We start from the raw sequence: 55,432 nt of genomic DNA, 5'->3' as shown, positions 1-55,432 counted from the left end.
CTCCGGCATCCGCATCACAGGACTGGTGGTGACCCCGCCGGACGAGACGAAGTCGGTCACCCTCGACTGGCCGGGCGCCGACACGCTGCCCGTCACGGACGGTGCCGGCTCCGTGGTGAAGGTCGGCCCGATGGGGAGCGCCGGTCAGGGCGGCTGACCCGCACGCCCCAGGGTGCTCAGGCCGCACCGCGCCGCTGCCCGAGCACCCTCCAGTACAGAATGCAAAGCCGGGAAACTTACCTCACCGACGCGGCCGAGATGGACCCGAAGCCAGGTCCCCGCCAAGAGCACAGGGCTGGTTCCCCATGAAGCTTCACGAGGAACCAGCTCTGTCCATAAGGTTATTGACGTGTCGTCACGGCCGCCCGCTCGGCTTCACGACCATGGCCGAGCCCCCGCCCCGGCGCACCTTCTCCGCAGCCGCCAGCCACCGTCCGTCCGGCAGCCGCTGCACACCTGTCGCCGCCCCGATCTCCGGGTTCAGCTTGAAGACATGCCCCAGCGACTCCAGTTCCGCCCGCACGGGGCTGTTCCACAGCCCCGGTTCGAGCTCCGTCGTCGCCGAGTTGCGCTGACTGGCGCGCGGCGCCGCGATGGCGTCGACCAGCGGCAGCCCCCGGTCGACCTTGCCGATGAGCGACTGCAGCACAGTCGTGATAATTGTGGCGCCGCCCGGCGAGCCGAGGGCCAGCACGGGCTCACCGTGCTTCAGCACGATCGTCGGCGAGATGGACGAGCGCGGACGCTTGCCCGGACCCGGCAGATTCGGGTCGTGGACCGCCGGACTGGCGGGCGCGAACGAGAAGTCCGTCAGCTCGTTGTTGAGCAGATAGCCGCGCCCCGGCACGGTGATGCCGCTGCCGCCGGTCTGCTCGATCGTCAGGGTGTAGGCGACGACATTGCCCCACTTGTCGGCCGTCGTCAGATGTGTCGTGTTCTCCCCCTCGTACGTCGTCGGAGCGGCCGTGCCAACGGACTTGCAGTCGGCCGGGTGACCGGGATCCCCCGGCGCGAGCGGGCTGGTGAGCACCGCGTCATCCTTGATCAGGCATTCCCGCGAGTCTGCGAACCGCTGACTGAGCAGCCCCTGCGTCGGTACGTCCTCGAACGCGGGGTCGCCGACCCATCGCCCGCGGTCCGCGAACGCGATCCGGCTCGCCTCGATGTAGCGGTGCAGATACTGCACCTCGCTCGCCTTCGAAAGGTCCGTGGATTCAAGGATGTTGAGCGCCTCGCCGACACTCGTACCGCCCGACGAGGAGGGTGCCATGCCGTACACGTCGAGGCCGCGGTAGCCGACCTTCGTCGGAGCCTGCCGCAGCGCCCGGTAGGACCGCAGGTCCTTGGCTGTGAGGTCGCCGGGACGCACGACCCGGGTGGCCTTCGGGTCCACGGGCGGGTTGCGTACGGTCCGTACGACGTCGTCGGCCAGCTCGCCCTTGTACAGCTCGTCGATGCCCTTGCGGCCCACCTGTTCGTACGTACGCGCCAGATCGGGGTTCTTGAAGACCGAGCCGACCACCGGCAGTTGCCCGCCCGGCAGGAAGAGCTTCCTGGTCGCCGGGAAGTCGGCGAACCTGGCCCGATTCCCCTCCGTCTGCGAGCGGAACGTGCTGTCGACGACGAAGCCGTCCCTGGCCAGCCGCTCGGCCGGCTTCAGCACCTGCCGCAGCGACTTGCTGCCCCAGGCGTCGAGCGCGGTGTCCCAGGTGGCCGGGGTGCCGGGGGTGCCCACACTCAGTCCACTGGTGACCGCGTCGTCGAAGGCGAGCGGCTTGCCGTTCTCCAGGAACAGCGAGGAGTCCGCACTGCGCGGTGCGGTCTCCCTGCCGTCGATCGTCTCCACGGTGCGCTTCTTGGCGTCGTAGTGGACGAAGTAGCCGCCACCGCCGAGACCCGACGAGTAGGGCTCGGTGACACCGAGCGCCGCCGCGGTCGCCACCGCGGCGTCGACCGCGTTGCCGCCCTTGCGGAGCACCTCGATACCGGCGGCCGAGGCATCCGCGTCGACGCTGGCGACCGCCCCTCCGTAACCCACCGCGACCGGCGACTTGGGCGGTGGGGCGGTCGGTGGTGCAGACGAGGACGGGGCGGCTGCCACAACCGTGACGACAGCGGCGAAAACAACCGGCAACGACACATTCCGCGCGACGAGACGTCGCATGCGCACCTCCAGTGAAGGATTGTCCGCCGCAGGGTAACGCCGCCCCGCCCGCCTCGTCAGGACCGCCGTGAACCCGGGGCCGATCGCCCGCTAACATGCCCGCCCATGACTGACGACGTACGCAACATCGTGCTGGGCGTGATAGCCGCCGGTATCAGCGCCGCGCTGGGCTGGATCGCCCGCACTTATCTCTGGCGCCGCAGGCTCCGCCGCAAGCAGGCGTTCTTCGGGCTGCCGGGCAACTCCGAGTGCCTGCTCGTCGTCAACCGCGACGCGGGCGGCGACGGTGCCGTACACCGCCACGACGTCTTCGCCCTGCTCGAACTCTCCGCGCTCATCAAGGACTGTTCGGCACACGCACAGATCCTGTCCCACGACATCGCGCAGCAGGGCTTCGGCGAGCGCACCGAATTCTGTGTCGGCGGACCGGTCTCCAACCGGCGGATGGCCGCCCATCTTCATTCGCTGCTGCCCGGCGTGAAGGTGAACACCGATCCGGAGCCCGGCCCCGACCGGGGCGCCTTCCAGATCGGTTCGGAGCGCTACCGGGCGGAGAAGGGCGTCGCCGAACATGTGCTGCTGGCACGGCTGACGCTCGGTCAGGATGCCCGGCCGGTCTTTCTGTTCTGCGGACAGCAGGCGATCACCAACCAGGCGGCCTCCCGCTATCTGGCCCGCAATTACGAGAAGCTGGCCCGCAAACACGGCAACAACACCTTCTGCCTGCTGCTGAAGGTGGTCAACTCGCAGGCGTACGGGCCCGATGTGGTGGAACTCGTCGCCGATGTGACACGGGCCGCGCAGACCCCCGCACCTGCACCGCGCAACTCGCACCGGGCGACGGGCTGAGCCCTGGTCGCGAAGGCAGGAAGCCGGCAGTCAGATGGAGCAGTGGGCCGGCCCGATGACGCCGTCGGTGCCGGTCACCTTCACCGCCGCGCCCCGGTCCGCGGTGCGGGCCTGCGCGGCCGTGCAGATCAGCTGCTGCCGGGCGACCTCGGAGAGTTTCGTGACGGCGGTGTTCACCCGGACCGACACACCGTCCGGCCCCAGGGTCAGACTCAACACGGCGCGGATGTCCGGAAGTTCGGTACGGAGTCCCGCGTCGATCTCGGCCCTGGTGGGCCCGTCGAAGAGCATGGCAACCGCCTTGTCGGAGCCACGCCATACGTCCCCCGCGCCCGAGGAGTCTCCTTCCGGCGTCAGTTCGACCACCCTTACGACGGGCATCAGCCGGTTCGCGGACGACGAGGAAACGAAGTAGAGCAGCGCGCCCTGCTGGGGCCCCGGGGGCACGTCCACGGTCGCCGGATCGCCCACCTCGACGACATCCGTCGCCCGTATCCCGCACCCGGTACCCAGCAGCACGAGGGACAGCAGGGCGCCGAATGCGCGTACACGTCTCACTGGTTCTCCAGCGGTAGTTCCACGGTCACGACCGCGCCCCCCGCGGGCCCGTTGGCGGCATGCACGGTGCCGCCGTGCAGCCGTACGTTCTCCTGGGTGATCGCCAGGCCGAGCCCGCTGCCCGCCGACCGGGTGCGGGCCGCGTCGGCCTTGTAGAACCGGTCGAAGATGTGCGGCAGCACGGCGGGGTCGATCCCCGGCCCGCTGTCCGCGACTTCGGTCACCAGCCGGCGGTCCGCGCCCCGCCGCTCGGTCCGCAGCCGCACGGTGACGGGCTGCGCACCGTGCCGCAGGGCGTTGCCGACCAGGTTGGCGACGACGATGTCGAAGCGGCGCGGGTCGAGCATCGCCCGTATCCCGTCCGGCAGTTCGGTGCGGACCCGGTCCTCCCAGTGCCTGCCCTGCAGGGTCTTGCGGATCGTCTCGGCGACGTCGACCTCGTCGAGGTGAAGATCCGCGGCCTTCGCGTCGAAGCGGGAGATCTCCATCAGATCCTCCACGAGGGTGGCGAGCTTCCCGGTCTCGGCACTGATCAGCCGGACGGCCGCCGCGGTGTCGGCGTTCAGCTGGGCGGCGTCCTCGTCGAGCACCTCGGTGACGGCGAGCATTCCGGCGAGCGGGGTGCGCAACTCGTGCGAGACGTCCGAGGCGAAGCGTCTGGCCCGCGCCTCCGCCCGCTGGAGCTCCTCCACCGACTCCTGGAGCTTTGTCGATGACTCGTTGAACGTCCAGGCGAGTTCGGCGAGTTCGTCGGAGCCCCTGACCTCGATACGGGTGTCGAGCTCGCCCCGGCCGATGCCGGCGGCGGCCCGCCGCAGATCGCGTACCGGGCGCAGCACGCTGCGGGCGGCGAGCAGGGCGGGCACCAGCGCGACCAGGAGGGCGGGCAGGGCGCCGTCGCGGGCCGCGGTGACCATGGCGTTGACATTGGCCTCCTCGGTGGTGAGCGGCATCACGGCGTAGAGGACGAGCCCGGTGGGCTGGCGTCCGTCGCCCCGGTCGAAGACTGCGGGCATCCCGATGGTCAGCCAGGGCTCGCCGTTCTTGACGACTCGTTGGAAGGAGCCGTGCGCGTTTCCACGGGCGGCGTTGCGCAGTGCGGGCGTGATCACGCCGGAGGTGGGCCGGTCCGTCGAGGAGACCCGGGTCTTCCCGTACTCGGCGAAGACTCTCCAGGTGTGCGGCTTGCCTTCCCTGGCGAGGGCCTGGCAGGTCTGCCGCAGTTGCTCCGGATCCACCGGAAGGGTCACCGCCTGCGCGGCGATCCGGTCGCGGAACTGGGCGACGGCCGTGTCCTGCGCCTGCTGGAGGATGGCGGAGCGGGCCTCCCGGTAGGTCAGGGTCGCGGTGGTGACGACGCTGATCGCCGCGACCAGGAGGAAGGCGCCTACGAGACGGGTCCGCAGTCCGAACCGCGCGGCGAAGAGCTTCATGCGAGCGGTCCGAAGCGGTAGCCGAAACCGCGGACGGTCTGGATGTAGCGCGGGCTGCCCGCCACGTCCTCGATCTTCTGCCTCAGCCGTCGCACACAGGCGTCGACCAGGCGCGCGTCTCCGTGGTAGCTGTGCTCCCAGACGTATTCGAGGAGCTGCTGCCTGCTGAAGACCTGTTCGGGCGAGGCCGAGAGATGGAGCAGCAGCTTCAGTTCGGAGGGCGCGAGCAGGATGCGCCGCCCCGCCTTGGCGACGGAGAGCCCGGCGCGGTCGACGGCCAGTTCGCCGTGGGATTCGATGCCGCTGCGCCCCGCGGGTTCGGCGAGCCTGCGCAGTACGGCGCGGATCCTGGCCTCTATCACTTCGGTACGGGCCGGCTTGACGATGTAGTCGTCGGCGCCGGCCTCCAGCCCGACGACCACGTCGAAGTCGTCACCGCGCGCCGTGAGCATGATGATCGGCAGCTGGCTGGTCTCCCGTATCAGGCGGCAGACCTGGACCCCGTTCATTCCGGGGAGCATCAGATCGAGGAGCACCAGATCGGGCCGGAACTCCCCCAGCGCGGCCAGCCCCTCCTCACCGGTCTCGACGGCCCGCAGCTCATGACCGCGCCGCCGCAGCCCCAGCTCGACCCCTTCCCGTACGGAGGGGTCGTCTTCTATCAGCAACACGCGAGGCATGGCAGCAGTATCCCAGCGGTCAAGGAATGGATTCGAACCGGTGACCGGACTGTGCGCCGGGGGCTCACGCCCGCCGCAGCCGCCCCCGGCCCGCCGCGATCACAGCACTGACCTCCCGCAGCCGCAGCGGCCGTGCCAGCAGCGCCACCGTGAGCAGGAGTACGACAGCCCCCGCCCCCACCGCGGCGAAGTCCCCCGACCCCTCGCAGGCGCGAGCGGCCAGGTATCCCAGCAGCCCGGCGGGCACACACGCCACCACCAGCCGGAGCTGCGCCCACAGCCCGGGCGAACGCATCAGTGAGGGCCGGGCGGCATCGCTGCCGGAAACCCTGCGGTGCAGCACATACGCGGTGACGCCGAAGCCCGCGAACAGCGCCACCGAGTACGCCCCGGCCATCCCGGTCACGGCCCAGCGGACCGGCAGCAGCAGATACGCGGCAATCGAGAGCCCGGCGTTGAGCGCCGCGATCACCAGATTGAGGAGGAACGGGGTGCGGGTGTCGCTCATCGCGTAGAACGCGCGGGAGAGCACGTACTGCCCGGAGTAGGCGATCAGCCCCGGCGCGAACGCCATCATCATCCCCGCCATCACGGCAATGTCCGCGTCGCCGGTGCGCCCGTATCCGTACACGGCCCCCATCACCCATGGTGCCAGCGCGAACAGCAGGGCCACCGCGGGGACCACGACCGCTGCCGAGGTGCGCAGGGCGTACGAGACATCGCGCCGGACACCCGTCAGGTCGTTGTCGGCCGCCGCCCGGCTCATCCGGGGCATCAGCGCGGTGACGAGCGAGACGGTCACGATGCCGTGCGGCACCACCCACAACTGAAAGGCGTAGCTGTACGCGGTGTAGCCCACGCCGCCCGGCACATGCTGTTCCACGGCGTGCTGGCCGGTGGCGGTGGAGAGCCGGGTGACCACCCAGTAGGCGATCTGGTTGGTAGCCACGAGCATGACGAGCCATCCGGCCGCGCGCAGCGGCCGGGTGAGCCCACTGCCCCGCCAGTCGAACCGCGGCCGCCAGCGGAACTTCGCCGCGCGCAGCGCGGGCACCAGGGCGAGCGTCTGCACCGCGATCCCGGCGGTCGTACCCCAGCCGAGCCACTGGGCCTGCGCCGGGGTCAACGTACCGTCGGAGCCGGCCGCGACGGCCAGATAGGTCCCGAACACCGCAATGATCACCACGTTGTTGAGGACCGGGGTCCACATCATCGCGCCGAACCGGTCGCGGGCGTTGAGCACTTGACCGAGGAGGGTGAACAGTCCGTAGAAGAGGATCTGCGGCAGGCAGTAGCGGGCCAGGGCGACGGTGAGATCGGCCTGCTCGCCGTGGTAGTCGGGAGCGTAGACCGAGACGATCCACGGGGCGCCGACGACCGTGAGCGCGGTGAGGGCGAGGAGCCCGATCGTGCAGATGGTGAGCAGCCGGTCGGTGTACGCGGCGCCTCCGTCGGCATGGTTCCTGGCGGCCCGCACCAGCTCGGGGACGAAGACGGCGTTGAGCGCGCCGCCGATGAGCAGTGTGTAGAGGATGTTGGGCACGGTGTTGGCGACGGTGTACCCGTCCGCCTGGAGTCCGGTGCCGAGTGCGGCGACGACGACCGCCGAGCGGATGAAGCCGGTCGCCCGGGAGACGATGGAGCCGGAGGCCATGACGGCGCCGCTGCGCAGCACCGAGCCGGACTTGCGCTCTGCGGCCTTCGCGGTGGCCGCCTCGGTGGCCGTCATCGGCGCGCCAGGTACGCCTGGAACGCCCGGTACAAGGTGTTGTTGGCAGCTCCGCCCACCGATGTCTCCCACTCTCCGAGGGTCTCGACGACCTGGCCTCCGGTGCCGAGCTTCCAACGGAGCAGCCCGAAGGGGCGGTCGCCGGGGTCAAGGGTGGAGGGTACCCCGCGCATGTCGTGCACATCGGCGCCGAGCCCATGGGCGTCGAGCATCATCTTCCACTGCAGCGCGTTGCTGGGACGGACCTCGCGGCGGTGGTCGGCGGAGGCGCCGGTCTGGTACCAGACCCGCCGGCCGGTGCTGATCATGGTGTGGGCGGCCAGGATCTCGCCCTGGTGGACGGCCAGATAGAGCTTCATCCGGCCGGGGTGTTCGGCGTTGAGTACGGCGTACTGCTGCTGGTAGTACGCGAGGGAGCGGCCGAGCCGGAAGCCGTCGCGCTCCTCGGTGATCCGCAGCAGGCGGTGGAATTCCGGCAGTTCGGCCGCGCCGCCGATGACGATCCGCACGCCGGCCTTCTGGGCCTTGCGTACATTGCGGCGCCACTCCTGGTTGAGTCCCGACCACAGTTCGTCGGGGGTCCGTCCGGCGAGCGGCACCTGGAAGACATAGCGCGGCTGTGCGTCGGCGTCCCCTCCCCCGTCGCCGCCGCAGCGGCGCCAGCCGCGGGCCCGGAGCCGTTCGGCGACGGCCGTGCCGAGCGGGTCCACCTCCGTCGCGAGTACGTCGCTGACCTTGCGGCCGGGGCCGGTGGCGGCTTTGAGGCGGGCGGTGTCCCAGCGGCGGTACGCCGGCGAGGGGCCGATCCGTACGGCGAAGGCACCGGCCTTGCGCAAGTGCGCCATGAGCGGCCGCAGCCAGCGGTCGATGTCGGGGTCGGCCCAGTCGGCCACCGGCCCCTCGGGCAGATAGGCGAAGTATTTGCGGGTTCCCGGGAATTGCCGGTAGAGCACCAGCGCGGCCCCGGCCGGTTCACCCGAGTCGCCGTGCCAGCCGACCATTTCGGAAGTCCATTGGTCCTTCACCGAGGCCCAGGACGGATACTGCAGAAAGCTTGCCTCCGTACGGGTGGACACGAAGGCCCGGTGCTCGGCGGCGGTCAGGCTGCGTATCCGTAGCTCGTGGTCATGGCTGCGGTCTCCGGTCGCGAGCAACGCTGACATGTTCGTGGCCCTCCCTGGTCCGCCCCGTTGTCGGCTCTGCGGGGCTGCACAGGATGCTCACAGCGGTCCGTGACAGAGCCGAGCGGCGAATGTGACCGGACGATGACCGTTGCGCTGCGGTCCATGTCACACAGGGGATTTCCCGGTTTTCGGCCGATTTGCGGAACCTATCGTCGGGTGAATACCTCTCCACCGACGAGAAGCAATGCCTTGGAGGTTTTTCCGTTGATCTCTGCACGTCGGCGCATACGCCGTACCGCCCCGCTCGGCCGCCCGGTCCGGCTCACCCTGATCGCGGGTACCGCGGTGCTCGGCGCCACGCTCACCGCCTGTTCCGGCGCGTCCGCATCGGACTCGGGCAAGGGATCGGGGCACGTGGCCGGGAAGGCACCGGCGCAGGAAGCCGAGATCTCGGTGAACCTCCAGGGCGGCAGAGCCACCCCCGGGAAGCCGGTGAAGGTGACCCTCGACAGCGGCAGGCTGAAGACGGTCACGGTGAGCGCGGCCGAGGGGGACGCGCTCACCGGCCGGATATCCGCCGACGGCAGGACCTGGACGTCGGACCGGCCGGCCGCGCCCGGCACCACGTACAGCGTCGAGGCGAAGGACACCGAGGGCGGCAGCGACAAGGCCGGGTTCACCACCGCCGGGGCCGACAAGGTCAACAAGCTGACGCTGGCCCCCGGCAAGAACACCACGGTCGGTATGGCCCAGCCCCTGTCGATCGTCTTCGACAACCCGGTGAAGGACAGGGCCGCGGTCGAGAAGGCCCTGAAGGTCTCCACCTCGAACAACACCGAGGGCTCCTGGGGCTGGCTGCAGGACTACTCCGGCAAGGACCGCATCGACTGGCGGCCCAAGGAGTACTGGAAGTCCGGTACGAAGGTCACGCTCGACGCCGACCTCAACGGAATCGACTCGGGCCCGTCCGGCGGCTGGTTCGTCCGCGACTACAGGACCACCTTCACGATCGGAACCAACCAGGTGGTCAAGGTCGACCTCGATCGTCACCGGCTGACGCTGAAGCGGGACGGGAAGACCGTCATGGACGTGCCCATGTCGGCCGGCACGCCGGGCGGCGAGAAGGCGTCCTGGCGCGGCACGGCCGTACTGATGGCCAAGGAGGGCACGATCAACATGCGCTCCGAGACGGTCGGCCTGGGCGACGCCTACGACAAGATGGTCGACTCGTCGATGCGGCTGACCTGGTCGGGGATGTACGCCCACGCGGCGCCGTGGAACGCCGCCTACTTCGGGGTGGCCAACCACAGTTCGGGCTGTGTCGGAATGAGCGACTCCAATGCCGCCGCGCTGTACCAGCAGGTGCGGGTGGGCGACCCGTTCGAGATCACCGGCACGGACGCCAAGGGCACGGTCGCGGAGGGCAACGGGTACGGGGCGTGGAATGTGACATGGTCCGACTGGCAGGCGAAGAGCGCGCTGAAGTGAGCCGTACGGCCGCGCCGCGCTACTGACACCGCATCCAATAATCGTTACTCTCACGCAACTCACCGACGAGTTACCACGAGTAAGGAGCCGGGGTTACCGTCGGGTCACTTTGCACCGACACGCGTGAGGAGTGACCCGTGGCACGCCCGTACCCGGCTCTGCGCACCACCGCTTCCCTCGGAACAGTCGCCGCCCTGTTCGCCGGAGCCACCCTCGGCTCGGCCCCGGCGGCCGCCGCCCGGCCCGCCGCCGCAGCCGTGGCGGCGTCCGCCCCGAGCCTGAGGTTCTACGACATCCCCGGCTCCGGCGGGATCACACTCAAGGGCAATGTGTTCACGCCCGCCGGTGCGGAGCCGGGCGAGCGGCATCCACTGATCGTGCTGCCCACCAGCTGGGGCCTGCCACAGGTCGAATATCTTGCCCAGGCCCAGCAGCTCGCCGACTCCGGCTATGTGGTGGTCAGTTACACCTCGCGGGGCTTCTGGCTCTCCGGCGGCAGGATCGAGGTCGCGGGCCCGCCCGACCTCGCCGACGCCTCCTCGGTCATCGACTGGGCCCTGGCCAACACCCCGTCCGACCCGGACCGCATCGGCATGGGCGGGGTCTCCTACGGCGCGGGCATCAGCCTCCTGGCCGCCGGCCACGACAAGCGGATCAAGGCCGTGGTCGCTCTCAGCGGCTGGGCCGATCTCATCGACTCCATCTACAGCGGCCGCACCCAGCACCTCCAGGCCGCAGCCCTCCTCGGTGGCGCCGGCCTGCTCACCGGCCGCCCGGGCGACGAACTGAACCGGACGCTCACCGACTTCCTCGGCTCCGACCTCGCCAAGGAACAGGACATGATCGCCTGGGGGAAGAAGCGCTCCCCCGCCACGTACCTCGACGAGATCAACGCCAACGGCGCCGCCGTGATGATGGGCAACGCCTGGGGCGACACGATCTTCCCGCCCAACCAGTACGCCTCGTTCTACGACAAGCTCACCGGCCCCAAGCGCCTGGAGTTCCGCCCCGGCGACCACGCCACCGCCGAGGCCACCGGACTGCTCGGCCTGCCCAACGACACCTGGACCGACGCCCACCGCTGGTTCGACCGCTACCTCAAGGACGAGCGCAACGGCATCGACCAGGAGCTGCCGGTCCAGCTCAGGTCCCGCAACGACGGCGGCTACGAGGGCTATCCGGACTGGAAGTCGGTCGGCGCCGCCGAGGAACGGATCGCGCTCGACGGCACGAAGAAGATCTACGCGAATATCGACTCGGGCGCCAACGGCGGCATCGTCATGCTGTCCAACGCCCTCGACCAGTTCGTGAAGCTGCCGCCGCTCGCCTCAATCCCGCTGCTGCCCCGTACCTTCGCAGGCGTCTGGCAGTCCGAGACGTACGCGTCGAAGCGGCACATCCGGGGCACGGCCAGGCTCCACACCACGCTGACCAGCAACAAGGAGAGCGGCACCTTCGTCGCGTATCTCTACGACGAAGGGCCGCTCGGCCTCGGCAAACTGGTGAGCAACGCCCCCTATACCTTCCACGGACAGACACCGGACCGGCCGTTCCCCGTAGACCTGGAGCTGTTCTCCACCGCCTACGACGTCCCGGCCGGTCACCGGCTCGCCCTGGTGATCGACACCGTCGACCCGCTGTACATCGAGCACAACCCGGCCGGCTCACAGCTGACCTTCTCCTCGCCCCGGGCGGACCCGTCGTACGTGTCCGTTCCCTTGCGCGAGAAGTGATCACCGGCTGCTGCCGGGCGGGCACTGCCCCTCGGGGACCGCTTCTCAGCGGGTCCCGGCTACTGCACTCCCGGCAGCAGCGTTCCTGGTTCGGCCGGTGCGACCTCCACGGCCTTCGTCTTCGGATTGCGCCGCTCCCGCTTGGCCACCCACGTCGCGAACCAGGAGAGCAGCATGCACATCCCGATGTAGATCGGCGAGATCACCATCACCACAGGGATGAAGGGAAGATCGTAGTCGAGGTTGGAAGCGATGAGCTTGCCCGCGTGGAGGAATTCCTCGTAGGTGATCAGATAGCCCAGCGATGTGTCCTTGAGGGCCACCACCAGCTGGCTGATGATCGTGGGCAGCATGGCACGCACCGCCTGCGGGGCCAGTACGAACGTGGTGACCTGCGTCTTGCGCATCCCCAGGGCGTACGCGGCCTCGCGCTGGCCGCGCTCCACCGAGTTGATTCCGGTACGGAACACCTCGGCGAGCACCGAGCCGTTGTACAGGGTCAGACCGGTGACCAGCGCGGGCAGCGGCTGCACCTTCAGCGCCACGAAGATGAAGAAGATCATCACCAGAACGGGCATGGCCCGGAAGAACTCGACCAGAAGCGTCGAGGCCCAGCGCACGACCCGGTGGTCGGAGAGCCGGCCGACGGCGAGCACCGCCCCGAGCACGAGTGAGAGCACCGCGGCGTACGCGAACGCCTTGAGGGTGTTGCCCAGTCCGCGCAGCAGCAGCTCCTGAATGCCCTTGTACTCGAAGGGTGTCCATTTGACGCTGGTGAACTGTTCGGTGTCGAAGAGCAGATAGATGACCCAACCGACCAGGGCGAGGATCAGGGCCGTCGAGACGAACCCGTACAAGCGGTGGCGTTTACGGGTGACCGGGCCCGGGATGTCGTAGAGCGCGGTGGGGGACGGCGCGGTGCGGGTGGTCATCGGGCGACTCCCCAGCGCTTCTCCAGCACATTGAAGAGCGCACTGATGGACAGGGTGATGATCAGGTAGCCGACGGCGATCCAGACGAAGGTCCAGATGATGCTGTACCCCAGCTCGTTGAGGGTTTTGTAGGTGCCGAGCAGCTCGGTGACGCTGAAAGCCCCGGCGATCGCCGAGTTCTTGGCGAGGGCGATCAGCGTCGAGCCGATCGGCGGGATCACCGAACGGAACGCCTGCGGCAGCACGATGTTGTTCAGCGTCTGGCCGAACGTCATGCCGAGGCTGCGGGCGGCCTCGCCCTGCCCCGTCGGCACGGTGTTGATGCCGGAGCGCAGCACCTCGCAGATGAACGCGGAGGTGTAGCAGCCGAGCGCGAGGACCGCGAAGACCTTGAAGGGAAGCACCAGGCCGAAGCGCGGCAGTCCGAGCAGGACGGCGAAGAAGAGCAGCGTCAGCGGGGTGTTGCGCAGCACCGTCACCCAGACCGTGCCGAGCACCCGGAGCGAGCCGACGGGAGCCACCCGGCAGGAGGCCATGAAGAAGCCGAGGAGCAGGGCCAGGATCGAGGAGTAGACGGTCAGCTCGACCGTGCCGAGGAAGCCCTTGCCGTAGAGGGAGAAGTTCTGTGTGAGTACGTCCATGGTCGATGCCCGCCTCTCAGGTCGCCGGGTAGCGGTCGATGGGCGGCGGAGTCGGCGCGGGCACTCCGGACAGACCGAGTGTGGCCTCGAACGCCCTCTTCCAGTTGCCGTTCTTCTCGTTCGCCTCCAGGGCGTCGTTGAGGGCGAACCGCAGCGCGTTGTCGCTGCGCGGGACGCCGATGCCGTACGGCTCCTCGGAGAACGGCTTGCCCACCACCTTCAGCTCCTTGGGCGCCTTGGCGGCGAAGCCCAGCAGGATCGCGTCGTCGGTGGTGACGGCGTCGACCTGGTACGTCAGCAGGTTGTCGACGCAGATCGAGTACGTGTCGTAGCCGACCAGGATCGCCTTCGGGTAGTCGGCGGCGATGCGCTGGTACGGGGTCGATCCGGCCGCCGAGCAGACCGTCCTGCCGGCCAGGTCCCCAGGGCCGTTGATGTCGTGTTCGTCGGTGCGGACGAGCAGCGACTGCCCGGCCATGAAGTAGGGCCCGGCGAAGCCGACGAGCTTCTTGCGCATGGCGTTGATGGTGTAGGTGCCGACGTAGTAGTCGATCTGGCCGTTCTGAAGAGCCGTCTCGCGGTTGGCGGAGGCGATGGTCTTGAAGCGGATCGTCTTCGGGTCGAAGCCGAGTGAGGCCGACATCATCCTGGCGATCTCGATGTCGAAGCCGGAGTAGACACCGGTGGCCGGGTCCTTCTCACCCAGATAGGGCTGGTCCTCCTTGGCCCCGACCCGGAGGTATCCGCGCTTCTTCGCCTTCTTCCAGGTCGGTGATTCGGGCAGCCGGAAGCTGGTGTCGACCTTGTACACAGGCAGTTGCTCGGGCTTCGGTCCCTTCACCGGCGGGCTGCCCTCCTTGCCGCAACCGGCGGCGAGCACGGCCAGCAGGAGACCGGCGCAGGCGGCCAGAACTCTTCTCGTACGCAACACGGAGCTCCCCGTCAGTGCTTGAGGATCTTGGACAGGAAGTCCTTGGCGCGATCACTCTCCGGAGCGGTGAAGAACGCCTCGGGAGTGCGGTCCTCGACGACGCGGCCGTCGGCCATGAAGACCACACGGTTGGCGGCGGAGCGGGCGAAGCCCATCTCGTGCGTGACGACGACCATGGTCATGCCGTCCCGGGCGAGCTGCTGCATGACCTCCAGCACCTCGTTGATCATCTCCGGGTCGAGTGCAGAGGTGGGCTCGTCGAAGAGCAGCGCCTTGGGGTCCATGGCGAGGGCGCGTGCGATGGCCACCCGCTGCTGCTGGCCCCCGGAGAGCTGGGCGGGGAACTTATCGGCCTGCGAGGCGAGTCCGACCCGCTCCAGCAGTTCCCGGGAGCGCCGGTCGGCGTCGTCCTTCTTCCGCTTGCGGACCTTGAGCTGGGCGAGTGAGACATTGGCCAGCACGGTCTTGTGCGCGAACAGGTTGAACGACTGGAAGACCATGCCCACTTCGGCCCGGAGCTGGGCCAGCCCCTTCCCCTCCTCGGGAAGAGGTCTGCCGTCGATCGCGATGCGACCCGACTCGATCGTCTCCAGCCGGTTGATGGTCCGGCAGAGCGTTGATTTACCGGAGCCGGAGGGGCCGATGACCACCACCACCTCCCCGCGGCCGACGGTGAGATTGATGTCCCGCAGTACGTGCAACTGCCCGTAGAACTTGTTGACGTCCCGCAGCTCGATCAACGGATCGACGGCCATACGCTGCCCCACCCACTTGTCGCTATGTCGAGGTCAGCGCAAACTATCCAGCGCGAAAAGGGACTTCGCCTCCGACACGCACAAATGGGGCATAAGGCGTCTTGTCTGGTTTTGGCGAAAGGTCTACCCCTCGGCCGACTCCGAGTACACCTGCGAGAGCTCGGGACTGCCCGCCATCGCCCAGTCCAGCCCGGCCTCGACCACATCGATCTCCCGCCCGGAGGCGAGCCGCACCACGGGCTGTCCGCTCGGCCAGATGCTCCAGACCGCCCCGGGGACGTTGCGCACCAGAACCGTGCCCAGGTACAGCCCCGCGTCGTTGCCCAGCCAGGGCAGTTCCTCGGGATCGTCGCGCCAGCGCGGCGGCAACTGGTCGAGAGCCGCCAACGAGGCCGGGCTGTCATCGAGTTCGAGCCCCCGCTGCCCCGCCCGGACACGCAGCAGCTCGCACTCGGCAAGGAGCTCGGCCACGCCATCGGGATCAGCCGCGACGGCGGCTGCGAGCCCCGCCTCCCGTGTGCCGGAGTGACGCTTGCGCCAGTTGTCCAAGAAAGGGATGTTCATGATCGGTTCCCCTTTGGTGCGTTGCCACTGAATACAGGCCCGGCCTGGGCACCATCACACACAGGCGACATCGAGCAGCCAGCTCCAGTTGGCGTCGGTTCGCTCACGTTCACCGTGATCATCTCCCACTCGACTCCCACTGGGCTCCCATCGCGTCAACTTGGCGAAGTGCGAACATCAGCCCACCATGACACAAAGCCGGCCCCGGGTCGCTGCACCTTGGGCGGCGTGGACGGCGACCCGAGACGGGCAATGCGACCACCGATGGAGATCACTTCTCGTTGGCCACCCATTCAAGTAAACAAACGTTCGAATTTGCGACAGTGCCGGTAGGCCTGCGGCATATGCCGGGAGGAGCAGGGCAGTTCCGGTCAACACTCCGGCAAATACAGCGATCATGCGTTTGTCGAGTGCCTGCCGACCTGCCGCTCCGGATCCTCGAACACCGCCGCGCCCTCGGCGACCGCATCCGCAACCGGCGCATGCACCAAAACCTCACCCAGGAACGGGTCGAGGTCTCTCGCAACACGGTTCAGCGCACCGAAGGCGCCCAGTCCGACACGCGGATCAGCCACCTATGGCGCATCGCCGCAGCTCTCGGCACCACCGTCGCCGCGCCCCTCGGCGAATGGAAGCCTGCTCTGTCGCGTCGTAGCTTTCCGGGTAGGGGTCGGTGGGCTCGATCCGGTACACGTCGCAGCCGATGAGATCGCGGATCTTGCGGGCCACGACCTCGGTGTTGCCCACCTTCAGGTCGGTGCGATCGCCGTAGTAGTAGTTCTCGCCGGGCCGCGAGAAGTTACGCGAGCAGCACCTTGCCCCGCGCTGTACCGCTCGCCGCCGGGCTCGGCGACGTCTGTCGCCGACCGCGGGCTTGCCGATCGTTCGCGGGCGATCAGCTGGTTGGGCGGGGCACGGTCATGGCGGTGACTCCGGTGAGCGGCGCGGCGCGCAGGATCGTTCGGCGCCGGGCCGAGCTGTGGTTCGGCTGATTCACAGATGGGCCCTTCGCGAGGGATCTGGCAGCGAGAGGGGCGAGCGGCCGGCGAAGCGGTTGCTCGCCCCTGGGGTGTCGGGTTCGGGTCAGGCGTCCGAGCGGCGCCCCGCGAGCCAGGTGACGATCTCGGGGTCGTGGTGGTCGAAGAACAGGGAGCTGCCGGTGTCGAGGGTGGCGATCTCAGCCATCTGCTCGTCGGTGAGCCGGAAGTCGAAGACGTCGATGTTCTCGGCCATGCGCTCGGCGCGCACGGACTTGGGGATGGCGATGACGCCGCGCTGGGTGAGCCAGCGCAGCACGACCTGTGCGACCGACTTGCCGTACTCCTTGCCGATCTCGGCCAGCAGCGGGTTGGTGAACAGGTCGTTCCTGCCTTCGGCGAAGCCGCCCCAGGACTGGATCTGCACACCGTGTTCGCGCATCAGGTCCTGGTAGTCGGCGCGCTGGAAGAAGGGGTGGGTCTCGATCTGGTTGACCTGCGGGGTGATCTCGTTGTTGACGATCAGGTCGATCATCCGGTCGGGGTAGAAGTTGGCGACGCCGATCGCCTTGGCCGCGCCCTCGCGGTTGAGTGCCTCCATGGCGCGCCACTGGCCGTAGACGTCGCCGTACGGCTGGTGCATCAGGTACAGGTCGAGGTAGTCCAGGCCCAGCTTGGTCAGGGACGTCTCGAACGCGCGGTTGGTGTTGTCCTCGGCGGGCGCGTCCTGGACCCACAGCTTGGTGGTGACGAACAGGTCCTCGCGGGCGATGGCACTGGACTTGATGGCGCGGCCGACGGCTTCCTCGTTGCCGTAGGCGGCGGCGGTGTCCAGCAGGCGGTAGCCGGCGGCCAGTGCCTCGGAGACGGCGCGCTCGGTGTCCTCGGCGGGGATCTGGTAGACGCCGAAGCCGAGGAGCGGCATCTCGACGCCGTTGTTGAGGATGACGGTCTGCATGAGCGGAGTGTCCTTCGCGCTGTGCGGGTGGGAGGGGATGTCAGGGGCGGATGAGGGCCTTGAGGACCTGGCGGTCGGCCATGGCCCGGTAGGCGTCCGGTGTCCGGTCGAGGGTGAAGGTCTGGTCGAAGACGCGGCCGGGGGCGATGGTGCCGTCCAGGACGTCGGGCAGGAGCTGCTCGATGTAGGCACGGGCGGGGCCGGCGCCGCCGGTCAGCGTGATGTTGCGCATGAAGGCGGCCGGGCCGATCGGTCCCTGCTCGTACTGCGGGACGCCCAGGCGGCTGACGGTGCCGCCGTCCAGGACCGCGCCGAGCGCGGTGTCCAGGGCCGGACGGGTGCCGACGGCCTCGATGACCTTGTCCACGCCGCCGGTCAGCTCGCGGATGCGGGCGATGCCCTCCTTGCCGCGCTCGGCGACCACGTCGGTGGCGCCGAACTCGCGGCCGAGGGCGGTGCGGGCTGCGTGGCGGCCGGCGAGCACGATCCGCTCGGCGCCGAGCCGCTTGGCGGCGATGACCGCACACAGGCCGACCGCGCCGTCGCCGACGACCAGCACCGCGTCGCCGCGGGTGACGCCGGCCGTGATGGCGCCGTGGTGGCCGGTGGTCATCACGTCCGACAGGGCCAGCAGCGACGGGAGCAGCGCGGAGTCGGCGGCCACCGGCAGCCTGACCAGGGTGCCGTCCGCATACGGGACGCGGACGGCCTCGCCCTGCCCGCCGTCGACGCCGTCGAAGCCGTACCGGCCGCCGTTGCGGCACGAGATCTGCAGGCCCCTGGCGCAGTAGTCGCAGGTGTTGTCGCTGTAGGTGAACGGGGCGACGACCAGATCACCGGTCTTCAGGCCGGTCACGTCGGCGCCGGTCTCCTCGACGACGCCGAGGAACTCGTGCCCCATGGGGCGGCCGGTGTCGGTGGCGGGCATCGACGCGTAGGGCCACAGGTCGCTGCCGCACACGCATGCGGCCAGCATGTGCACCACCGCGTCGGTCGGCTGGACGATGTTCGGGTCGGGCCGGTCCTCGACGCGGACGTCGCCGGCTCCGTACATCACTGCTGCATGCATGAACGGTGTTACTCCAAACGAAGGGCGGGGTGGCGCCACAACAAGCGCGGCGTGCCGGGTCGGAATCAGCGTTCGAGCATTTGCGCCTGGGCCGCGGTGTGGGTGTCGCCGGCGGCGGGTGGCAGGCTGCTGAGCTTGTCGAGGTGCTCGGCGGTCAGCGTGACGGCGTCGGCGGCGGTGTTCTCCTCGACCCGGCTGACGCGCTTGGTGCCGGGGATCGGGGCGATGTCGTCGCCCTGTGCCAGCAACCAGGCCAGCGCGACCTGCGCGGGCGTGGCGCCGACCTCGACGGCCAGGGCCTTGACCTCGTCGGCGAGCGCGAGGTTGCGCTGGAAGTTCTCGCCCGTGAAGCGCGGGTTGTCGCGGCGGAAGTCGCCTTCGTCGAACTGGTCGGCAGAGCGGACCGTACCGGTCAGGAAGCCGCGTCCGAGCGGGGAGAACGGCACGAGGCCGATGTTCAGTTCCCGCAGGACGGGCAGAACGCGCTCCTCGATACCGCGCGTCCACAGGGAGTACTCGGACTGGACCGCGGTGACGGGCTGGACGGCGTGGGCGCGGCGGATCGTGTCGGGGCCTGCCTCCGAGAGGCCGAAGGCTCGGACCTTGCCCTCGGCGATCAGCTCGCCGACGGCGCCCGCGGTCTCCTCGATCGGCGTGTTCGGGTCGACCCGGTGCTGGTAGTACAGGTCGATGTGGTCGGTGCCCAGGCGCCTCAGGGAGCCCTCGACGGCGGTGCGGATGTTGGCCGGGCTGGAGTCCAGGTTCCAGGCACCGTCTCCGCCGTGGGAGACCAGGCCGAACTTAGTGGCCAGCACCACCTGCTCCCGGCGCCCCTTCAGGGCCCGCCCGAGCAGTTCCTCGTTGATGTAGGGGCCGTAGATCTCGGCGGTGTCGATGAGCGTGACACCCAGCTCCAGCGCCCGGTGCACGGTCCTGATGGACTCCGCGTCGTCGGTGCCGGCGCCGGTGTAGCCGTGGGACATGCCCATGGCGCCCAGACCGATCCGGGAAACCTCCAGGTCACGCAGGTTGATGTACCGCATTGCACCCTCTTCCGATCCATGGTGTTGCCCGGTCTCTCACTTTCGCCCGGCCCGGCACGTCGTGCCGGTTGGAGCCTGGGCGACGGCGAGGGGGCCGGCGTCTTCCTCATTCACCTTCGCCCGGATCGCTCCGGTGTGGCAGGGCGGGCTCTTCAGGGGTAATGACAGGGCCCCCCTCCCGCCCGCGCAGCGGGTGCCCGGCGGGTGAGACTGGAGTCATGGCATCCGAGAGCGCGCACAGCGAGGGCGCCGAGCTGGGCCGCTACCTGCGCGCCCGCCGCACCCAGACCAGCCCCGAACACGCCGGCCTCACCGTCGGCGCCGGAATCCGCCGCACACCCGGTCTGCGCCGCGAGGAGCTGGCCACCCTCGCCGGCATCAGCATCGACTACTACGTACGCCTGGAACGCGGCAAGGAGACCCGCCCCAGCCCCGCCGTCCTCGACTCCCTCGCCCGCGCCCTGCACATGGACGACCAGGAACACCAGCACCTGCGCGAACTCGCCGCCCGCGCGGCCCGCTACGCGCCCGAACCGCCCCCGGCGCCCAGCCGCACGGTGCGCCCCCACCTAAAGCTGCTGCTGGAGTCGCTGCGCCCGAACCCCGCCTACGTGATCAGCCGCAGCATGGACATGCTGGCCTGGAACCCCGGCGGCCTCGCCCTGTACGCGGGCCTGGAGGACTGGCCGGTCAAGCACCGCAACCTCGCCCGCTACCTCTTCCTCCACCCGGCCGCGCGTGACCTGTTCCCGGACTGGGACCGCCAGATCACCGGCTGCGTCGCCCGGCTGCGCGCCGTCGCCGGCACCGCCCCCGATGCCCCCGATCTCACCAACCTCGTCGGCGAGCTGCTTCTGAAGAGCCCGGACTTCGCGGGCCTGTGGGAACGCTACGAAGTGACCGGACGCAAGCCCGCGCAGAAGATCTTCCAGCACCCGCAGGTCGGAACGGTCACTCTCACCTCGCAGTCACTGCACATCGAGGGCACCCCGGGCCAGCGCATCGGCGTCTACACCGCTGAACCCGGCAGCCCCGACCACGACGCCCTGCTACTGCTCGACATGACCGCGCCCCGGCCGGCCGAACGTCCCGCGGCCACCCCCGAAGCCACCGGCCGGCAGTCGTGAGCCACCACGGGCGACGCGCCTGTGCCTGTCCCCCGACATGCCGGCGGCCGTCCTGTAGCTCAACGTGTGGACGAACTCCTGACCGTCGCCTGCCTGCTGGCCGGCAGCACCACCTCGATCCGCGCCGCGACTCGCCTGACCGGCACCACCGTCAGCAGCCACAACGTGTCAGCGCTCCTCGCCGACCTCACCCGCCGCAGCGACTGCGCCGATGTCCTGCTCGCGCACTCCTCGACGAGCACGGCATCGACGAACCCGTCCAATGAGCCCCGCGGCTGGCCGCCCGCGCGCTGCACCACCTGTCCCTGCAGGCCATTGCCGACCGCGAAGGAACCAGCCCGGCCGCCGCACGCCTCGCCCTGCTCAAGGACGGCGTCAACATGCGCCCCCAGGGGCGTACCTGACGCGACGGTGAGATGCCAGTCATCATGCGCGGAGGTCGCCCGCCGCTCGGCACGGTTGCGCGCCGACGCCCGGGCCGAGGGCGGCACCCCGCGCGCCGCCGACCTCATCGAGAACATGCCGGCCTGAACCTTGTCCACCACAGTTGGGGGCGGTGAGGCACCCCCCTGCTTCACCACCTCGGCTGTTGTCATCAGTCTCTTGGTGGGCTCAGCAGTCGCATCTGCCCTGCCGTAGGCACGCACGGGGCACAGGACCGCGGCCTGCACGGTCGACGCCTCCGCCATGCCGGGCTTGCGACCTCCGACACCGCCACGCTTACGCGCGGCCTCCAGGCCGTTCTTCGTCTTCTTGAACTGGGCGGCCGTTCCGGCGGCAAAAGGAGTGGAAGCGAGGAGACCCGGGCTGGTAGCTTCGCGATCATGTCCAGCCCCGAGTCCGACAGAGACTAGCCACCGGTCCACCGGTGGCTGATCCGCTGTCGAGTTGATCCCGTACGGCCGAGTACCGGTCGTGGGTTCGTTGCCGCCGGGCTGCCGCCGCGGGACCACCGCCATGTGGGCTGCGCTTTCCCGTATGCGCTCGTGTTGCACTCGTGCGCAGATTCTCCGGCTCCGGCGCCTGCCGAGTTGTCGAGTCCCGTCCTTGAACGCCCGGACGTTCTTCCGTGTTGCCGCTCGTCATGACGGGCGGGCGCGGCCCACACCCCCTGCCTGGTCCATCCATCAGCCGTCCATGGGGTTTTTTCATGCCATTTGGTGTCTACGCGCTCGGGCTCGCCGTCTTCGCCCAGGGCACATCCGAGTTCATGCTGTCCGGTCTGGTCTCGGACATCGCCGCCGACCTCCACGTATCCATTCCGGCCGCGGGGCTGCTCACCTCGGCCTTCGCGATCGGGATGGTCGTCGGGGCGCCGTTGATGGCGCTCTTCAGCCGGAACTGGCCGCGCCGCCGTGCCCTGTTGTTCTTCCTCTGTGTCTTCAGCGCCGTCCATGTCATCGGCGCGCTCACCCCCAGCTATGGGGTGCTTCTCGCGACGCGGGTCGTCGGGGCGCTGGCGAACGCCGGTTTCTGGGCCGTGGCCCTGGTGACGGCGGTCTCCATGGTCGGACCCGAGGCCCGGGCACGCGCCACGTCCGTGGTGGTCGGGGGCGTCACCATCGCCTGTGTGGCCGGGGTGCCCGCAGGAGCGGCTCTGGGCGGGCACTGGGGGTGGAGGTCGGCATTCTGGGCCGTGGCCCTCGTCTCCGTACCGGCTGCCGTCGTGATCGCCAGGACGATTCCGGGGGCACGGCCGGAGTCCGCTCCCGCACCCGCACGCGACGAGCTGAGGGCCCTGGCCCGTCCGCGGCTGCTGCTGACCCTGCTGACGAGCGCCCTCGTGCAAGGGGCGACGTTCTGCGCGTTCTCCTACTTCGAACCGCTCGCAACCCATGTCACCGGACTCGGTGCCGCCTGGTTGCCCGCCTTGCTCGCACTGTTCGGCCTGGGCTCGTTCGTCGGGGTCACCGCCGCCGGCCGGCTCATCGATGCTCGGCCGGTCGCCCTCACCACGGCCGGTCTGCTCGCGCTCGCCGTCGGCTGGACCGGGTTCGCACTGACCGCGGGAAGCCCGTTCGCAACGGTCGCGCTCGTCTTCGTCCAGGGCATGCTTGCGTTCGGCACCGGGACGGCGCTGATCTCGTGGGTGTTCCGGCTGGCGGCCGACGCACCGACCCTGTCCGGCTCGTTCGCCACGTCCGCCTTCAATGTGGGCGGCGCGCTCGGACCCTGGTTCGGCGGGCTCGCGATCGACGCCGGGTTCGGCTTCCGCTCACCGCTGTGGGTGAGCGCACTCCTGATGGTCCTGGCGCTGGGCACCGCCGGGGCGTCACTGGGAATGCGCCGGGCCACCGACCGGAGTCGCGACGGAGTTCCTGCGGTCTGACCGGCCTCGAATGAAGCCCCGCCCGGCGCTGACGGGCGGGGCTGTCCTGGTCACAGCAAGCAGCCAGCAAGCGGGATAAGGACATCGACCACCGTATCGGCGACCACTGACAACGACGGCCGACGTCCGAGGCGTCAGAGATCGAGGTCCACGACCACCGGGGCGTGGTCGGACGCACCCTTGCCCTTGCGCTCCTCGCGGTCCACATAACTGTCCTTGACCGCCGCGGTGAAGGGCGCGTTGCCGTAGACGAGGTCGATCCGCATGCCCTTGTTCTTCGGGAAGCGCAGCTCCCGGTAGTCCCAGAAGGTGTACGGGCGGTCGTACTTGAGCGGGCGCGGCATGACGTCGGACAGGCCCTCCTGGCGCAGTGCGGCGAGGGCGGCGCGCTCGGCGGGAGTGACGTGGGTCGCGCCCTCGAACAGCGCCGGATCCCAGACGTCCTCGTCGGTCGGAGCCACATTGAAGTCGCCCAGGACCGCGAAGGGCTGCGCGCCCACGGCGTCCGCGGCAACTGCCTTCTGCAGGGCCTCGAACCAGCGCAGCTTGTACGCATAGTGCGCGTGCTCGATCTCGCGGCCGTTGGGCACGTACACCGACCAGACGCGGACCGGGCCGCAGGTCGCCGAGATCGCCCGGGGCTCCTGCACCCCGTCGTACTCGGGACCTTCGGGCAGTCCCCGGACGACGTCGGACAGGCCGGCCCGGGAGACCAGCGCGACCCCGTTCCACCGGCCGGTGGCGTTGACCGCGGACTCGTAGCCGAGCTCGCGGAGCTCGTCCACCGGGAACTGCTCAGCTGTGCACTTGGTCTCCTGGATGCACAGCACATCCGTGCCGGTGCTCTCCAGCCAGGCCAGCAGCCGCGGGAGCCGGGCGGTGATCGAATTGACGTTCCAGGTGGCGATGCGCATGTACGTAAACCTAGCGGCTCCCACTGACAGTCGCCGGACCGGCGGGGTCACAGGCCGGTCGATTCCCCCGGAGTCAGCCGGCCGTGGTCGGCTCCGCCGAGGCTGCCGATCTGGTTGTCGTAGACCGGGCGGGCCAGATCGGTGAGCAGCGCATCGTGGATGTCGATGGCGCGGCGCGGCTTGACCTCGCGTACGTAGTCGATGACCTCGGAGATCTTGTTCCAGGGGGCCATCACCGGGAGCAGCAGGGTGTCGACCGGCTGGTCGGGGACGGTGAGCGCGTCGCCCGGGTGGAAGAGCGAGCCGTCCACCAGGAAGCCGATGTTGGTGATCCGCGGAATGTCCGGGTGGATCACCGCGTGCAGCTCTCCGTGCACCTGTACGTCGAACCCGGCCGCGGAGAAGGTGTCCCCGTGGCCGACGGTGTGGACCCGGCCCGGGAAGGCCGCCGAGAGCTGGTCGGCCACGCTGCGCAGGGTCCAGATCTCGGCGGCCGGGTTGGCCTCCATACCGGCGCGCAGCCGGCCCTCGTCGAAGTGGTCGAAGTGCTCGTGCGTCACCAGTATCGCGTCGGCGCCGACGGCGGCGTCCTCCTCCGAGAGGCCGCCCGGGTCGATGACGAGCGTCCGCCCGTCCTTCTCCAGACGGATGCAGGAGTGCGTCTTCTTGGTCAGTGTCAGGTGCATGGGGTTCACGGCGTTCATGGCCCCATCCTGCTACGGACGGGGCGTCGTTTCTTCCTGAATCACGCTCTGGGCGATCGAGAACGCGGCGCTCGCGGCCGGTACTCCGCAGTACACGGCGGTCTGCATCAGCACCTCCTTGATCTCGGCCGGGGTGAGGCCGTTGCGCAGTGCGGCCCTGACATGGGCGGCCAGGCTCTCCAGATGGCCGGAGGTGACCAGCGCGGTGAGCGTGACACAGCTGCGGGTGCGGCGGTCCAGGCCCTCCCGGGTCCAGACCTCGCCCCAGGCGTAGCGCGTGACGAGTTCCTGGAAGTCGTCGGTGAATTCGTCGGAGGCGGCCATGGTCCGGTCCACATGGGCGTCGCCCAGCACCTCGCGGCGCACCTTCATGCCGGGCTCGTACGGGTCGGCGCGTCCGGTGGTCCCGGTCTCGGGCTGCGGTGTGGCGGCGGTGATCTCCGCGATGGGCAGCACCGGGGTGGAGAGCTGCGGGGCGAAGGGCGGGACGGGGATGGCGGCGAGGGTGTCCTGCCAAGCCGTGGAGAAGTGGGTGAGGAGCAGGTCGGTGACGGCTCCGGGCTGCTCGACCGGGGCGAGGTGGGAGGCGCCGGGGACGAGGGCGAGCCGGGCGTCCGGTATGCCCGCGACCAGGGTGCGGGCGTCGCCAGGTCCGGTGACCCGGTCCTCGGCACCGACCAGTACGAGGGTGGGAGCGGTGATGCGGCCGAGTTCGCCGCGGACGTCGAAGGCGGCGAGGGCTTCGCAGGCGGCGATGTAGCAGCCGGGGTCGGTGGTGCGGACCATCTGGACGGCCCACTCGACGATGGCCGGCTGGGCGGCGGCGAAACCGGGGGTGAACCAGCGCTCCGGTGCGGTGCGGGCCATCGGCTCCAGACCATTGGTGCGGACGACCACCCCGCGCTGGCGGAACTCGTCGGCGCTGCCGAACCGGGGCGAGGCGGCGACCAGCGCCAGCGAGGCGACCCGGTGCGGGTGGCGCAGCGCGAGGTCGGCGCCGATCGCGCCGCCGATGGAGCAGCCCGCGTACCCGAAGCGCTGGACGCCGAGCCTGTCGAAAGTGGCGAGCAGCCGGTCGGAGAGTTCGGTGACGGCGGTCGCGGGGTGGGCGGGGGCGCCGCCGTGGCCGGGGAGGTCGAAGCGGAAGACTCTCCAGTGCTGGGTGAGCTCCGGTATCTGCCGGTCCCACATGTGCCATGAAGTACCGAGGGAGGGGCCCAGGACCAGGATCGGTGCGTCTTCTGGCCCGTCAAAGCGGTATTGCAGGGTTTCAGTCTTCGTCTCGCTCACCCGCTCACGCTCCCATATCTCACAATTTCTCATGGAAGGGGGTCGGGAGACTCGCCAGACCTCCCCATGTATCCGCCGCCGGACGAAGATCCTCCACATCCGGCTTCACATACCAGCGCTTCGAGGTCTTGACGTCGGTATGCCCCGCCCACAGCACAAGGAGGCGATCAGGCACCCCGTTGTTCGCGAGGTATGTGAAGCAACTCGCGCGGGCATCGTACAAGTGGGCTCCGGAGCGCGTTCTCAGCCGTGATCTTGTACGCCCGCACGCGCAGATGTCACCCGTCGAGTGTCCTGCCGAGTTCGTCCGCGAGCAGATGCCCGCTGTTCTCGTACGCCTCCCTCGCCGCCCGCTTCTCGGCCATCTGCGTGCCCCTGAAGCGCTTCGGGGCTTCGCCGACCAGAGCGAGCGGGGGAAGAGTCCGCTCACCGGCGGCCGACTTCGTGTCCCTTTCCACCACCGTCTTGTTCCCCATCAGCGTTCGCGTGCTCCACGCAGAGCGACACCGCGAGATGGCAGTGCGGGGGTCAGGGACGGCAGGAAGGGGTAGAGGAGGTACGAGGCGGTCCGGGGTGGACGACTCCTCGGCCGCAAAGGCGAGTTCGGCTTTCTACGGTATGTCGGGGAAAGGGATTTGACGGAGACAGGCGTCCGATGGGCGTCCGGGCACGGACCTTGTCCTGCGGCTTGCTCCACGTGGGATCAACGGGGCCGTGCCCCTTTGCTCGGCGCGTACGAGAGCTGCGAACATCTCGTCATCGAACGCAACCGTCGCCCCTCCGACCGCGTGAGTGCCTGCGAAAGGTGTCATGGCGAAGAAGGGGGGCTCGGTGCCTCGCACTGAGAATGCAAGCAGCGGGGTGAAGCCGGGCGCGTCGCTTGCAGGGGCCGCGCTCGGCGATCCCCTGCTCGGGTTGGCCAATCAACTCGTCCCGGACTGAGGCATCGTCGTGGACACAATTGGAAGGCTGGTACGGAACGGTAAGGCCGTCGCGACCGCATTCGTCGTCACTGTCGATGGGCTCGCCGCCACCGCCGCTCACGTTCTCACTCCTCATGCAGGCGCCGAATGGACGTTTGAGCCGATCACAGTGCCTGGACTGTCGCTGCCGGTCGACACCTCCTTACCCTCGGATGCGGCAGCCGATGTGGCGCTCATCCACGTCCGCGGAACCGTGAACTGGCAGCCGATGACGCTCATATCACACACGAGCGCCACGCCCGGAGACTCGGTTCACCTGCGTGGTTTCGCCGCGTCACGCGACTACGACTCCGGTGTCGGCAACTACGTCGGCGAAACGGCGGAAAACGGCCGTGCATGGGTGAAGACAAGCTGCCGGCACGCTCAACCGGGCATGAGCGGCGCACCTGTGCTGCTCACCGGCACGGGCAGCGTCATCGGCGTCGTATCGGCGCGCCTCAACTCGGGACGCTGGAACCGCGACACCGTGCTGCTCGCACCGACTGAGGATCTCGTCGCGCTCGCTCCCGAGCGCCTCCATCTCGCCGAACCGATCCGCCAGTTCGCGAACGGGACCTTGCGGTTGTCGTGGCTGCGAGGAAACACGGCGGAACTCATCCTGGAAACGGACGACTTCAACGTGTCGCTCGGTCGTAATTCGACCAATCGCGTGTACCTGCCGGACGACCGCGACAGCCGCTTCCACGGCCACCTGACCTTGGCCGGCACAACACTGGTCTACCAACACCTGGGCTCTCGCCCCGCGTTCCTGGCCGGCCCTACGCGGCAGCTGAAGATCTCCAAGGGTGACTCCTGCCCGGTCGGTGACAAGGACCGTCTGCATGTCGCGAGCGGAACGATGCTGGTGGAGTTCTCCGGGCCCGATCTGTTCGACCCGAATGCGGGGCCGACAACACCGCCGGACGAGGAGGAATCAAAGGAGTGGACACTGATCTGACTGCCGACGAGCCGTACGAACCTCCCCAACCGTTCGCCGGCGCGCCCGCAGCTGTCGGCGAAGTACTGGCCGGTCGCTGGTCAGTGGCGGAGATCCGTCGCGGCGGGCAGGCATGGGTGCTGATCGTCGACGACCTCGAGCACGGACATCGCCGCGCGATCAAGACTCCTCTGTACGCCGAACTCACCGGCGACGCCGAACTCGCGATGCTGTTGGAGCTCGAACCGCATCCCCACACCGTCACCACACTGGACGTGATCGAGATACGAGGTCGATCGGGCATCGTCTTCGAGTACGCTCCCTCGACTCTGACCGACCTGCTGAGACAGCACCACCGGGTCGCGTCGCTCCAGCCTTCGCCTGACGGACGCCGCGACGAACCCGCCACAATGAACGTACCGCCGCTGCCGAATCGCCTGGCCGAAATCCTTCAGCAGGTGTGCGACGGCATGGCTCACCTCTCCCGGATCACCGAGGTGGCCCACCTCGATCTCAAGCCGCCTAACGTGCTCGTCGACAAAACCGGTCACGCCAAGGTCGCCGACTTCGGCCTGGCCCAGCATGTCCGCATCCGGCACGGGCGCTTCTCGACCGCACGAGGTGGAACCTGGGCGTATGCCGCGCCCGAGGTGCTGCGGCAGGAACCCTGCGACACCCGTGCCGACGTCTTCTCGTTCGGAGTGCTCCTCTACGAAGCGTGCACCGGAAGACTCCCCTACCCCTTTGCGCTGGCACCGGACCCGGACACTCAGCGCGCGCAGCTCCTCGACTACTACACGTCCTCAGGTCCGCGCCATCGCGCCGAAGAGCTGTACTACTGGGGCCAGTCGACGATGACTCAGGTTCCGGTCCTCCCACCCGGCGAAGGCATCAGCATCGTGCTGTCGAGTTGTCTGCAGCAATACACGGAAAAACGTCCGCAGTCATTCGGGATGCTCGCCGACATGCTCGCCAGAAGCCTTTCGAGGCCACCGATCGAGGCCGCAGGGATTCCGCTGCCCGAAATCGACCGGCAGCACCGGGAACTCGCGCTGGCGCAGGTACTGATCCGGCTCGGCCGGCTGGACGAGGCCGTGAACCGGCTGAACCGGCTGCTGACGACGCCACTGCCTCCGGAACTCTCCGCGACAGTGGTGGAAACGGCCCGGAAGGCATTGACCGGCGCCGGGCGGCATGCCGAAGCGGCGGCACTCATGGATTGGCGGTGACCCCATGCAGCGATTCGAACAGCCTGAACAGTGGGAATACCTTTCGGAGCTGCGGAAGAGGGTGGACGAACTCCTGAGAGGCGGCCGGCACCGTACCGCCCTGGACGAGGTCCTGAACCATCTGCGCCACGACCCCGAAAGCACCGACGCACTGTTCCTGGCCCTCATGATTCTCAGTCAGAGCCGGACGGAACTCCTCGAATCCTCCGAACCGCCGACCAACGCCCAAAGAATCAGTGCACTGCTGGCTCCGATCAAGACGGAATGCTCGTCCTGCCATCTGGGCTGGTACTCGATCCATGCACTCCTGAGTGCCAATGACCGCGCCTCGCTGACGGTCTTCAGCCCCGCCGGTCTGCAATGCCAGAATTGCCGGTACACGCTGTGCAGGAACTGCTTGCGGCGGCCGCAGTCATACACAGTGCCCGTTGACATGCCAGAGATCGTCAGTGGCTTCTGCCCGAGTCCTGGATGCACAGAGCAGTTGACCACGCCGGTACTCCCCACCGGACGCCATGACGTGACACCGATGGACCCCGACGGAATCGAAGGCGTTGTCGTCGCGCGGGACGGCTTCATCCTTCCGACGATGGACGAAGCTCTCGTGGTCGTGACAAAATTCCTTCCCCTCATCGCCGATGACGCGCCCCTCATCCATATTCGCCGGAGCACTCCCGGCATGATGAGTGACGAATCCACCCGCGACGAACTCGCGCAGTCATTCGTCCTCGAGCTGGAGCGCGAGGGGGTGATGGCGCCCGGAGCCTGGGCGCGCTCAAGGCGTATGTTCATTCTGGCGGGCGCTGCGAGCGACACCGACTACCTGATCACCGTTGTACGGAAGGGGGAACAACACGCATCGCCGGCCGATCCGCGCCGTGGCACCCATATGGCCACGTATACCTACCTTCTACAGATACTTGCAAATAACGGGGTCTGGTCGATAATTCGCGACCCGCACTCCGGCAATCTCATCGAGGGCTCACTCGGCGCCGTTGCGGCACCGGAGGAGATGCTGCCCGACATCGCTCAGGAAATCATCAAGCGGTTCGACAGCATTTCGCTCAAGCGACGTGTCGTGTTCTTCGAAGGGGACCGCACGAAGCAGAAGCTCACCACTGAAGACGTGTATGGCGTTTTCATCGAAGGCAGCGAAATCGTTGCCCCCTACTCCGATGATCCCGCCTGAACCGCCTGGGATCAACATTCCTGCATCCCCCTGAAGTTGCTGGTCGCAGGACTGATGCGATGGGGGCTCGGGGCAGGGGTGACAGCCTCGCCGGATGGAACGCACAGCCCATCGGCGAGGCGGAGACCGGCGCCCGACGGGGCCAAGGCTATGTGGAGGGGAAGTTCTTCACGAGATCTTTCAGCACTCGACCACAAGCGCGACAGTGGGCTGCTATCCCGCCATCACCGGACTTGATGAAATCAGAACAGAAAGCGCACTGGAGATGGGAGCAATGGTCACAGCGCAGGCCGTGGCCCTTGTCCCGCGCCTCGTCGACGGTGAGGTACACGCTGAGAGTCGAGGCAAGGCGAGCAGCCTCCGGCAGGTCGAACGGCACAACATAGAAGCCGCACCATGCGCAATGCGTGGACGACGGAACGGGATCTTCCGACTGCACGCGCGAACCGAACTCGATCAGCTTTCCATTGCTCTCTTCGAAGAGATACATCAAATCACGGCCAAAATTCCCCTCCGGCGTCTCGACAACGACGTAGACATAGGGGTCCTTTACCGGCGCCTGCCGGAGGAACGCCAGGGCATGAGCCCTGTCCGGACCGCGGTAGACATGGTACGTCGCTCTGGGCTTCTTCTCCGTCCCTAAGAACTGGACGGCTTCATTCTTCGTCTTCCTGCTCGGCCAAGGGCTCATTCACAGCAGGCTACTCGCCCAACTCGGTGACGAACAGGCGCAGAGGGGCGGCCGACGACGGTCCGCCGGAAAAGGAATGGGCTGTGCGTTCTCACGTGGCGAGATCGAGTTCGGGCAGGGCTCGGTCGGGGTCATTGCGGTGGTGGTCGTCCACCTGGTCGATGTTGGTCCATCCGGCGAGGCGGGCGGGGCCGACGGCGAGGTTGCTCAGGGAGACCATCACGCGGGGTGTGCTGCCCGTACGGATGCGGGAGGCGTCCTCGGCGAAGGTCACGTCTCTGACGTGGTGGAGGGCTTCAACTCCCGGGGCTTGCACCGGATGCGGGCCAGGACGGCCGGGGTGGCAGGGCCGGCGGACGCACTGGTGATGCCGAGTTCGGCGTGGCAGTGGGTCTTGCCGGCACCGCAGGACCGCCCGAGGCGCGAGAAGGTCGTCCGGCCGTCACGAACGGGCTCGTCGTGCGGTGCGTCAAACGGCCCGACCGGCCGTGGACACTGTGGCGCCCGGGTCCGGCTCCGCCGAGCGGGGTGCCTCCTCGAACAGGCCGGTCGAGGCTTCCAGTTCGGCGCGGGTCGGGGCCAGCAGGGAGCGCCCCCTGGTCTCGGGGCCGAAGAGAACGGCGGGCATTCCGATCACCACGCAGACCAGCACTGCGAAGAGCGCGACCGCCCAGGAACGGCCGCCGGTCCACTCGACCAGCGCCAGCGCGATGATCGGCGTGAGGCCGCCCGCGACGGCGCCGCCGATCTCGCGGCTGAACGTGAGTCCCGTCATCCTGATCCGCGCGGAGAACAACTCCGCGAAGTAGGCGCCCTGCGGTCCGAACATCGCCCCGACCCCCACACCGAGCCCGATGACCAGCGCGATCGTCAGGCCGAACCGGTTTCGGGTGCTGTCGATGATCCAGAAGAACGGGAACGCGTACAGCGCGCAGAAGAGGGTGCCGAACAGGAGCACGGGCCGGCGCCCCACCTTGTCGGAGAGCGCGCCGAACAGCGGCATCGTCACCAGCGCCACCGCCGCCGCGACAGTCACCGCGAACGGTCCCGCCGAATCGTCCATGTGGAGCGTGTCGCTGACGTAGGCGGTGATGAAGGTCAGGAAGAGATACGCCATCACCGACTGGGCACTCTGGGTCCCGATCAGCACCAGGGCTCCGCGCCGCTCATGGGTCAGCACCTCGCGCAACGGCGCCTTCGGGACCTCGCCCTCGTGCTTCACCTCCTTGAACGCGGGGGACTCCTGGAGCTTGAGACGGATGAAGAGCGCGAGCCCGATGACCACGACGCTCGCCGCGAACGGCAGCCGCCAGCCCCAGGTCAGGAAGGTGTCGTGCGGCATGCTCGCGACCACGCCCATGGCGGCCGACGCCAGCAGCAGGCCCAGGTACACCCCGGAGGCGGGCCAGGCGCCGTGCAGCCCGCGCCTTCGCGGCCGGGCGAACTCCACGGACATCACGGCCGAGCCTCCGAACTCGGCCCCGGCGCCCAGGCCCTGCACGAGCCGCAGGACCAACAGCAGGACGGGCGACCAGATCCCGGCCTGCTCGTATGTGGGGAGGAACGCCATCAGCACGGTGGAGCCGCCCATCACCAGCAGGGTGATGACAAGCACGTGGCGCCTGCCGACCCGGTCACCGAGGCTGCCGAACAGGGCACCGCCCAATGGCCGGACGAAGTAGCCGAGGGCCAGCGTCGAGAACGCCGCGAGGGTCCCGATGAACTCGTTGTCGACCGGGAAGACGACCTTGTTGAAGACGAGGGCGGAGGCGACGGCGTAGAGGTAGAAGTCGTACCACTCCAGGGCCGAGCCAATCAGGGCTGCCGGTATGACGCGCCGCATCGACGCGCTCGCCGCGGCCTGGCCGGAGGGGAATCCCTGGCCGGACGGGGTCGTTGCCATTTCCTGCTCCTTTGCGGAGAAATGGGAGGGAGAAAGGGTGGAGAGGGGTGGGGTGAGGCTCACGTCGAGAGACTCGAAGGACGGTGCGACATGGGAGGGGTGTGGCAAAGGGCCTTCCGCCAAGGTCCAGGGGCGCTCTGTGCATCCGGGTGCCTCCTGGGCGGACTCGGAGCGGAAGGGCCGGCCGTGCGCGGAGGCACGGACGCGAGGCGGTGGCCGTAGCCGTGGCGGTCAGGCGACCCTCAGGTCCGCGATGGCGTTCTCGTCCCACTCGATGCCGAGACCGGGGGCCTCGGGCGGCACGACGCAGCCGTCCTCGATCCTCAGCGCGCTGCGGGTGATGGCGCCGAGCTGAGGGATGTGCTCGACGTACATGCCGGCGGGTACGGCACACGCCAGGCTCGCGTGGATCTCCATGAGGAAGTGCGGCGCCACCTTGACGTTGAACGCCTCCGCCGCGTGGGCGACCTTCAGCCACGGGGTGATGCCGCCGACGCGCGCCACGTCCACCTGGACGATGCCGGCGGCGCCCCTGCGCAGGTATTCGGCGAAGTGCCCCACGCTGTAGATGGACTCGCCGACGGCCACCGGCACGGTGGTGGAACGGGCCAGGCGCTCATGGCCGGCCACATCCTCCGCGGGCAGCGGCTCCTCGAACCAGGCGATGTCCAGCGGCTCATAGGTGTGGGCGCGGCGGATCGCCTCGGCTCCCGTCATGGACTGGTTGGCGTCGACCATGATCTGCCAATCGGGACCGACGGCCTCACGGACCGCGGCCAGCCGCTCCGCGTCCTCGGCCGCGCTCGGCTTGCCCACCTTGAACTTGGCTCCACGCAGCCCGGCCGCCTTGGACGCCTTGGCGTTCTCCACCAACTCCTCGATGGGCAAATGGAGCCAGCCGCCCTCCGTGTCGTACACCGGCAGCCGGCTGTGAGCCCCGCCCGCGAGCCGCCAGAGCGGCTCACCGGCCCGCAGACACCGTAGGTCCCACAGTGCGGTATCGAGTGCGGCCATGGCGAGCGCCGTCAGTGCCCCGAAGGCAGTGGCCCGGGTGGCGTACAGCATCTTCGTCCAGAGCGCCTCGACATCGCGTGCGTCCGCGCTGATCAGCGTGGCTGCGAGGTGGTCGCGCAGCAGTGCCACCACAGAGGAGCCGCCGGTACCGATGGTGTACGAGTAGCCGGTTCCCCGCAGCCCGTCGTCGGTCTCGATGGTGGCGAGGACGGTCTCCTGGCGTACGAAGGTCTGCGAGGCGTCGGTACGCAGCACCTCGGGCTCGATGTTGACGAGCCGGATGTCGACCTTGGTGATGATGCTCATGGGAGCGGGCCTTTCAGGACGAAGCGCGAAGCGGGTGCTCTGCCGGACTCGCCGGGCCGGGAGGATGGCCGATGTGCGGCGGCCGGGAGGCAGGAGAAGGGGCCCCGGTGGACTGCCGGGGCCAGTCGGCACCGACGGAGCCAGACCAGATTTTCCTATAGGAAATAAAGATGCGAGGAGAGTACGCCCGGACGCCCCGCCCCGGTCAAGGGTTTACAGCGAGCAACTTTCCCCGGCAGGGGGCTTGAATGCGCAGCTCTGGACTCTGCGCGACATGCAGACAGGGCCGCGGAGGCCCCCTCCCTCGGACCAGGGGTTCACGATCAACCTATTTTCCTATAGGTTTTCGAGGAATGACTCCTCAAGCCCAAGGAGGCTGCCAGATGCAGCTCATGCGAGTAGGACCAGCGGGGCGGGAACGCCCGGCCGTACGCGACGGCGAGGGGGTGATCCGCGACATCACCTCGCTGACCGATGACATCGACGGAGTCTTTCTGGCGGACGACGGCATCGCCCGGGTCCGCGCCGCCCTGGAGGCAGGCACGCTTCCCGCCCTCCCCGGCGCCGAGGAACTGCGCGTGGGCGCCCCCGTGGCCCGTCCGTCCGCCGTCCTGTGCGTGGGACAGAACTACGCGGCCCACGCCGCCGAGTCCGGCAGCGAGCCCCCGACCGCCCCGATCATCTTCTTCAAGCACCCCAACACCGTCGTCGGCCCCTACGACGACGTGCTGATCCCGCCCGGCGCCGAGAAGGTCGACTGGGAGGTCGAGCTCGCCATCGTCATCGGCAGCCGCGCCTCCTACCTGCAGAACACCGAGGACGCCGCCCGCCACATCGCCGGCTACGCCGTCTCGCACGACGTCTCCGAACGGGCCTACCAGCTCGATGTCTCCGGCGGTCAGTGGTCCAAGGGCAAGTCCTGCGAAACCTTCAACCCGCTCGGCCCCTGGCTCGTCCCCGCGGACGACCTCCCCGAGGGCCCCCAGGCCCTGAACCTGCGCAGTCGGGTCAACGGCGAGGACAGGCAGAACTCCTCCACCGCCGACATGATCTTCGGCGCCCATGAGCTGGTCCGCCACCTCAGTCACTACCTGACGCTCGAACCGGGCGACATCATCAACACCGGTACCCCACAGGGCGTCGCGCTCTCGGGCCGCTTCCCCTACCTCGAGGCGGGCGACGTGGTCGAGCTGGACATCGACCACCTCGGTCACCAGCGCCAACTCCTGTGGGACACCCGCACCGCCTGAGACACCAGCAGGCGGGCAAGACCCCCATGCCGCGTATCGCCCGGACCGGCTCTTCAGCTCTTTCGCATACCGCGACGGCAACCGAGGACGAGGCCACCGAAGAAAAGAGTGGTGGAAGCACACCGGCCCCCGTCGGGGGCCGGTCGGGGAAGCCGCGGCCGCGAATGGCGCACCGGTACGGAGCAGGTCCTCCTCATGAAGCAGCCGTGCCCGCCGCAGCCACGAGTCCGCGGCGCACACCGCGCCGGCGGCATCACAGCCCCACACACGTATGAAGGACGGCGAACACCCATGGCAGAGCAGACGGCAGGCACAACGGCGGAGTTCGGCTCGCTCACGGCGGCGGTGACCGGCGGCGCCTCCGGCATCGGACTGGCCACCGCCACCGAACTCGCCCGTCGCGGCGCCCAGGTCGTCGTCCTCGACCTCAGGACCGACCGACTGCCCGAGGGACTGCACGGTGAGATCTGCGACGTCACGGACCGTGCGTCCGTCGACGCGGCTCTCGCCTCCATCGGCGCGCGCTTCGGCGGTCTCGACATCCTCGTCAACAACGCGGGCATCGGCGCGCAGGGCACCATCGCCGACAACGACGACGCCGAATGGCACCGCGTGTTCGACGTGAACGTTGTCGGTATCGCCCGCGTCACCACCGCGGCCCTCCCACTGCTGCGCGCCTCGCAGCACGCCGCTGTCGTCAATACCTGCTCGATCGCGGCCACCGCCGGGCTTCCGCAGCGCGCCCTCTACAGCGCCAGCAAGGGCGCCGTGCTCGCTCTCACCCGTGCCATGGCCGCCGACCATGTGCGCGACGGCATCCGTGTCAACTGTGTCAACCCCGGCACGGTGGACACTCCGTGGGTCGGCAGGCTTCTCGACTCGGCACCCGATCCTGCGGCCGAGCGCGCTGCCCTCGCAGCCCGTCAGCCCACCGGGCGACTCGTCTCCGCCGAGCAGGTGGCCACCGCCGTCTGCTATCTGGCGAGCCGCTTCTCCGGCGCCACCACCGGCACCGACCTCGCCGTCGACGGCGGCATGCAGGGCCTGCGGCTGCGCCCGGCCGGGATGGAGGAGCCGGAGCCCGAACGTCCAGGCACGCCCGGTCGTTAGACTGCATCGCGGATGTTCATCCCTGTCACCGCCCACTGCCGCTGGAGGCCGGATGCTGTCGGAAGAGCTCTCCGGCGTCCCGCACAGACCGGAAGGCGCGCCCGCGCGCGCCTCGAAGCACGGGCGGGCGCTGCCTCCGGACGCGGAACCGGCGAGCGCGGCCAGGGGCGGTGACGGCGCGCGGGAGCGGGACATGCCACCGCGTCAGGCGCTGGCCGACACGGTGTACGAGGCGATCAAGGCCATGGTCATGGACCACGAGATCACCCCGGGGGCCCGCGTCGGTATCGAGGCGCTGGCCCGCACCCTGGAGGTCTCGCCCACGCCGGTGCGGGAGGCACTGGCCCGGCTCGAATCGGACGGCCTGGTCGTGAAGCGGTCCCTCGCGGGATACCGGGCCACCGAACTGCTCACGCCCCAGGGGCTGGAGGAGCTGTTCGAGATGCGTCTGCTGCTGGAACCCAAGGCCGCCGCGCTGGCCGCCCAGCATGCCGACGAGGCCGGGCTCGACCGGCTCGAGCAGCTCCAGGACAAGATGCGCGGTCTGCCGGAATCCGGCGACAAGTACGCCGCCTACCGCGAGTTCGTCGCCCTCGACCAGTGCTTCCACGACACCCTCGCCGAAGCCGCAGGCCGTCCCCTGCTGAGCGAGGCGGTGGAACGCCTTCACTCGCATCTGCACATTTTCCGGCTGAGCAGCATCCCCGGCGCGGGCGAGCCCACCCATGCCGAGCACGACCGTATCGTCCGGGCCATCCTGCGCCGCAGCCCCGAACGGGCCGCCCAGGCCATGGTCAGCCACCTGGAACGCAGCCTGGAGCGCCAGCTCGGCCGCCGCGACCAGCAGGCCTGAACCGGCCCATCATCCGGGCGGACGGATCCGCAAGCCGCGCAGGCACCGGGGCGGCGCCGTGTCTCGTTCTTCTCCAGCCGTGCATCGCGCAGCCACTCCCGGTGCGCCACCGCTTCCTCCGGGGATCACACAGTTGACCTCCGCTCAGACTCCGAGAGGCGGGCCGATCCAAGCCAGGATGGCCATTACTTAGGTCAGGCTTAGCTAAGCCAAGGTCCTCTTGGTGGTTCGGACCCACGGTGCGTATGTCATCAGGGGAGGGAGATCACCCATGGGCTCACCCGCCATCGAGTCCTACCCGATGCCGGACCGCACCGCCCTCCCCCGGTCGCATGTCTCCTGGAGGATCGATCCGGCACGCGCCGCGCTGCTGGTCCACGACATGCAGAATCACTTCGTCGGCGCGTTCCCGGCGGGACGTTCCCCCGTGGTGGAACTCGTCGACAACATCGCGGCGCTGCGGCGACGCGCACAGACCCTGGGCATGCCGGTCGTCTTCAGTGCGGAGCCGGCCGGACAGCCGCCGGGACAGCGCGGGCTCGTCGCCGACATGTGGGGTCCGGGCATCGGGGACGAGCCGGACGCCGCCGCGATCGTCGCACCCCTCACACCTCGCCCCGGTGAGCATCTGCTGGCGAATGTGCGCCACAACGCCTTCCTGCGCAGCCATCTCGGCAGGCTGCTGCGTTCGCAGGGCCGCGACCAGCTGATCATCTGCGGGGTGTACGCGCACCTCGGCGTCCTACTGACCGCGGCAGACGCGTTCATGAACGACATCCAGCCATTCGTCGTCGCCGACGCGGTGGCCGACTTCTCCACCGAGGAACACACCTTGGCGCTTCGCTGGGCCGCACGCAGCGGCATGGTCTGCATGACGGACGGCCTGCTGCGCGGTCTCGTCCTGCAAGGGGAGCCGAAGAACGGACCACCTCGCGGGCGCTCCGAGGCAGACACACGGACGAATGATCACACCGTCTCCTACGTCCCCGAGAACAGCGCGTACAGCTCGCGAACAGGGTGGGGGCAGACATGAGACCGGTCGTCACAGAGCGCGCGGACGCAGATCCGTTCACCGGGTCACTTCTCCGGCCGGAGGAACTGCGGGGCAGTGCCGTCGTCGTCAAGTTCGGCGGCAACGCCATGGTGGACGCGAGCCTGCAACGGACGTTCGCCCGGGACGTCGTGGAGCTGTGGCACACGGGCCTGCGCCCGGTCGTCGTACACGGGGGCGGGCCGCAGATCAGCGCGATGCTCGACCGCCTCGGCCTGGAATCCCGCTTCGAGGCGGGCCTGCGGGTGACCACGCCGGAGACCATGAGGGTGGTGCGCATGGTGCTGAGCGGCCGGGTCCAGCGTGAGCTGGTCAGCCACATCAACGCTCACGGGCCCTTCGCCGTGGGCATGACGGGCGAGGACGCACACACGATGACCGCGGTGCGGCGGCCGGCCTGGGTGGACGGCCGTCCGGTGGACATCGGTCTCGTCGGCGACATCGTGGACGTGAACCCGGGCATGGTGCGCACGCTCCTGGAGCAGGGGCACATCCCTGTGGTCTCCCCCGTGGCACGCGGCGAGGACGGACAGGTCTACAACGTCAACGCCGATCTCGCGGCGTCCGCCCTGGCCGTGGCCCTCGACGCCGAGCGGCTGGTCATGCTCACCGATGTGGAGGGGCTGTACGCGAACTGGCCGCACAGCACCGAGGTGATCGAGCACCTGACAGCCGATGCGCTGGAAGGGCTGCTGCCGGGGCTGGCGAGCGGGATGCTGCCGAAGATGGAAGGCTGTCTGCGGGCCGTCCGCGGCGGCGTGCGCAAGGCGCACGTGCTCGACGGCCGCGTACCGCACGCGGTGCTGCGAGGTGTCCTCGGCGAAACCAGCCCCGGCACCACCGTGGTTCCCGACAACAGCCCGGACCACGACAGCAGCACTGTACGACCGCAGCGGCCGACGCGCCGCTCACGCACTGCCGAAGGGCCGTGCTGACGGGCACCTACGGCACCCCGCCCCCGATGCCACGGCGGAGCGGGAGCCGCACGGTGTGACGCGAATCCCGGCGTGCGTTCACACACTTCGCCTGCAGGATCGCCATCAACACGCTCGCCCGTCCCACCCCGCCGTGACATCCGCCGTCTCCGCCCGGATCGCGCAGTTCGGCAACGTGTCGCACCTCTTCGCCGCCGAGGCTCCCGTCACGCTCGCCGAGCACCTGCTCGACCTGCTGGGCAGGCAGGGCAGGTGGTTCATTGCCAACTCCCGTGCGGAGGCGGTCGAAGCGGCCTCCGAGACCGCCCGCGCGAGGGACAACTGCGCCGGCACACACGCGAGCCGACGGTCACAGGGCCCTCGCGTGGGTCCGCGCGTTGCGCCGGGGATCCGGGGACTCCGCCCAGGACGAAGGTCACTGGCGTCGCTCACCTGCTCCAGGTCGGTGAGCGGTCCGCCGGCTTCCGGTCAGGGGGTCGCCGCAGACACGACGTATACGACCGGGTTCATCGGATCGGACATGTTCACGGTGATGTCCTGGGTGGGCCGCGGGTCCTTGTTGGTGTGCGTGGTGCCCGCCCACTCGACGCCGGGGCCGAAGCTCCAGCCCGAGATCTCCTGGTCGCGGTCGCCGATGCTGACCTCGCCGGTCTCCAGGGCGGCGCGGCCGCTGCCCAGCCGGCTCAGGAACCGGTCGAGCCCGGCGGACGTGGTGCGGAACTGCACGTACAGCCGGCTGGCCTTCCAGTTGTTGGTCTCGTAGTACTGCACGTCCAGGGCGTTGCCGGGCATCGGCAGCTCGAAGATCCGGCGCTGCATGCGGGACGGCCAGCCCTCCCTGAGCCCCTGCGCGGATGCCTCGGCCTCCTTGTTCTGGCCGGAGCGGCGGCTCTGCCCCGCGGAGATCAGCAGATAGCCGGCCGGAATACCGATGAGCAGCACGATGATCGTCGCCGTGATCAGGCGGCGGCGGATCACCCGGCGCCGGTCCTGCGGCGGCTTGTCGTCGTCGGGCGGCGAGGACTGGCGCGGCAGGACGGGGTGCTCGGCTGCGGTCATGTCTGTGGTGATCCCTAGGAGGTGCGAGTGTTGCGCGTGTTACGGATGGTGCTCGCGGCCTGGTCGTAGATCTGCGCGTACCGCTCGTACCGCTCGACGCGGCGACGGTTGGTACGGCGGAATCTGCGGGCCACCAGCCTGGCCAGGTCGGCGGCGCCGACCATACCTGCCTCCGGGCCGAGCTGCGCCTTTGCGATCCGGGCCTCGGGGCGGTAGCCACGGCCTGTGAGGTGGCGCTTGAAGGCATCCCTTGCGGGGCCGATCAGCAGGTCGTCGGCGGCGCTGACGCCGCCTCCGATGACGAAGCAGGAGGGGTCGAGCGCGGCGGCCAGATTGGCGATGCCGACGCCGAGCCACTGGCCGATGTCCTGGAGGAGCTCGATGCACATCGCATCGCCCTCACGGGCCAGTTCGGTGATGAGGGGTCCGGTGATGTCGGGGATGTTCCCCTTGACCCGCTCGATGATGCCGTGTGCCACCGGGGAGTCGGCCGCGGCCAGCTCCTTGGCCTCGCGGACCAGGGCGTTGCCGGAGCTGTACTGCTCCCAGCAGCCGCGGTTCCCGCAGGGGCAGCGGTGCCCGCCGGGCACCACCTGCATGTGGCCGAACTCACCGGCGACGCCGTATTTGCCGCGCTTGACCTGACCGTCCTCCAGGATCGCGCCGCCGATGCCGGTACCGAGTGTGATCATGACGAGGTGGTCCTCGCCGCGGCCCGCTCCGAAGCGCCACTCCGCCCAGGCGGCGGTGTTGGCGTCGTTGTCGACCATGACGGGGACGACGAGGCGGGAGGCGAGGGCGTCGCGCAGCGGTTCGTCGCGCCAGGCGAGGTGCGGGGCGAAGAGCACCTTGGAGCGGTCCGCGTCGACCCAGCCGGCCGCCCCGATGCCGACGGCGTGCACATCGTGCCGGTCGGAGAGGTCCAGGACCAGCTCGACGATGGTGTCCTCGACGACCTTGGGGCTCTTGGACTTGTCCGGCGTCTCGGTGCGCAGCTGCTCCAGGATGTTGCCGTCGGCGTCGACGACGCCGGCCATCACCTTCGTGCCCCCGATGTCGATGCCGACGGTGGGTACCCGCGGCGCCGTGAGGTGCGAGCGCCGCTCCCGGGTGCCTACGGTCCGCAGGACGGTGGCGCGGGCGGAGCCGCGGTGTGTGAAGTCGCGGTACGTGCTCATCGTCCCTGCGGGGTCTGGGGGGCCGGGGGCGGTGCTCCCGGCGGCGGACTGCGCCCGTCGGGCTCGATTCTGCCACTGCCGGGGCACCGCGGCTGGCGGACCGGGTTCTTGAGGGCCGGTACCGGCCCGGTACTACTGGGGGTCGTCGGCGACCGGGTGGCCGCCCAGATGGGTCGGGCCCGGGGCCCGCTCCAGCTCGTGGCTGAGCTCCTCCAGCTCGCTGCCGCCCGCCATCTGGCGGGTCAGCTCGTCCAGAGTGATGCTCGCCTTGGTGTGACTGCCGGACATGGCGCCCCGCTTGAGCAGGACGAACCGGTCACCGACGAGATACGCATGGTGCGGGTTGTGCGTGATGAGGACCACGCCGAGACCCGCGTCGCGGGCGGCCGCGACGTACTTGAGGACGACCCCGGACTGCTTGACGCCGAGCGCGGCGGTGGGCTCGTCCAGGACGAGGACCTTGGCGCCGAAGTAGACGGCCCGCGCGATGGCGACGCACTGGCGCTCGCCGCCGGAGAGCGTCCCGATCGGCTGGTCGACGTCGCGCAGGTCGATGCCCATGCGCAGCAGCTCGGAGCGGGTCGTCTCGCGCATCAGCCGCACGTCGAGGCGCTTGAAGGGGCCCGCGCCGGTGGTCGGCTCGGAGCCGAGGAAGAAGTTCCGCCAGACCGGCATCAGGGGGACGACGGCCAGGTCCTGGTAGACCGTGGCGATGCCCCGGTCGAGGGCGTCGCGCGGGTTGGCGAGGGTGGTCTCCTCGCCCTCGATGAGGAAGGTCCCCGCGTCGTGCCGGTGCAGCCCAGCGATGATCTTGATCAGGGTGGACTTGCCGGCGCCGTTGTCGCCGAGGACACAGGAGATCTCCCCCGCGTGCACCTCCAGCGAGACGTCCGTCAGGGCCTTGATGTTGCCGTAGAACTTGCTGACGTGATCCAGCTCGACGAGCGCCCGGTGGGACGTCTCCCGGTCGGCCGGTGCCTGGGGGGCCGTCATTTCGTCGCCTCCGCGCGCTTGCGTACCCATGCGTTGAGCAGGGTGGCCAGGAGCAGCATGGCTCCGAGGAAGAACTTGAACCAGTCCGGGTTCCACTCCGCGTACACGATGCCCTTGCTGGTCATGCCGAAGATGAAGGCACCGACCGCGGAGCCGATCGCGGAGCCGTAGCCGCCGGTGATCAGGCAGCCGCCGATGACGGCCGCGATGATGTAGATCAGCTCGTTGCCGACGCCCTCGCCGGACTGCACCACGTCGAACGAGAACAGCAGATGCTGCCCGGAGACCCAGGCGGCGAAGGCGACCCCGAGGTAGAGCCCGATCTTGGTACGGATCACCGGGACGCCGACCGCGCGGGCCGCGTCGGCCTCGCCGCCGACCGCGAAGATCCAGTTGCCGAAGCGGGTGCGGAGCAGGATCCAGGTGGCGATCGCGACGAGCACGGCCCACCACAGAATGGTGACCTTCAGCTCGACGCCGCCGATGGTCCACTGCGAGGCGAAGACCTGCCGGGCCGAGTCGAAGCCCTCCATGTCGGCAATGGACTTCGTCGACACGGTCCCGCTGATCAGCTTGGTGAAGCCCAGATTGAGGCCGGTCAGCATCAGGAACGTACCGAGCGTGATGATGAAGCTCGGCAGTTTGGTACGGGTCAGCATGAAGCCGTTGAACGCCCCGATGGCCAGCGTGACCAGCAGCGACACAAAGACGCCGACCCAGACGTTGGCCGTCATCTGATAGCTGAACATCGACGAGATCAGCGCGGAGCTGGTGACCAGCACACCGGCGGAGAGGTCGAACTCGCCGCCGATCATCAGCAGCGCCACGGGCGCGGCCATGATCCCGATGGTCGAGGCCGCGTACAGCACCGTGCCGAAGCTTGAGGCGCGCAGGAAGCTGTCGGCGACGATCGAGAAGAAGATGAAGACGGCCGCGGCACCGACCACCGAGCCGAGCTCGGGGCGGCCGAGCAGTTTGCGCAGCGGAGAGGTGCGCAGCAGCCGCTCGTCGGCCCCGGCCGGGGAGGATGGCCCTGCAACCGTGCTCATCGGGTCCCCCGCTTCGTGTATTCCGCCAGCTCGGCGGCGTCCTTCGAGGTGATGATCTGCGGGCCGGTGAGGACCGGGCGTCCACCGCCGAGCACATTGCCGTTGAAGCGGTACAGCCAGAGCAGGTCCACGGCCTCGTAGCCCTGAAGGTAGGGCTGCTGGTCGACCGCGAAGCCGAGGGTCTTGTCCTGGAGCGCCGTGGCGACCTTGGCGTTCAGGTCGAAGGTGTCGATCTCGGCCTTGCTGCCCGCGGTCTTCTTCGCCTTGACGGCGGCGTCCGCGAACGGCGCCCCGAGGGTGACGACCGCGTCGATGTTCTTGTCGGCCTGGAGCTTGGCCTCGATGGACGCCTGGACGTCGGGCATGTTGGTGCCTTCGACGTACAGGTTCTGCATCTGCCCGTCGAACGACTTCTTCGCTCCGGCGCAGCGCTGCTCGTGGCCGACGTTGCCCTGCTCGTGCAGGATGCACAGGGCCTTCTTGCGGCCCCGCGCGTTGAGCTCGTCGCCGACGGCCTCACCCGCGATCGACTCGTCCTGGCCGATATGCGTGAGCGCGCCGAACTGCTTGGACTCCGCGGAGCCCGAATTCACCGTGATCACCGGGATACCGGCCCTGGTGGCCTTGGCGACGACGTCCTTCATCGCGTCGGGCTTGGCGAGTGTGACGATCAGCCCGTCGACCTTCTGGTCGATGGCGGCCTGGACGAGCTGGGCCTGCTGCTGCGCCTCGTCGTTGTGCGAGTACAGGAACTTGATGTTGTCCTTGACGGCCGCCTGCTCGGCGCCCCGCTGGACGATGTCCCAGAAGGTGTCGCCGTCGCCCGAGTGGGTGACCATGGCGAAGGTCCAGCGGGGCGTGTTCACCGCGGACCGGCTCTCGGCGGCGGCCCGGGCCGCGCGCTCCTCCGCCCGCTTGCCACCGGTGCTGCTGCATCCCACGAGGGAAGCCCCGAGCACCGCCGCAAGCACGGCGCCCATCGCACGTACCCCTGTCCGAACCCTTGCCACGACGCCGTGCCCTTCTTGTGCTGCTCGCTGTGCTGCTTGGTGGGGCCGGGGACGGTTCACACCCTGCCCGACTGGCCAAGTATCCCCGAGCCGCCGACGGCGCCGCCCGGCAGGGGCGGGGCACGTGTGCCGGCACCGGGTGTGCACAGCGGCGCGCGGGACGCTCATCGGGTGCCGCGCGCGGTGTATTTCTCCAGCTGCGGCACGTCGTCGGCGGTGACGATCGCCGGGCCGGTGAGCACCGGCTTCCCGCCGCCGATGACGTTTCCGTTGGTCTTGTTCAGCCACAGTTCGTCGATGGCGAGATAGCCCTGGAGGTAGGGCTGCTGGTCGACGGCGAAGCCGACCTCCTCGGCCTTCAGCCGCTTGACGACCTCGGCGTTCAGATCGAATGTGTCGACCTCCGCCCCGCTGCCGGAGCCTTCCTTGGCCTTGACGGAGGCGGCGGCGAAGGGCGCGCCCAGGGTGACGATCGCGTCGATGCCCTTGTCGGCCTGGAGCTTCGCTTCGATCGAGGAGGTGGAGGCGGGCATGTTGGTGCCCTCCACGTTGAGGTTCTCGACGGTGCCGCTGAAGGTCTTGCGCACACCTGCGCAGCGCTCCTCCAGCGACACATTGCCCTGCTCGTGGATGACGCAGACGGCCTTCTTGCGGCCCCGCTCGTCGAGCTCCTCGCCGACGGCCTCGCCCGCGACCTTCTCGTCCTGCCCGATGTGCCCGAGCGCGCCGATCTCCTTGGAGAACTGCGCACCCGAGTTGATGGTCACGACAGGTATGCCGGCCCGCACGGCCTTGGCGACGACGTCCTTGACCGCTTCCGGCTTGGCGAGGGTGACAACGATGCCGTCGACCTTCTGGTCGATGGCGGCCTGGACGAGCTGGGCCTGTTCCTTGCCCTCCTTGTTCGCCGAGTACAGGAACTCGACGTTGTCCTTGGCCGCCGCCTGTTTCGCGCCGCTCTGCACGATGTCCCAGAAGGTGTCGCCCTCCCCGGAGTGCGTGACCATCGCGATCTTCATCCGGGGAGTGGAGACCGCCTTGCCCCCGCTGCCGCTTGCATCCCGGGGCTTGTCCTCGGCGCTCTTGCCGCCGGAGCTGCTGCATCCGGTGACGGTGAGGCCGATGCCGATGGCGGCCGTGGCGATCAGGATTGCTGACTTGCGAAAGCTGCGCATCGTGGGTCCGCCCTCTCTCCCCGCCGCCCGAATGCGGCTGGCGGCAGTTCTAGCGGTGGGCGCCTTGGACGTCAACGGGCCCCGTGGCCGTCGTCAGCGTACGAGCAGCTGGAAATCGAAGGAGTAGCGCGAGGCCCGGTAGATGTGGGAGCCGAACTCGACCGCCCGCCCGGTGTCGTCGAAGGTGGTGCGCTCCATCGTCAGCAGCGCGGCCCCCTCGGCCTCGGCGAGTGAGGCCGCCTCGTCGGCGGTGGCGAGCCGGGCGCCGACGGTCTGGCGGGCACTGTGCAGGGTGATGCCCGCACCGCGCATCATCCGGTAGAGGCCGGTGGTTTCCAGCCGTCCGGTGTCCAGGTCGACGATCCCGAGGGGCAGGTGGTTGCGCAGGAGTGCCAGCGGCTCGTCGTGCGCGTACCGCAGCCGCTCGACGAGGTGTACGTCGGCGCCCTCCGCGACTGAGAGTGCGTCGGCGACCGAGGCGTCGGCGGGCTCGACGGTGTTGCGCAGGACGCGGGTCGTGGGGTGCCCGCCCGCGGCCTCCAGGTCGTCGTACAGGCTGCTCAGTTCGAGCGGGCGCCTGACCCTGCTGTGCACGACCTGGGTGCCGACGCCGCGGCGACGGACCATCAGCCCCTTGTCGACCAGTGACTGGATGGCCTGACGGACGGTGGGCCGGGACAGGCCGAGCCGGGCCGCGAGTTCGATCTCGTTGCCGAGGAGGCTGCCGGGGGCGAGCCGGCCCTGCTCGATGGCCGCTTCCAGCTGCTGGGCCAGCTGGTAGTAGAGGGGAACCGGGCTGGAGCGGTCCACGCCGAGTTCGAGTGCGGCCGGATCGGTGGTGGGTTTGGGCACGCGTGGAGGGTATCCCTCACGTCAGAACCTCCGGTAGTCAGGTCGTTCTGTTGTCCGGACAGCATGAACACCGAACAAATCCGCACTTTGTCAGGACATATAGTTGACAGAGCAGTCGGTGGGCGGCACGTTGGGTCCATGCGTATCGGACTCATCGGCACCGGCCGGATCGGTTCCTTCCACGCGGGCGTGCTGGCCCGCCATCTTGAGGTGGACGCCCTGGTGGTGACGGACACCGACCGGGCGCGGGCCGCCGAGGTCGCGGACCGCATCGGCGCGACGGCCGCGGTCGGCGTCGCCGAGATGTTGGACGCGGGGGTGGACGCCGTGGTGATCGCCTCGGCCACTTCGGCGCACGCGGAACTGATCGGGCGGGCCGCACGGGCGGGACTGCCCGCGTTCTGCGAGAAACCGATCGCACTGGACCTGCCGGGGACACTGGACGCGCTGTGCGAGGTCGAGAGGGCGGGGAGCATCCTCCAGCTGGGCTTCATGCGCAGGTTCGACGCGGGGTACAAGGCGGCGCGCGCCGCCGTGCGGGCAGGAACGCTGGGCAGGCTGCACACCGTACGGGCGATGACCCTGGACCCCGCACCGCCGCCCGCCGCGTATCTGCCGCTCTCCGGGGGGCTGTACCGGGACTGTCTGGTCCATGACTTCGACATGCTGCGATGGGTGACGGGCCGCGAGGTGACCGAGGTGTACGCCACCGGATCGGATGCCGGGCCCGCGATGTTCCGGGCGGCCGGCGACGTCGACACGGCTGCGGCCCTGCTGACCCTCGACGACGGCACCCTGGCCACGGCGACGGCCACCCGCTGCAACGGCGCCGGTTATGACGTACGGATGGAACTGGCGGGCGAGCTGGACCAGATCACGGTCGGCCTGGACGACCGAACGCCGGTCACCTCGGCGGAGCCGCAGGGCCCCGCCGCACCGCTCAGCCCCTGGCCGGGCTTCCTGGAGCGGTTCGCCCCGGCGTACGAGGCGGAACTGGACGCGTTCGTACGGGTGGTGCGGGGCGAGCTGCCCAATCCGTGCGACGGCCGGGAAGCGTGGTACGCGCTGCTGATCGCGGAGGCGTGCGAGGTGTCCCGCCGGGAGCGGCGCCCCGTGGAGATCGCGGAGATCGCCGACGGAGCAGCCGTCCGGTCCGGCGCTCGCGCCGCGCGATGAACTGCTGTTGCCCGGCCGCCGGGGGGGGGCGGTCAAGGCACTTCAGGACGGTGTGGCGGACAGTACGGTCCCCTGGGCGACCGCGCAGAGCGTCTTCGCTCCGTCCTCCCCCGCGGCGAACAGCTCGCAGCGGACCACGGCCTGACGGCGGCCGGTGTGCACGACATCGGCGTGGGCGATGAGCGTGCGGCCGGTGGCGGGCCGTATGTACTGGATGGAGAAACCGCCGGTCAGCACGGCCGGGCCGAGGGTCGTCCCGGCGGCGAAGGTGATCGAGTTGTCGGCGGCGTAGGCCAGGACTCCGCCGTGCAGAAAGCCGTTCTGCTGCTGGAGTTCCTGACGAATGTCCACTTCGAGTGTGGCGGCGCCGTCCCCGAAGGAGGTGATCCGCGCCCCGACGAGCCCGCTGAACGGCTGGCTGTCGAGGACCTTCTGTGCCATCTGCAAATCAAGTCCGGTCATGACAGAGCTTCTTACCTCACCAGCGGACGGGCAACTCCCGCACCCCACGGATCAGTATCCCCGGGACCCAGTCCGACTCCCCGGCGTCCGCGTCCGGTGCGAGACCGGGGCACCGCTCCAGGAGCGTACGGATCGCGATCCGGCCCTCCATCCGGGCCAGCGGCGCACCCAGGCAGAAGTGCACTCCGTGCCCGAAGGCCAGATGCCCCTGGGCGTCGCGGCGGATGTCGAAGCGGTCGGGTTCCGGGTAGCGGCCGGGGTCGCGGTCGGCGCCCGCCAGGGAGATCAGAACCGGCTCGCCCGCCGGAATGACCCTCTGCCCGATCTCGACCGGTTCGCGGAGGTAGCGGAACGTGGCGGTCTCCACCGGTCCGTCGTAGCGCAGCATCTCCTCGACCGCGCCGTCGATCAGGCCGAAGTCCGCGCGAAGCTCGGCCAGTTGGTCCGGGTGGTGGAGCAATGCCCGCACCCCGTTGGAGATCAGGTTGACCGTGGTCTCATGGCCGGCGACGAGCAGCAGGAAGGCCATGCCCACGAGCTCGTCGGGCGACAGCCCGTCCCCCTCCTCGTCACGCGCCCTGACCAGGGCGCTCATCAGGTCGTCACCCGGCGAGCACCGCTTGTCCTCGATGAGCTCGGCGAGGTACGCGCCCATGCCGGCCACCGCCTCGTGCTCCTGCTCCGGCGTGGCCGGGGTGACGACGTCGTTCGACAGTCTGCGGAAGGTGTTCCGGTCCAGGTCCGGCACACCGATCAGTTCGCAGATGACGGTCATCGGCAGCGGGAAGGCGAGCGCGTCCACGAGATCGGCGTGCCCGGCGGGCACCATCGCGTCGAGGAGCTCATCGGTGATCTGCTGGACGCGCGGGCGCAGGGCCTCGACCCGGCGTGCGGTGAACTCCCGCGTGACGAGCTTGCGCAGCCGCGTGTGATGGGGTGCGTCCAGCTCCAGCATGTTGGCGAAGATCGGATCGTTCCCCTCGGGCCGGTCCACCAGCCCCCGCCACTCCTTGCCGAACCGCTGGTCGGCGAGGGCCGCGCGGCCCTCGTCGTACCCGACCACGAGCCAGATCCGCTCGAATTCGTCGGTGCGGACGGTGTGCACGGGACCTGCGGCACGCAGCTTCTCGTAGTACGGATAGGGATTCGCGGTGAAGTCCTTGACCCCGCGCAGATCGACATCGACGTGACTACTGGCATCGGACATGGGATCGCCCCTCCCGGTCTGATCGGCTCGATCGCTCGCGATCGACCGGTTCATCCTATGTCGCCGGATCTGCGCCTTCGTCGTCCAGCAGGCCCGCGTCGTGCACCAACAGTGCGATCTGGACACGGTTGTTGAAATCGAATCTGGCCAGGATGCGGGACACCTGCGTCTTCACGGTCGCCACGCTCAGATAGAGCGTGGCGGCGATCTCGGCGTTGGAACGGCCGCGTCCGACGGCGATCGCCACCTCACGTTCCCGGTCGGCGAGCGTGGCGATCCGCCGTCGTGCGCGGTCGGCGCGGTCCACCCGGCCGTCCCGGCCGCCCCCGGGCCCGGTCCCGGCGGCGTGGGCCATCAGCCTGCGGGTCACCGCGGGCGACAGCACCGGATCACCGGCCGCCACCCGCCGCACCGAGTCGACGATCCGGGCCGGAGGGGTTGCGAGCTGCTGTCGGTTTGCTGAGTTGAAGTGCGTTGTAGTGAGTGGGAGTGAGTCCTGTCGGTGGGTGCGTGGTGGTGGGAACGGGGGTTCTGGGGCCGAATGGGTGACCTTGGCGGTTGCTGCTCGTTGGGCTGGGTGGCAGGTTTCCAGTCTTGGGGAGGGGGTGTTGTGGTGGGTGGTTTGCGGGAGTTGGCGGCGCCGTTCGTGGTGCCCGGGCCGTGCGGGGTGGCGATCCGGGACCGCCTCAAGCACCTCACGCCCCAGGACGAGAACGTGCTCCGCCTGGTCGGTGAGCATCAGGGGGCGCTCGCTTCCCGTGTGATCTCAGGGCCCGTTGTGCGGACGGTCTGGACCACGGTGCGGACAGTTGGGCGTCGCGTAAGCGGGACCTGACGGCACAGTCGTCGTCGCGGATCGCGGGTGCGATTACCAAGGCCACGCACGATCAGTGGGCGCTTGCGCGCCGTTGCCAGGCCGTGCACATCCAGACGCTGGAGGCCGGGATCAGGACGCTGCGGCACCGCCTGTCCCTCCCGATCGGTGAGCGAGGAACGAAGCAGGCTGCGGGCGGCTACCGCTCCAGGGGTGAGTGGTTTCGCAAGTCCCGTCGCCTCGCTGCACTGGAGGCACGGCATGCGGCCGTTGTCGCCGACCGGCAAGCCGGACGGGTGAGTGTGGTGCGCGGCAGCAGACGTCTCCTGAACACCCGCCACCACCTCGCCGACGCCCGGCTCACCGAAGAGCAGTGGCGGGAACGCTGGGAGGCGGAGCGCTGGTTCATCGCTGCTGATGGTGAGTCGGGGAAGCGGTTCGGGAACGAGACCATCCGCGTCACCCCGGATGGCGAAGTGTCCATCAAGCTGCCCGCCCCGCTCGCACACCTGGCCAATGCCCGGCACGGCCGGTACATCCTCGCCACCCGTATCGGGTTCGCGCACCGGGGCCAGGAGTGGGCCGACCGCGTCACCACGAACCGGGCTGTCGCCTACCGAATCCACCTCGACGTGGACCGCCGCCGCTGGTACCTCACCGCATCCTGGCAACGCCCCATCGTCCGGACCATCCCATTGGAGGCCGCCCGCGCCCTCGGTGTGATCGGTGTCGACACCAACGCCGACCACTTCGCCGCCTACCACCTCGACCCACACGGCAACCCCATCGGCGACCCGCACCGCTTCGGCTACGACCTGTCCGGCACCGCCGGTCACCGCGACGCCCAGATTCGCCACGCACTGACCCGCCTCATCAACTGGGCCAAGCACATCGGGGTCGCCGCAATCGGCATCGAAGACCTCGACTTCACCGCCGAGAAGACCCGTGAGAAACATGGCCGCAAAAAGCGGTTCCGGCAGCTGATCTCCGGTATCCCGACCGGCAAACTCAAGGCCCGGCTCGTTTCCATGGCAGCCGAACAGGGCCTGAGTATTGTCGCGGTCGACCCCGCCTACACCTCCCTGTGGGGTGCCCAGCACTGGCAGAAGCCACTGGCCACCCCGCACCGCAGAATGTCTCGTCATGATGCCGCGGGCATCGCGATCGGACGACGCGCCCTCGGGCACCGGGTCCGGCGTCGGACGGCACCGCCCCCACACGACCGGAGTGATCGTGCGGGGCATCGGACCGTCCAGGCCGGGTTCGGCACCCGGGGGCGTGAGGGAACCCGCCCACCCGCAACGGATCACGCCCCTGGAGGCGTGCCGCCGAACGGGACGAGAAAGCGGCAACCCAGCGCATCCAACACCGTTCGGGATGCGCCCAGTACACATCAGTGGGTCCAGGACTCACTCATGCGCACTGGTTAGGAACGGTGTCCTTCAGGACAAAGCCGACGGCTCCGGCGCGGATGGCCCGCAGCACCTGTTCGTCGGCGTGGAACGTCGTCAGGACGATGATCTCCGGAGCATCGGGACGGGTCCGCAGTGCCTCCGTAGCCGTCAGCCCGTCCATGGTCGGCATCCGGATGTCCATCAGCACCACATCGGGGCGGAGCCGGTCGACGAGATCCGCGACCTCGGAGCCGTCGGCCGCCTCCCCCACGATGTCGATGTCGTCGGCGCCGCCGAGCATGAGAGTGAGACCGGCCCGTACGAGCGGGTCGTCGTCGACGATGAGCAGCCGGACGGGCTGCGCCACGGGACCCATGGGGGTCGGGGCGGTCATGACGCCAACCGTGGTCAGGTCCGGACACCGGATGCGCCGGGAATCCTTGCGTCCGCCCCGGACCGTCCGGCGATCAGGGCGACCACGGCAGCCAGGCCCAGATGCCGAAGCCCCCGTCCGGCTCCGGACCGTGGTCGAGGCGGCCGCCGGCCTCCTGGCTCTCCACGGCGGGAACGATGCGGGAACGCTGTGGAGACTCGGCGGCTCACACGCGGAACGATCACCGTACCGGGCAGTGCCCGGCCCGGGGAATACCCGTCTCATCCGTCGTCCCGTGCTTCGCCGTCGGTGTCAGCGCCGCGCCAGCTCCATGATCCAGTTGGTCAGCCAGTTCTCGCCGCCGTCCAGGGAGAACGCCTGCTCCCAGCGGGCCGACTCCGCAGTGATCCCTGACCAGATGAACCGCACCCTGCCCGGGCCCGTGGCGGATCTCGGCCTCGGCGCGTCCCTGGCGGCGGCCCAGCTCAAACTGTGCGCGGCGCTGCCGCCCGAACTCCGCGAGCAGGCCGACCGGATGCGCGCCCGCTTCCATCTCGACGCGCCCGGCTGGTACGCGCAGGACGAGGAGACCCCGTACCTCCAGCAGGTCGCCGACGCGGTGTGGCACAGCCGGGTCCTCGATGTCCGCTATCGCCGCTGGCAGCAGTCGACCGATATCGACCGGCGGCTGGAGCCGTACGGGCTGGTACTCAAGGCAGGACGCTGGTACGTCGTCGCCGGGCCGGGACCGCGTACGTACCGGGTCGACCAGATCCTCCGGCTCACCGTCCTCGACGAGAAGTTCACCCCTCCCGAGAACTTCGACCTTGCCGGACACTGGGAGCGCCATCAGGCGGACTTCCATGCCCGTCTCCATCAGGCGGAGGCACTGGTACGCATCGCACCGCACGCCGCGTCACGCCTCATGGGAGCGGCGGCCCGGGCACTGGCCGACAGCGGAACGCCGGATCCGGACGGCTGGATCCGCGCGGTGCTGCCCATCGAGTCGCTCGACCATGCCCACGGCGTGTTCCTGGCCCTGGGCGAGGATGCCGAGGTACTGGGCCCACCCGAGTTGAGGGCCGCGGTCGCCGCGACTGTACTCGCGCTGGCGATGCGCTACGCCTCCGGCTGAGGGGCCGAAAGACCTCGCTCTCGCCCGGAACTCATCGGTCCACCCGCAAAAACCCCCGCCCCCGGGCACATCGGGGTGTGCGTCCGATTCCCGCCGGTTTCCGCCACACAGAAGATCTTTCCTTGTCCATGTCGAAAGACCCGGGCGAAAGACCCGGGCGTCGCAGGAACCGACGCCGCACAGGACCCGGCTTCACGGACCAGGAGACCCACCATGACCATGACCACCACCACGACCACCGGCTCGGACAGGGCCGCACTCGTCACCGGCGGCAGCCGGGGCATCGGTGCCGCGACCGCGCTGCGGCTGGCCCGGGACGGTGCCGATGTGGCGCTGACATACGTGCGGGACGAGGACGGCGCGCAGGCGGTCGTCAAGAAGATCCAGTCGTACGGCCGTCGCGGAATCGCCCTGCGCGCCGACTCGGCCGACCCGGATGCCGCCCCGGCAGCCGTGCACCGTGCCGCCGACGCGCTCGGCCGGCTCGACATCCTGGTCAACAACGCGGGCATCGGCGTCCTCGGCCCCATCGAAACCCTCACCCCCGCCGACGTCGACCGGGTGCTCGCGGTCAACGTACGGGCGGTCTTCCTGACCTGCCGCGCGGCGGCGGGGCTGATGGGGAACGGTGGCCGCATCATCTCCCTCGGCACGGCTCTCAGCCGGCACGCGGGCGGTCCCGGCTCCACCCTCTACACGATGAGCAAGTCGGCGCTGGCCGGCCTCACCAAGCCGCTCGCCCGGGAACTCGGCCCGCGCGGCATCACGGTCAACCTGGTCCAGCCGGGTCCGGTCGACACGGACCTCAACCCGGCCGACGGCCCGCTCGCCGCCGGACAGCTCTCCGCGATCGCACTGGACCGGTTCGCCACCGTGGACGAAGTGGCGTCCCTGATCGCCTACTTGGCCAGTGACGAGGCGGCGTACATCACGGGTACGGAGGTGACGGTGGACGGGGGCCACGCCGCTTGACCCGGCTTCGCAGCGGCAACCCGCCGGCCGGTCTCCCGGTCCTCGGCCTGATCCGGCGGTGCTGCGGCCACGACCGGGGCGACGAGGTCATCACCCAACTGCGCAGGCCCGTGGGGCTGTGATCCGGGCTCACCCGCGGGGTCCATGCCTCGCACCCCGGTCCGCCCTACCCTGGCCGGTGAGGTTTCCGAACGAAAAGGGAGATCATGACCGAGACCCCGGTTCACACCCTGAACGACGGCCGCGCCATTCCCGCCGTCGGACTCGGCACCTGGCCGTTGGGCGACGCCGCGGCGGAGAAGGCCGTCGCCGGGGCCCTGGGCCTCGGCTACCGGCTCGTCGACACCGCACTGAGCTACGGCAACGAGACCGGTACCGGCCGCGGGATCGCCCGCAGCGGCGTGCGGAGGGAGGATGTCTTCGTCACCACCAAGGTCCCGGGCCGGCATCACGGTTACGAGCCGACGCTGGCGTCGTTCGAGGAGTCGCGGCGCAAACTCGGGCTGGAGTACGTGGATCTGTATCTCATCCACTGGCCGTTGCCCCGGCTCGATCTGTACGTCGACACCTGGAAGGCGCTGATCCGGCTCCGTGAGGACGGTCTGGCGCGCTCGATCGGCGTCTCCAACTTCACCGCGGCCCAGATCGACCGGCTGGAGCAGGAGACGGGGGTGCTGCCGGCCGTCAACCAGATCGAGATGCACCCGCGCCTGCCGCAGGACGAACTGCGGTCCGCGCACGCCGCCAAGGGCATCGTCACGGAGAGCTGGAGTCCGCTCGGCCGCGGGCGCGATCTGCCGGCCGCCCCGGAGCTGGTCGCCGTCGCCGATGCGCATGGCGTGACTCCTGCTCAGGCCGTGCTGCGCTGGCACACCCAGCTGGGTGCCGTACCGATCCCCAAGTCGGCCGATCCGGGACGGCAGCGCGAGAACCTGGACCTGTTCGGGTTCGAGCTGACGGCGGACGAGCTGGCCCGCATCTCGGCCGGGCCGCGGCAACGGTTCGGCGGGGATCCCGAGGTCCACGAGGAGTTCTGAGGGGCCTTTCGCACCGGTGTGTCCGTGTCGCTGTGTGCGCGGCAAACCGCGCGGCCACAGCGACGGCCGGATCACCCCCAGCGCGGGGTGAGCGACGCCAACCCGGGCCAACCCACGCCCCCCC

The 55,432-nt window shown here is 69.3% G+C and carries 53 protein-coding genes and 3 pseudogenes (1 of these 56 only partly in view); 20 read left to right on the top strand and 36 right to left on the bottom strand.

Features of this window, described 5'->3' with window-relative positions:
- A protein-coding gene (locus tag ACFVYE_RS04825; protein WP_389604077.1) for a DUF4232 domain-containing protein crosses the window boundary here: on the top strand, window positions 1-157 show its 3' portion. It extends 506 nt beyond the left edge of the window; only the last 157 of its 663 coding nucleotides appear in the window; its start codon lies beyond the left edge, outside the window; it ends in the stop codon at window positions 155-157.
- A gap of 198 nt (window positions 158-355) precedes the next feature.
- On the opposite strand, the gene ggt is transcribed toward ACFVYE_RS04825, so the two are convergent.
- On the bottom strand, window positions 356-2,164 hold the full coding sequence (gene ggt / locus ACFVYE_RS04820) for a gamma-glutamyltransferase (protein WP_383959074.1): 1,809 nt from the start codon (window positions 2,162-2,164) through the stop codon (window positions 356-358).
- A gap of 105 nt (window positions 2,165-2,269) precedes the next feature.
- Between ggt and ACFVYE_RS04815 the strand changes: the two genes are divergently transcribed.
- Window positions 2,270-3,013 carry a hypothetical protein gene (locus ACFVYE_RS04815; RefSeq protein WP_383959076.1) on the top strand — a complete coding sequence of 248 codons (744 nt, stop codon included), beginning with the start codon at window positions 2,270-2,272 and terminating at the stop codon, window positions 3,011-3,013.
- Window positions 3,014-3,043: 30 nt separating this feature from the next.
- Here the strand turns inward: ACFVYE_RS04815 and ACFVYE_RS04810 are convergent, their stop codons facing one another.
- The 5 genes from ACFVYE_RS04810 to ACFVYE_RS04790 all read right to left on the bottom strand — a co-directional run bounded on the left by ACFVYE_RS04810 (window position 3,044) and on the right by ACFVYE_RS04790 (window position 8,576).
- Complete coding sequence (locus tag ACFVYE_RS04810) at window positions 3,044-3,571, bottom strand: hypothetical protein (RefSeq protein WP_383959078.1); 528 nt, start codon at window positions 3,569-3,571, stop codon at window positions 3,044-3,046.
- The gene (locus tag ACFVYE_RS04805; protein WP_389604075.1) at window positions 3,568-5,004 is read right to left on the bottom strand and encodes a sensor histidine kinase; all 1,437 of its coding nucleotides are present in this window, start codon (window positions 5,002-5,004) and stop codon (window positions 3,568-3,570) included. The genes ACFVYE_RS04810 and ACFVYE_RS04805 overlap by 4 nt, the downstream gene beginning before the upstream one ends.
- Complete coding sequence (locus tag ACFVYE_RS04800; protein WP_383959081.1) at window positions 5,001-5,684, bottom strand: response regulator; 684 nt, start codon at window positions 5,682-5,684, stop codon at window positions 5,001-5,003. Before ACFVYE_RS04800 ends, ACFVYE_RS04805 begins: the two co-directional genes overlap by 4 nt.
- Before the next feature lie 64 nt (window positions 5,685-5,748).
- Window positions 5,749-7,413 carry a murein biosynthesis integral membrane protein MurJ gene (gene murJ / locus ACFVYE_RS04795; protein ID WP_383959083.1) on the bottom strand — a complete coding sequence of 555 codons (1,665 nt, stop codon included), beginning with the start codon at window positions 7,411-7,413 and terminating at the stop codon, window positions 5,749-5,751.
- Window positions 7,410-8,576 (bottom strand): lipid II:glycine glycyltransferase FemX, encoded by a 1,167-nt coding sequence (locus tag ACFVYE_RS04790; RefSeq protein ID WP_389604072.1) that lies wholly within the window; start codon window positions 8,574-8,576, stop codon window positions 7,410-7,412. The genes murJ and ACFVYE_RS04790 overlap by 4 nt, the downstream gene beginning before the upstream one ends.
- Window positions 8,577-8,801: 225 nt before the next feature.
- Here ACFVYE_RS04790 and ACFVYE_RS04785 point away from each other — a divergent pair, with 225 nt between their 5' ends.
- On the top strand, window positions 8,802-10,025 hold the full coding sequence (locus ACFVYE_RS04785; protein ID WP_389604070.1) for an Ig-like domain-containing protein: 1,224 nt from the start codon (window positions 8,802-8,804) through the stop codon (window positions 10,023-10,025).
- A gap of 137 nt (window positions 10,026-10,162) precedes the next feature.
- Window positions 10,163-11,758, top strand: a complete 1,596-nt coding sequence (locus ACFVYE_RS04780; protein WP_383959089.1) for a CocE/NonD family hydrolase — start codon at window positions 10,163-10,165, stop codon at window positions 11,756-11,758.
- Window positions 11,759-11,817: 59 nt separating this feature from the next.
- On the opposite strand, the gene ACFVYE_RS04775 is transcribed toward ACFVYE_RS04780, so the two are convergent.
- From ACFVYE_RS04775 to ACFVYE_RS04730, 10 genes are all read right to left on the bottom strand, one after another.
- On the bottom strand, window positions 11,818-12,690 hold the full coding sequence (locus tag ACFVYE_RS04775) for an amino acid ABC transporter permease (protein WP_383959090.1): 873 nt from the start codon (window positions 12,688-12,690) through the stop codon (window positions 11,818-11,820).
- Window positions 12,687-13,331, bottom strand: a complete 645-nt coding sequence (locus ACFVYE_RS04770; protein WP_327271946.1) for an amino acid ABC transporter permease — start codon at window positions 13,329-13,331, stop codon at window positions 12,687-12,689. The genes ACFVYE_RS04775 and ACFVYE_RS04770 overlap by 4 nt, the downstream gene beginning before the upstream one ends.
- A gap of 16 nt (window positions 13,332-13,347) precedes the next feature.
- The gene (locus ACFVYE_RS04765) at window positions 13,348-14,259 is read right to left on the bottom strand and encodes a glutamate ABC transporter substrate-binding protein (RefSeq protein ID WP_383959092.1); all 912 of its coding nucleotides are present in this window, start codon (window positions 14,257-14,259) and stop codon (window positions 13,348-13,350) included.
- Window positions 14,260-14,273: 14 nt separating this feature from the next.
- Window positions 14,274-15,017: an amino acid ABC transporter ATP-binding protein gene (locus ACFVYE_RS04760; RefSeq protein ID WP_383959161.1), complete on the bottom strand. Its 744-nt coding sequence runs from the start codon at window positions 15,015-15,017 to the stop codon at window positions 14,274-14,276.
- Window positions 15,018-15,140: 123 nt separating this feature from the next.
- Window positions 15,141-15,581: a DUF6278 family protein gene (locus ACFVYE_RS04755; RefSeq protein WP_383959094.1), complete on the bottom strand. Its 441-nt coding sequence runs from the start codon at window positions 15,579-15,581 to the stop codon at window positions 15,141-15,143.
- 395 nt (window positions 15,582-15,976) lie between these two features.
- Window positions 15,977-16,156: a hypothetical protein gene (locus tag ACFVYE_RS04750; RefSeq protein ID WP_389604067.1), complete on the bottom strand. Its 180-nt coding sequence runs from the start codon at window positions 16,154-16,156 to the stop codon at window positions 15,977-15,979.
- The gene (locus ACFVYE_RS04745) at window positions 16,149-16,328 is read right to left on the bottom strand and encodes a hypothetical protein (protein WP_383959096.1); all 180 of its coding nucleotides are present in this window, start codon (window positions 16,326-16,328) and stop codon (window positions 16,149-16,151) included. Before ACFVYE_RS04745 ends, ACFVYE_RS04750 begins: the two co-directional genes overlap by 8 nt.
- A 336-nt stretch (window positions 16,329-16,664) precedes the next feature.
- Window positions 16,665-17,516, bottom strand: coding sequence for an aldo/keto reductase (locus ACFVYE_RS04740; protein WP_383959097.1), 852 nt, complete (start codon window positions 17,514-17,516; stop codon window positions 16,665-16,667).
- A gap of 40 nt (window positions 17,517-17,556) precedes the next feature.
- Window positions 17,557-18,585: a zinc-binding dehydrogenase gene (locus ACFVYE_RS04735; protein WP_383959099.1), complete on the bottom strand. Its 1,029-nt coding sequence runs from the start codon at window positions 18,583-18,585 to the stop codon at window positions 17,557-17,559.
- A 65-nt stretch (window positions 18,586-18,650) separates the two neighbouring features.
- On the bottom strand, window positions 18,651-19,628 hold the full coding sequence (locus tag ACFVYE_RS04730; RefSeq protein WP_389604064.1) for an aldo/keto reductase: 978 nt from the start codon (window positions 19,626-19,628) through the stop codon (window positions 18,651-18,653).
- A gap of 218 nt (window positions 19,629-19,846) precedes the next feature.
- Between ACFVYE_RS04730 and ACFVYE_RS04725 the strand changes: the two genes are divergently transcribed.
- A complete protein-coding gene (locus tag ACFVYE_RS04725) occupies window positions 19,847-20,755 on the top strand; it encodes a helix-turn-helix transcriptional regulator (RefSeq protein WP_383959103.1) in 909 nt (302 codons plus the stop codon).
- A 59-nt stretch (window positions 20,756-20,814) separates the two neighbouring features.
- Here ACFVYE_RS04725 and ACFVYE_RS04720 read toward each other — a convergent pair whose 3' ends face one another.
- On the bottom strand, window positions 20,815-21,300 hold the full coding sequence (locus ACFVYE_RS04720) for a hypothetical protein (RefSeq protein WP_389604062.1): 486 nt from the start codon (window positions 21,298-21,300) through the stop codon (window positions 20,815-20,817).
- Between the two features lie 605 nt (window positions 21,301-21,905).
- Here ACFVYE_RS04720 and ACFVYE_RS04715 point away from each other — a divergent pair.
- On the top strand, window positions 21,906-23,084 hold the full coding sequence (locus ACFVYE_RS04715) for a Cmx/CmrA family chloramphenicol efflux MFS transporter (RefSeq protein ID WP_389604060.1): 1,179 nt from the start codon (window positions 21,906-21,908) through the stop codon (window positions 23,082-23,084).
- 134 nt (window positions 23,085-23,218) lie between these two features.
- Here ACFVYE_RS04715 and ACFVYE_RS04710 read toward each other — a convergent pair whose 3' ends face one another.
- From ACFVYE_RS04710 to ACFVYE_RS04695, 4 genes are all read right to left on the bottom strand, one after another.
- Window positions 23,219-23,998, bottom strand: coding sequence for an exodeoxyribonuclease III (locus tag ACFVYE_RS04710; RefSeq protein WP_383959108.1), 780 nt, complete (start codon window positions 23,996-23,998; stop codon window positions 23,219-23,221).
- A 47-nt stretch (window positions 23,999-24,045) separates the two neighbouring features.
- A complete protein-coding gene (locus ACFVYE_RS04705; RefSeq protein ID WP_383959110.1) occupies window positions 24,046-24,702 on the bottom strand; it encodes an MBL fold metallo-hydrolase in 657 nt (218 codons plus the stop codon).
- Between the two features lie 12 nt (window positions 24,703-24,714).
- Window positions 24,715-26,025: a 4-carboxymuconolactone decarboxylase gene (gene pcaC, locus ACFVYE_RS04700; RefSeq protein ID WP_389604057.1), complete on the bottom strand. Its 1,311-nt coding sequence runs from the start codon at window positions 26,023-26,025 to the stop codon at window positions 24,715-24,717.
- A 245-nt stretch (window positions 26,026-26,270) separates the two neighbouring features.
- A complete protein-coding gene (locus tag ACFVYE_RS04695; protein ID WP_389604055.1) occupies window positions 26,271-26,468 on the bottom strand; it encodes a hypothetical protein in 198 nt (65 codons plus the stop codon).
- A 475-nt stretch (window positions 26,469-26,943) separates the two neighbouring features.
- Here ACFVYE_RS04695 and ACFVYE_RS04690 point away from each other — a divergent pair, with 475 nt between their 5' ends.
- From ACFVYE_RS04690 to ACFVYE_RS04680, 3 genes are all read left to right on the top strand, one after another.
- Complete coding sequence (locus ACFVYE_RS04690) at window positions 26,944-27,912, top strand: trypsin-like peptidase domain-containing protein (protein WP_383959116.1); 969 nt, start codon at window positions 26,944-26,946, stop codon at window positions 27,910-27,912.
- A 116-nt stretch (window positions 27,913-28,028) separates the two neighbouring features.
- Complete coding sequence (locus ACFVYE_RS04685) at window positions 28,029-29,120, top strand: protein kinase (RefSeq protein ID WP_389604053.1); 1,092 nt, start codon at window positions 28,029-28,031, stop codon at window positions 29,118-29,120.
- Between the two features lie 4 nt (window positions 29,121-29,124).
- Complete coding sequence (locus tag ACFVYE_RS04680; RefSeq protein ID WP_389604051.1) at window positions 29,125-30,309, top strand: hypothetical protein; 1,185 nt, start codon at window positions 29,125-29,127, stop codon at window positions 30,307-30,309.
- A gap of 148 nt (window positions 30,310-30,457) precedes the next feature.
- Here the strand turns inward: ACFVYE_RS04680 and ACFVYE_RS04675 are convergent, their stop codons facing one another.
- From ACFVYE_RS04675 to ACFVYE_RS04660, 4 genes are all read right to left on the bottom strand, one after another.
- Window positions 30,458-31,000 (bottom strand): hypothetical protein, encoded by a 543-nt coding sequence (locus ACFVYE_RS04675; protein WP_389604049.1) that lies wholly within the window; start codon window positions 30,998-31,000, stop codon window positions 30,458-30,460.
- 91 nt (window positions 31,001-31,091) lie between these two features.
- Entirely contained in the window at window positions 31,092-31,274 is a 183-nt protein-coding gene (locus ACFVYE_RS04670) for a hypothetical protein (RefSeq protein ID WP_383959124.1), read from the bottom strand.
- 195 nt (window positions 31,275-31,469) lie between these two features.
- Window positions 31,470-32,903: an MFS transporter gene (locus tag ACFVYE_RS04665; protein WP_383959125.1), complete on the bottom strand. Its 1,434-nt coding sequence runs from the start codon at window positions 32,901-32,903 to the stop codon at window positions 31,470-31,472.
- 231 nt (window positions 32,904-33,134) lie between these two features.
- Complete coding sequence (locus ACFVYE_RS04660; protein WP_383959127.1) at window positions 33,135-34,223, bottom strand: mandelate racemase/muconate lactonizing enzyme family protein; 1,089 nt, start codon at window positions 34,221-34,223, stop codon at window positions 33,135-33,137.
- 383 nt (window positions 34,224-34,606) lie between these two features.
- On the opposite strand from ACFVYE_RS04660, the gene ACFVYE_RS04655 reads away from it, so the two are divergent.
- The 5 genes from ACFVYE_RS04655 to argB all read left to right on the top strand — a co-directional run bounded on the left by ACFVYE_RS04655 (window position 34,607) and on the right by argB (window position 39,422).
- Window positions 34,607-35,473, top strand: a complete 867-nt coding sequence (locus ACFVYE_RS04655; RefSeq protein WP_389604046.1) for a fumarylacetoacetate hydrolase family protein — start codon at window positions 34,607-34,609, stop codon at window positions 35,471-35,473.
- 291 nt (window positions 35,474-35,764) lie between these two features.
- Window positions 35,765-36,583: an SDR family NAD(P)-dependent oxidoreductase gene (locus tag ACFVYE_RS04650; protein ID WP_383959131.1), complete on the top strand. Its 819-nt coding sequence runs from the start codon at window positions 35,765-35,767 to the stop codon at window positions 36,581-36,583.
- Between the two features lie 193 nt (window positions 36,584-36,776).
- Window positions 36,777-37,436: a GntR family transcriptional regulator gene (locus ACFVYE_RS04645; protein WP_383959162.1), complete on the top strand. Its 660-nt coding sequence runs from the start codon at window positions 36,777-36,779 to the stop codon at window positions 37,434-37,436.
- A 271-nt stretch (window positions 37,437-37,707) separates the two neighbouring features.
- Window positions 37,708-38,469, top strand: a complete 762-nt coding sequence (locus ACFVYE_RS04640; protein WP_383959132.1) for an isochorismatase family protein — start codon at window positions 37,708-37,710, stop codon at window positions 38,467-38,469.
- Window positions 38,466-39,422, top strand: coding sequence for an acetylglutamate kinase (gene argB / locus ACFVYE_RS04635; protein WP_389604043.1), 957 nt, complete (start codon window positions 38,466-38,468; stop codon window positions 39,420-39,422). The genes ACFVYE_RS04640 and argB overlap by 4 nt, the downstream gene beginning before the upstream one ends.
- A 468-nt stretch (window positions 39,423-39,890) precedes the next feature.
- Here argB and ACFVYE_RS04630 read toward each other — a convergent pair whose 3' ends face one another.
- From ACFVYE_RS04630 to ACFVYE_RS04600, 7 genes are all read right to left on the bottom strand, one after another.
- Entirely contained in the window at window positions 39,891-40,481 is a 591-nt protein-coding gene (locus ACFVYE_RS04630; protein ID WP_383959136.1) for a hypothetical protein, read from the bottom strand.
- A gap of 14 nt (window positions 40,482-40,495) precedes the next feature.
- The gene (locus ACFVYE_RS04625) at window positions 40,496-41,659 is read right to left on the bottom strand and encodes an ROK family glucokinase (RefSeq protein ID WP_327272036.1); all 1,164 of its coding nucleotides are present in this window, start codon (window positions 41,657-41,659) and stop codon (window positions 40,496-40,498) included.
- A 132-nt stretch (window positions 41,660-41,791) separates the two neighbouring features.
- Complete coding sequence (locus ACFVYE_RS04620; protein WP_327272037.1) at window positions 41,792-42,652, bottom strand: ATP-binding cassette domain-containing protein; 861 nt, start codon at window positions 42,650-42,652, stop codon at window positions 41,792-41,794.
- On the bottom strand, window positions 42,649-43,701 hold the full coding sequence (locus ACFVYE_RS04615) for an ABC transporter permease (protein ID WP_383959139.1): 1,053 nt from the start codon (window positions 43,699-43,701) through the stop codon (window positions 42,649-42,651). The genes ACFVYE_RS04620 and ACFVYE_RS04615 overlap by 4 nt, the downstream gene beginning before the upstream one ends.
- A complete protein-coding gene (locus ACFVYE_RS04610; RefSeq protein ID WP_389604040.1) occupies window positions 43,698-44,681 on the bottom strand; it encodes a sugar ABC transporter substrate-binding protein in 984 nt (327 codons plus the stop codon). The genes ACFVYE_RS04615 and ACFVYE_RS04610 overlap by 4 nt, the downstream gene beginning before the upstream one ends.
- A gap of 194 nt (window positions 44,682-44,875) precedes the next feature.
- The gene (locus ACFVYE_RS04605) at window positions 44,876-45,886 is read right to left on the bottom strand and encodes a sugar ABC transporter substrate-binding protein (protein WP_383959143.1); all 1,011 of its coding nucleotides are present in this window, start codon (window positions 45,884-45,886) and stop codon (window positions 44,876-44,878) included.
- Between the two features lie 93 nt (window positions 45,887-45,979).
- On the bottom strand, window positions 45,980-46,738 hold the full coding sequence (locus ACFVYE_RS04600; RefSeq protein ID WP_383959144.1) for a GntR family transcriptional regulator: 759 nt from the start codon (window positions 46,736-46,738) through the stop codon (window positions 45,980-45,982).
- 138 nt (window positions 46,739-46,876) lie between these two features.
- Between ACFVYE_RS04600 and ACFVYE_RS04595 the strand changes: the two genes are divergently transcribed.
- Complete coding sequence (locus tag ACFVYE_RS04595; protein WP_389604037.1) at window positions 46,877-47,914, top strand: Gfo/Idh/MocA family oxidoreductase; 1,038 nt, start codon at window positions 46,877-46,879, stop codon at window positions 47,912-47,914.
- Window positions 47,915-47,956: 42 nt separating this feature from the next.
- Here ACFVYE_RS04595 and ACFVYE_RS04590 read toward each other — a convergent pair whose 3' ends face one another.
- From ACFVYE_RS04590 to ACFVYE_RS04580, 3 genes and pseudogenes are all read right to left on the bottom strand, one after another.
- Window positions 47,957-48,376, bottom strand: coding sequence for a PaaI family thioesterase (locus ACFVYE_RS04590; protein WP_383959148.1), 420 nt, complete (start codon window positions 48,374-48,376; stop codon window positions 47,957-47,959).
- A gap of 16 nt (window positions 48,377-48,392) precedes the next feature.
- A complete protein-coding gene (locus tag ACFVYE_RS04585; RefSeq protein WP_383959150.1) occupies window positions 48,393-49,583 on the bottom strand; it encodes a cytochrome P450 in 1,191 nt (396 codons plus the stop codon).
- Between the two features lie 55 nt (window positions 49,584-49,638).
- Window positions 49,639-50,025, bottom strand: a pseudogene (locus ACFVYE_RS04580) (response regulator transcription factor); the annotation flags it as partial.
- Between the two features lie 171 nt (window positions 50,026-50,196).
- Between ACFVYE_RS04580 and ACFVYE_RS04575 the strand changes: the two are divergent.
- A pseudogene (locus ACFVYE_RS04575) lies at window positions 50,197-51,827 on the top strand (IS200/IS605 family accessory protein TnpB-related protein).
- On the opposite strand, the pseudogene ACFVYE_RS04570 reads toward ACFVYE_RS04575, so the two are convergent.
- Window positions 51,826-52,185 (bottom strand): annotated as a pseudogene (locus ACFVYE_RS04570) (response regulator transcription factor); the annotation flags it as partial. The pseudogenes ACFVYE_RS04575 and ACFVYE_RS04570 sit on opposite strands and share 2 nt — an antisense overlap.
- 397 nt (window positions 52,186-52,582) lie before the next feature.
- Between ACFVYE_RS04570 and ACFVYE_RS04565 the strand changes: the two are divergent.
- The 4 genes from ACFVYE_RS04565 to ACFVYE_RS04550 all read left to right on the top strand — a co-directional run bounded on the left by ACFVYE_RS04565 (window position 52,583) and on the right by ACFVYE_RS04550 (window position 55,308).
- On the top strand, window positions 52,583-53,299 hold the full coding sequence (locus ACFVYE_RS04565; protein ID WP_389604035.1) for a helix-turn-helix transcriptional regulator: 717 nt from the start codon (window positions 52,583-52,585) through the stop codon (window positions 53,297-53,299).
- 213 nt (window positions 53,300-53,512) lie between these two features.
- Window positions 53,513-54,271 (top strand): SDR family NAD(P)-dependent oxidoreductase, encoded by a 759-nt coding sequence (locus ACFVYE_RS04560; protein ID WP_383959154.1) that lies wholly within the window; start codon window positions 53,513-53,515, stop codon window positions 54,269-54,271.
- Complete coding sequence (locus ACFVYE_RS04555) at window positions 54,268-54,393, top strand: hypothetical protein (RefSeq protein ID WP_383959156.1); 126 nt, start codon at window positions 54,268-54,270, stop codon at window positions 54,391-54,393. Before ACFVYE_RS04560 ends, ACFVYE_RS04555 begins: the two co-directional genes overlap by 4 nt.
- A gap of 84 nt (window positions 54,394-54,477) precedes the next feature.
- Window positions 54,478-55,308, top strand: a complete 831-nt coding sequence (locus ACFVYE_RS04550; protein ID WP_383959158.1) for an aldo/keto reductase — start codon at window positions 54,478-54,480, stop codon at window positions 55,306-55,308.
- The last annotated feature ends 124 nt before the right edge of the window (window positions 55,309-55,432 follow it).

The sequence above is a fragment of the Streptomyces sp. NPDC058239 genome, assembly GCF_042882185.1.
In the GTDB taxonomy this organism is placed as follows: domain Bacteria; phylum Actinomycetota; class Actinomycetes; order Streptomycetales; family Streptomycetaceae; genus Streptomyces.
This window is presented reverse-complemented; position numbering and strand designations above follow the sequence as displayed.

What these genes read in the sequence shown, in the direction of transcription:
- ggt (WP_383959074.1), bottom strand. Translation starts at nt 2,164, where the DNA reads ATGCGACGTCTCGTCGCGCGGAATGTGTCGTTGCCGGTTGTTTTCGCC.
- ACFVYE_RS04815 (WP_383959076.1), top strand. Translation starts at nt 2,270, where the DNA reads ATGACTGACGACGTACGCAACATCGTGCTGGGCGTGATAGCCGCCGGT.
- ACFVYE_RS04805 (WP_389604075.1), bottom strand. Translation starts at nt 5,004, where the DNA reads ATGAAGCTCTTCGCCGCGCGGTTCGGACTGCGGACCCGTCTCGTAGGC.
- ACFVYE_RS04800 (WP_383959081.1), bottom strand. Translation starts at nt 5,684, where the DNA reads ATGCCTCGCGTGTTGCTGATAGAAGACGACCCCTCCGTACGGGAAGGG.
- murJ (WP_383959083.1), bottom strand. Translation starts at nt 7,413, where the DNA reads ATGACGGCCACCGAGGCGGCCACCGCGAAGGCCGCAGAGCGCAAGTCC.
- ACFVYE_RS04790 (WP_389604072.1), bottom strand. Translation starts at nt 8,576, where the DNA reads ATGTCAGCGTTGCTCGCGACCGGAGACCGCAGCCATGACCACGAGCTA.
- ACFVYE_RS04775 (WP_383959090.1), bottom strand. Translation starts at nt 12,690, where the DNA reads ATGACCACCCGCACCGCGCCGTCCCCCACCGCGCTCTACGACATCCCG.
- ACFVYE_RS04770 (WP_327271946.1), bottom strand. Translation starts at nt 13,331, where the DNA reads ATGGACGTACTCACACAGAACTTCTCCCTCTACGGCAAGGGCTTCCTC.
- ACFVYE_RS04760 (WP_383959161.1), bottom strand. Translation starts at nt 15,017, where the DNA reads ATGGCCGTCGATCCGTTGATCGAGCTGCGGGACGTCAACAAGTTCTAC.
- ACFVYE_RS04755 (WP_383959094.1), bottom strand. Translation starts at nt 15,581, where the DNA reads ATGAACATCCCTTTCTTGGACAACTGGCGCAAGCGTCACTCCGGCACA.
- ACFVYE_RS04740 (WP_383959097.1), bottom strand. Translation starts at nt 17,516, where the DNA reads ATGCAGACCGTCATCCTCAACAACGGCGTCGAGATGCCGCTCCTCGGC.
- ACFVYE_RS04735 (WP_383959099.1), bottom strand. Translation starts at nt 18,585, where the DNA reads ATGCATGCAGCAGTGATGTACGGAGCCGGCGACGTCCGCGTCGAGGAC.
- ACFVYE_RS04730 (WP_389604064.1), bottom strand. Translation starts at nt 19,628, where the DNA reads ATGCGGTACATCAACCTGCGTGACCTGGAGGTTTCCCGGATCGGTCTG.
- ACFVYE_RS04725 (WP_383959103.1), top strand. Translation starts at nt 19,847, where the DNA reads ATGGCATCCGAGAGCGCGCACAGCGAGGGCGCCGAGCTGGGCCGCTAC.
- ACFVYE_RS04715 (WP_389604060.1), top strand. Translation starts at nt 21,906, where the DNA reads ATGCCATTTGGTGTCTACGCGCTCGGGCTCGCCGTCTTCGCCCAGGGC.
- ACFVYE_RS04710 (WP_383959108.1), bottom strand. Translation starts at nt 23,998, where the DNA reads ATGCGCATCGCCACCTGGAACGTCAATTCGATCACCGCCCGGCTCCCG.
- ACFVYE_RS04705 (WP_383959110.1), bottom strand. Translation starts at nt 24,702, where the DNA reads ATGAACGCCGTGAACCCCATGCACCTGACACTGACCAAGAAGACGCAC.
- pcaC (WP_389604057.1), bottom strand. Translation starts at nt 26,025, where the DNA reads ATGAGAAATTGTGAGATATGGGAGCGTGAGCGGGTGAGCGAGACGAAG.
- ACFVYE_RS04695 (WP_389604055.1), bottom strand. Translation starts at nt 26,468, where the DNA reads ATGGGGAACAAGACGGTGGTGGAAAGGGACACGAAGTCGGCCGCCGGT.
- ACFVYE_RS04680 (WP_389604051.1), top strand. Translation starts at nt 29,125, where the DNA reads ATGCAGCGATTCGAACAGCCTGAACAGTGGGAATACCTTTCGGAGCTG.
- ACFVYE_RS04675 (WP_389604049.1), bottom strand. Translation starts at nt 31,000, where the DNA reads ATGAGCCCTTGGCCGAGCAGGAAGACGAAGAATGAAGCCGTCCAGTTC.
- ACFVYE_RS04665 (WP_383959125.1), bottom strand. Translation starts at nt 32,903, where the DNA reads ATGGCAACGACCCCGTCCGGCCAGGGATTCCCCTCCGGCCAGGCCGCG.
- ACFVYE_RS04660 (WP_383959127.1), bottom strand. Translation starts at nt 34,223, where the DNA reads ATGAGCATCATCACCAAGGTCGACATCCGGCTCGTCAACATCGAGCCC.
- ACFVYE_RS04655 (WP_389604046.1), top strand. Translation starts at nt 34,607, where the DNA reads ATGCAGCTCATGCGAGTAGGACCAGCGGGGCGGGAACGCCCGGCCGTA.
- ACFVYE_RS04650 (WP_383959131.1), top strand. Translation starts at nt 35,765, where the DNA reads ATGGCAGAGCAGACGGCAGGCACAACGGCGGAGTTCGGCTCGCTCACG.
- ACFVYE_RS04645 (WP_383959162.1), top strand. Translation starts at nt 36,777, where the DNA reads ATGCCACCGCGTCAGGCGCTGGCCGACACGGTGTACGAGGCGATCAAG.
- ACFVYE_RS04640 (WP_383959132.1), top strand. Translation starts at nt 37,708, where the DNA reads ATGGGCTCACCCGCCATCGAGTCCTACCCGATGCCGGACCGCACCGCC.
- argB (WP_389604043.1), top strand. Translation starts at nt 38,466, where the DNA reads ATGAGACCGGTCGTCACAGAGCGCGCGGACGCAGATCCGTTCACCGGG.
- ACFVYE_RS04630 (WP_383959136.1), bottom strand. Translation starts at nt 40,481, where the DNA reads ATGACCGCAGCCGAGCACCCCGTCCTGCCGCGCCAGTCCTCGCCGCCC.
- ACFVYE_RS04625 (WP_327272036.1), bottom strand. Translation starts at nt 41,659, where the DNA reads ATGAGCACGTACCGCGACTTCACACACCGCGGCTCCGCCCGCGCCACC.
- ACFVYE_RS04620 (WP_327272037.1), bottom strand. Translation starts at nt 42,652, where the DNA reads ATGACGGCCCCCCAGGCACCGGCCGACCGGGAGACGTCCCACCGGGCG.
- ACFVYE_RS04615 (WP_383959139.1), bottom strand. Translation starts at nt 43,701, where the DNA reads ATGAGCACGGTTGCAGGGCCATCCTCCCCGGCCGGGGCCGACGAGCGG.
- ACFVYE_RS04610 (WP_389604040.1), bottom strand. Translation starts at nt 44,681, where the DNA reads ATGGGCGCCGTGCTTGCGGCGGTGCTCGGGGCTTCCCTCGTGGGATGC.
- ACFVYE_RS04605 (WP_383959143.1), bottom strand. Translation starts at nt 45,886, where the DNA reads ATGCGCAGCTTTCGCAAGTCAGCAATCCTGATCGCCACGGCCGCCATC.
- ACFVYE_RS04595 (WP_389604037.1), top strand. Translation starts at nt 46,877, where the DNA reads ATGCGTATCGGACTCATCGGCACCGGCCGGATCGGTTCCTTCCACGCG.
- ACFVYE_RS04590 (WP_383959148.1), bottom strand. Translation starts at nt 48,376, where the DNA reads ATGACCGGACTTGATTTGCAGATGGCACAGAAGGTCCTCGACAGCCAG.
- ACFVYE_RS04585 (WP_383959150.1), bottom strand. Translation starts at nt 49,583, where the DNA reads ATGTCCGATGCCAGTAGTCACGTCGATGTCGATCTGCGCGGGGTCAAG.
- ACFVYE_RS04565 (WP_389604035.1), top strand. Translation starts at nt 52,583, where the DNA reads ATGAACCGCACCCTGCCCGGGCCCGTGGCGGATCTCGGCCTCGGCGCG.
- ACFVYE_RS04560 (WP_383959154.1), top strand. Translation starts at nt 53,513, where the DNA reads ATGACCATGACCACCACCACGACCACCGGCTCGGACAGGGCCGCACTC.
- ACFVYE_RS04550 (WP_383959158.1), top strand. Translation starts at nt 54,478, where the DNA reads ATGACCGAGACCCCGGTTCACACCCTGAACGACGGCCGCGCCATTCCC.